The sequence below is a fragment of the Pedobacter sp. MR2016-24 genome (assembly GCF_026239655.1).
Lineage (GTDB): Bacteria > Bacteroidota > Bacteroidia > Sphingobacteriales > Sphingobacteriaceae > Pedobacter.
The window spans coordinates 346,028-403,698 of sequence record NZ_JAPIVO010000003.1 but is presented as its reverse complement, the minus strand read 5'-3'; the positions used below and the strand labels follow the sequence as shown (position 1 = coordinate 403,698).

At 41.2% G+C, this 57,671-nt stretch carries 53 protein-coding genes, 1 tRNA gene and 1 other RNA gene (2 of these 55 running past the window's edge); 42 read left to right on the top strand and 13 right to left on the bottom strand.

Translation table 11 applies throughout. The features are described 5' to 3' along the window. From OQX62_RS09480 to OQX62_RS09465, 4 genes are all read right to left on the bottom strand, one after another. On the bottom strand, positions 1-1,282 hold the 5' portion of the coding sequence (locus OQX62_RS09480) for a S41 family peptidase (RefSeq protein WP_265831244.1). The gene continues 284 nt to the left of window position 1, outside the view; the window shows 1,282 of its 1,566 coding nt (coding positions 1-1,282); it begins with the start codon at positions 1,280-1,282; its stop codon lies off the left edge, out of view. Between the two features lie 65 nt (positions 1,283-1,347). Beyond that, positions 1,348-2,157, bottom strand: coding sequence for a helix-turn-helix domain-containing protein (locus tag OQX62_RS09475; protein ID WP_265831243.1), 810 nt, complete (start codon positions 2,155-2,157; stop codon positions 1,348-1,350). Between the two features lie 181 nt (positions 2,158-2,338). Further along, positions 2,339-2,950: a porin family protein gene (locus tag OQX62_RS09470; RefSeq protein ID WP_265831242.1), complete on the bottom strand. Its 612-nt coding sequence runs from the start codon at positions 2,948-2,950 to the stop codon at positions 2,339-2,341. Between the two features lie 86 nt (positions 2,951-3,036). After that, entirely contained in the window at positions 3,037-3,471 is a 435-nt protein-coding gene (locus OQX62_RS09465) for a VOC family protein (protein ID WP_265831241.1), read from the bottom strand. A 162-nt stretch (positions 3,472-3,633) separates the two neighbouring features. On the opposite strand from OQX62_RS09465, the gene OQX62_RS09460 reads away from it, so the two are divergent. Then, positions 3,634-4,314 carry a hypothetical protein gene (locus OQX62_RS09460; RefSeq protein WP_265831240.1) on the top strand — a complete coding sequence of 227 codons (681 nt, stop codon included), beginning with the start codon at positions 3,634-3,636 and terminating at the stop codon, positions 4,312-4,314. Positions 4,315-4,323: 9 nt separating this feature from the next. After that, on the top strand, positions 4,324-5,367 hold the full coding sequence (locus tag OQX62_RS09455; protein ID WP_265831239.1) for a DUF2931 family protein: 1,044 nt from the start codon (positions 4,324-4,326) through the stop codon (positions 5,365-5,367). 105 nt (positions 5,368-5,472) lie between these two features. Here OQX62_RS09455 and OQX62_RS09450 read toward each other — a convergent pair whose 3' ends face one another. The 4 genes from OQX62_RS09450 to OQX62_RS09435 all read right to left on the bottom strand — a co-directional run bounded on the left by OQX62_RS09450 (position 5,473) and on the right by OQX62_RS09435 (position 9,632). Then, on the bottom strand, positions 5,473-6,309 hold the full coding sequence (locus tag OQX62_RS09450; protein ID WP_265831238.1) for an SDR family NAD(P)-dependent oxidoreductase: 837 nt from the start codon (positions 6,307-6,309) through the stop codon (positions 5,473-5,475). Between the two features lie 76 nt (positions 6,310-6,385). After that, positions 6,386-7,291 (bottom strand): helix-turn-helix domain-containing protein, encoded by a 906-nt coding sequence (locus OQX62_RS09445; protein WP_265831237.1) that lies wholly within the window; start codon positions 7,289-7,291, stop codon positions 6,386-6,388. Between the two features lie 137 nt (positions 7,292-7,428). Further along, positions 7,429-8,460 (bottom strand): MAC/perforin domain-containing protein, encoded by a 1,032-nt coding sequence (locus tag OQX62_RS09440; protein ID WP_265831236.1) that lies wholly within the window; start codon positions 8,458-8,460, stop codon positions 7,429-7,431. 170 nt (positions 8,461-8,630) lie between these two features. After that, on the bottom strand, positions 8,631-9,632 hold the full coding sequence (locus OQX62_RS09435) for a helix-turn-helix domain-containing protein (protein WP_265831235.1): 1,002 nt from the start codon (positions 9,630-9,632) through the stop codon (positions 8,631-8,633). 106 nt (positions 9,633-9,738) lie between these two features. On the opposite strand from OQX62_RS09435, the gene OQX62_RS09430 reads away from it, so the two are divergent. From OQX62_RS09430 to OQX62_RS09370, 13 genes are all read left to right on the top strand, one after another. Further along, positions 9,739-10,842 (top strand): FAD-dependent monooxygenase, encoded by a 1,104-nt coding sequence (locus tag OQX62_RS09430; protein WP_265831234.1) that lies wholly within the window; start codon positions 9,739-9,741, stop codon positions 10,840-10,842. Between the two features lie 182 nt (positions 10,843-11,024). Further along, positions 11,025-11,861, top strand: coding sequence for an alpha/beta hydrolase (locus OQX62_RS09425; RefSeq protein WP_265831233.1), 837 nt, complete (start codon positions 11,025-11,027; stop codon positions 11,859-11,861). A gap of 47 nt (positions 11,862-11,908) precedes the next feature. Continuing rightward, positions 11,909-12,463, top strand: a complete 555-nt coding sequence (locus tag OQX62_RS09420; RefSeq protein WP_265831232.1) for an RNA 2'-phosphotransferase — start codon at positions 11,909-11,911, stop codon at positions 12,461-12,463. A gap of 37 nt (positions 12,464-12,500) precedes the next feature. Next, complete coding sequence (locus OQX62_RS09415; RefSeq protein WP_265831231.1) at positions 12,501-13,001, top strand: macro domain-containing protein; 501 nt, start codon at positions 12,501-12,503, stop codon at positions 12,999-13,001. A 110-nt stretch (positions 13,002-13,111) separates the two neighbouring features. Then, positions 13,112-13,261 (top strand): hypothetical protein, encoded by a 150-nt coding sequence (locus tag OQX62_RS09410; protein WP_265831230.1) that lies wholly within the window; start codon positions 13,112-13,114, stop codon positions 13,259-13,261. Positions 13,262-13,313: 52 nt separating this feature from the next. Further along, positions 13,314-13,469 carry a hypothetical protein gene (locus OQX62_RS09405; RefSeq protein WP_265831229.1) on the top strand — a complete coding sequence of 52 codons (156 nt, stop codon included), beginning with the start codon at positions 13,314-13,316 and terminating at the stop codon, positions 13,467-13,469. A gap of 112 nt (positions 13,470-13,581) precedes the next feature. Then, positions 13,582-14,562, top strand: a complete 981-nt coding sequence (locus tag OQX62_RS09400) for an aldo/keto reductase (RefSeq protein ID WP_265831228.1) — start codon at positions 13,582-13,584, stop codon at positions 14,560-14,562. Positions 14,563-14,679: 117 nt separating this feature from the next. Further along, entirely contained in the window at positions 14,680-15,594 is a 915-nt protein-coding gene (locus tag OQX62_RS09395) for a helix-turn-helix domain-containing protein (protein ID WP_265831227.1), read from the top strand. A gap of 141 nt (positions 15,595-15,735) precedes the next feature. After that, positions 15,736-17,754 (top strand): M13 family metallopeptidase, encoded by a 2,019-nt coding sequence (locus OQX62_RS09390; protein ID WP_265831226.1) that lies wholly within the window; start codon positions 15,736-15,738, stop codon positions 17,752-17,754. A gap of 358 nt (positions 17,755-18,112) precedes the next feature. Next, on the top strand, positions 18,113-19,285 hold the full coding sequence (locus OQX62_RS09385) for an AAA family ATPase (protein WP_265831225.1): 1,173 nt from the start codon (positions 18,113-18,115) through the stop codon (positions 19,283-19,285). A gap of 11 nt (positions 19,286-19,296) precedes the next feature. Continuing rightward, positions 19,297-21,054 (top strand): SAP domain-containing protein, encoded by a 1,758-nt coding sequence (locus OQX62_RS09380; protein ID WP_265831224.1) that lies wholly within the window; start codon positions 19,297-19,299, stop codon positions 21,052-21,054. Beyond that, complete coding sequence (locus OQX62_RS09375) at positions 21,054-22,547, top strand: hypothetical protein (protein ID WP_265831223.1); 1,494 nt, start codon at positions 21,054-21,056, stop codon at positions 22,545-22,547. The genes OQX62_RS09380 and OQX62_RS09375 overlap by 1 nt, the downstream gene beginning before the upstream one ends. Positions 22,548-22,606: 59 nt before the next feature. Then, positions 22,607-23,236 carry an alpha-ketoglutarate-dependent dioxygenase AlkB gene (locus OQX62_RS09370; RefSeq protein WP_265831222.1) on the top strand — a complete coding sequence of 210 codons (630 nt, stop codon included), beginning with the start codon at positions 22,607-22,609 and terminating at the stop codon, positions 23,234-23,236. 64 nt (positions 23,237-23,300) lie between these two features. Here OQX62_RS09370 and OQX62_RS09365 read toward each other — a convergent pair whose 3' ends face one another. Beyond that, positions 23,301-23,942 carry an alpha-ketoglutarate-dependent dioxygenase AlkB gene (locus OQX62_RS09365; RefSeq protein WP_265831221.1) on the bottom strand — a complete coding sequence of 214 codons (642 nt, stop codon included), beginning with the start codon at positions 23,940-23,942 and terminating at the stop codon, positions 23,301-23,303. Between the two features lie 1,435 nt (positions 23,943-25,377). Here OQX62_RS09365 and OQX62_RS09360 point away from each other — a divergent pair. The 11 genes from OQX62_RS09360 (at position 25,378) to OQX62_RS09310 (ending at position 37,597) form a co-directional block, all read left to right on the top strand. Beyond that, positions 25,378-26,508: a DNA methyltransferase gene (locus tag OQX62_RS09360; protein WP_265831220.1), complete on the top strand. Its 1,131-nt coding sequence runs from the start codon at positions 25,378-25,380 to the stop codon at positions 26,506-26,508. 2 nt (positions 26,509-26,510) lie between these two features. After that, positions 26,511-27,686: a hypothetical protein gene (locus OQX62_RS09355; protein ID WP_265831219.1), complete on the top strand. Its 1,176-nt coding sequence runs from the start codon at positions 26,511-26,513 to the stop codon at positions 27,684-27,686. Beyond that, a complete protein-coding gene (locus tag OQX62_RS09350; RefSeq protein WP_265831218.1) occupies positions 27,683-29,812 on the top strand; it encodes an ATP-binding protein in 2,130 nt (709 codons plus the stop codon). Before OQX62_RS09355 ends, OQX62_RS09350 begins: the two co-directional genes overlap by 4 nt. A 2-nt stretch (positions 29,813-29,814) precedes the next feature. After that, entirely contained in the window at positions 29,815-31,539 is a 1,725-nt protein-coding gene (locus OQX62_RS09345; protein ID WP_265831217.1) for an AAA family ATPase, read from the top strand. Then, positions 31,536-32,459, top strand: coding sequence for a hypothetical protein (locus tag OQX62_RS09340; RefSeq protein WP_265831216.1), 924 nt, complete (start codon positions 31,536-31,538; stop codon positions 32,457-32,459). Before OQX62_RS09345 ends, OQX62_RS09340 begins: the two co-directional genes overlap by 4 nt. A 274-nt stretch (positions 32,460-32,733) precedes the next feature. Beyond that, positions 32,734-34,011, top strand: a complete 1,278-nt coding sequence (locus OQX62_RS09335) for a hypothetical protein (protein WP_265831215.1) — start codon at positions 32,734-32,736, stop codon at positions 34,009-34,011. Between the two features lie 370 nt (positions 34,012-34,381). Further along, positions 34,382-35,305 carry a reverse transcriptase family protein gene (locus OQX62_RS09330; protein ID WP_265831214.1) on the top strand — a complete coding sequence of 308 codons (924 nt, stop codon included), beginning with the start codon at positions 34,382-34,384 and terminating at the stop codon, positions 35,303-35,305. A gap of 343 nt (positions 35,306-35,648) precedes the next feature. Next, positions 35,649-36,053: a hypothetical protein gene (locus OQX62_RS09325; protein ID WP_265831213.1), complete on the top strand. Its 405-nt coding sequence runs from the start codon at positions 35,649-35,651 to the stop codon at positions 36,051-36,053. A gap of 456 nt (positions 36,054-36,509) precedes the next feature. Then, on the top strand, positions 36,510-36,779 hold the full coding sequence (locus tag OQX62_RS25095) for a helix-turn-helix domain-containing protein (RefSeq protein WP_265831212.1): 270 nt from the start codon (positions 36,510-36,512) through the stop codon (positions 36,777-36,779). Beyond that, a complete protein-coding gene (locus OQX62_RS09315) occupies positions 36,779-37,078 on the top strand; it encodes a hypothetical protein (RefSeq protein ID WP_265831211.1) in 300 nt (99 codons plus the stop codon). Before OQX62_RS25095 ends, OQX62_RS09315 begins: the two co-directional genes overlap by 1 nt. 183 nt (positions 37,079-37,261) lie before the next feature. Further along, positions 37,262-37,597 (top strand): BfmA/BtgA family mobilization protein, encoded by a 336-nt coding sequence (locus OQX62_RS09310; RefSeq protein WP_265831210.1) that lies wholly within the window; start codon positions 37,262-37,264, stop codon positions 37,595-37,597. Between the two features lie 12 nt (positions 37,598-37,609). On the opposite strand, the gene OQX62_RS09305 is transcribed toward OQX62_RS09310, so the two are convergent. Both OQX62_RS09305 and OQX62_RS09300 read right to left on the bottom strand, forming a co-directional pair. Continuing rightward, positions 37,610-37,682 (bottom strand) — tRNA-Lys (locus OQX62_RS09305). 203 nt (positions 37,683-37,885) lie between these two features. Further along, entirely contained in the window at positions 37,886-39,952 is a 2,067-nt protein-coding gene (locus OQX62_RS09300) for an OPT family oligopeptide transporter (RefSeq protein WP_265831209.1), read from the bottom strand. 126 nt (positions 39,953-40,078) lie between these two features. Between OQX62_RS09300 and OQX62_RS09295 the strand changes: the two genes are divergently transcribed. From OQX62_RS09295 to OQX62_RS09225, 15 genes are all read left to right on the top strand, one after another. Then, positions 40,079-40,576 (top strand): D-glycero-alpha-D-manno-heptose-1,7-bisphosphate 7-phosphatase, encoded by a 498-nt coding sequence (locus OQX62_RS09295; RefSeq protein ID WP_265831208.1) that lies wholly within the window; start codon positions 40,079-40,081, stop codon positions 40,574-40,576. A gap of 161 nt (positions 40,577-40,737) precedes the next feature. Next, positions 40,738-42,093, top strand: a complete 1,356-nt coding sequence (gene eat / locus OQX62_RS09290; protein WP_265831207.1) for an ethanolamine permease — start codon at positions 40,738-40,740, stop codon at positions 42,091-42,093. 1 nt (position 42,094) lies between these two features. Further along, positions 42,095-43,471: an ethanolamine ammonia-lyase subunit EutB gene (locus OQX62_RS09285; RefSeq protein ID WP_265831206.1), complete on the top strand. Its 1,377-nt coding sequence runs from the start codon at positions 42,095-42,097 to the stop codon at positions 43,469-43,471. 77 nt (positions 43,472-43,548) lie between these two features. Further along, entirely contained in the window at positions 43,549-44,301 is a 753-nt protein-coding gene (gene eutC, locus OQX62_RS09280) for an ethanolamine ammonia-lyase subunit EutC (RefSeq protein ID WP_265831205.1), read from the top strand. Between the two features lie 287 nt (positions 44,302-44,588). Beyond that, positions 44,589-45,200, top strand: coding sequence for a hypothetical protein (locus tag OQX62_RS09275; protein WP_265831204.1), 612 nt, complete (start codon positions 44,589-44,591; stop codon positions 45,198-45,200). A gap of 46 nt (positions 45,201-45,246) precedes the next feature. Further along, positions 45,247-47,085, top strand: coding sequence for a type VI secretion system Vgr family protein (locus OQX62_RS09270; RefSeq protein ID WP_265831203.1), 1,839 nt, complete (start codon positions 45,247-45,249; stop codon positions 47,083-47,085). 10 nt (positions 47,086-47,095) lie between these two features. After that, positions 47,096-48,676: a polymorphic toxin-type HINT domain-containing protein gene (locus OQX62_RS09265; protein ID WP_265831202.1), complete on the top strand. Its 1,581-nt coding sequence runs from the start codon at positions 47,096-47,098 to the stop codon at positions 48,674-48,676. 61 nt (positions 48,677-48,737) lie between these two features. Beyond that, positions 48,738-49,391: a hypothetical protein gene (locus OQX62_RS09260; protein ID WP_265831201.1), complete on the top strand. Its 654-nt coding sequence runs from the start codon at positions 48,738-48,740 to the stop codon at positions 49,389-49,391. A 26-nt stretch (positions 49,392-49,417) separates the two neighbouring features. Beyond that, complete coding sequence (locus tag OQX62_RS09255) at positions 49,418-50,074, top strand: hypothetical protein (RefSeq protein ID WP_265831200.1); 657 nt, start codon at positions 49,418-49,420, stop codon at positions 50,072-50,074. Positions 50,075-50,391: 317 nt separating this feature from the next. After that, the gene (locus tag OQX62_RS09250; RefSeq protein WP_265831199.1) at positions 50,392-50,760 is read left to right on the top strand and encodes a hypothetical protein; all 369 of its coding nucleotides are present in this window, start codon (positions 50,392-50,394) and stop codon (positions 50,758-50,760) included. Positions 50,761-50,850: 90 nt separating this feature from the next. Further along, entirely contained in the window at positions 50,851-51,756 is a 906-nt protein-coding gene (locus tag OQX62_RS09245) for a tetratricopeptide repeat protein (RefSeq protein ID WP_265831198.1), read from the top strand. Between the two features lie 47 nt (positions 51,757-51,803). After that, the gene (locus tag OQX62_RS09240; RefSeq protein WP_265831197.1) at positions 51,804-52,229 is read left to right on the top strand and encodes a hypothetical protein; all 426 of its coding nucleotides are present in this window, start codon (positions 51,804-51,806) and stop codon (positions 52,227-52,229) included. Between the two features lie 41 nt (positions 52,230-52,270). Beyond that, positions 52,271-52,777, top strand: coding sequence for a hypothetical protein (locus OQX62_RS09235; RefSeq protein ID WP_265831196.1), 507 nt, complete (start codon positions 52,271-52,273; stop codon positions 52,775-52,777). Between the two features lie 136 nt (positions 52,778-52,913). Next, positions 52,914-53,345, top strand: a complete 432-nt coding sequence (locus tag OQX62_RS09230) for a tetratricopeptide repeat protein (RefSeq protein ID WP_265831195.1) — start codon at positions 52,914-52,916, stop codon at positions 53,343-53,345. A 191-nt stretch (positions 53,346-53,536) separates the two neighbouring features. Beyond that, entirely contained in the window at positions 53,537-54,628 is a 1,092-nt protein-coding gene (locus tag OQX62_RS09225; protein ID WP_265831194.1) for a WG repeat-containing protein, read from the top strand. A gap of 264 nt (positions 54,629-54,892) precedes the next feature. Here OQX62_RS09225 and fsa read toward each other — a convergent pair whose 3' ends face one another. Both fsa and ffs read right to left on the bottom strand, forming a co-directional pair. Next, on the bottom strand, positions 54,893-55,561 hold the full coding sequence (fsa, locus tag OQX62_RS09220) for a fructose-6-phosphate aldolase (RefSeq protein WP_265831193.1): 669 nt from the start codon (positions 55,559-55,561) through the stop codon (positions 54,893-54,895). Between the two features lie 103 nt (positions 55,562-55,664). Continuing rightward, positions 55,665-55,764, bottom strand: an RNA gene (ffs, locus tag OQX62_RS09215) — signal recognition particle sRNA small type. 940 nt (positions 55,765-56,704) lie between these two features. On the opposite strand from ffs, the gene gltB reads away from it, so the two are divergent. Then, positions 56,705-57,671, top strand: the 5' portion of a protein-coding gene (gene gltB, locus OQX62_RS09210; RefSeq protein ID WP_265831192.1) for a glutamate synthase large subunit. Its footprint extends 3,545 nt past the window's final position; only the first 967 of its 4,512 coding nucleotides appear in the window; it begins with the start codon at positions 56,705-56,707; the stop codon falls past the right edge of the window.

Sequence of the window (57,671 nt, the reverse complement as noted above, 5' to 3'; positions counted from 1 at the left end):
GCTGCTCACTGTTCTTAGCCAGGCTGGACAGATTACTGGCGGATGAATAGATATACCGGTCCTGGAGGATGTATATTTTTCCATCCAACGCGTAGGAGGCGCTATCGGGTACAACGAAATTAAAGGATTGTTTAATGTAATACATTTCAGGAGCTTCCAGCTGAGCTACGCCGGGTTGGAATGTTTGGGTATTGCTTTTTAAGATGGAATCCCGGTTGATATGATAATGTTCCCGTATAGCAGGACTAAAATTCCGCGCCACGATCACATTCTTTTTCAGGGTATCCTTAACCAGCATGCTCAAAAACTTGTTGTAAGTGTTATCACTTCCGCCGCCGTTTCCTCTAATGTCGACCACCACGCTTTTTATCTTTTGATTGCGCATTAAAGCTTTTAAACGAAGTTTGATGCTGTCACCTAATTCTTCTCTCATGGCCGGTATTTTGGCATAGAATATTCCTTGTTCAGCAAAATAATGGGTGACTAGTGTGTCGGTCTGGCTGAAATAACCATAGGTATTCATCTTTTTTTCAAGGTAGCTTACTGTATCTGTTTTGGAGATATTCAGCTGATGCTGTTGGTTTTGCTGATCGAGGAAGGTGAGCTTTAAAATTCCGTTTTTGTAAATTTCGACGGGCCAGTAAAAGTTTTCATCATAAACCCTGTTATTGACCCTGTCCCAGCGCAGGGGTGAAGACAGTTCTGTAAGTGTGTTCACAAACTGATGGATATCTTTGCCATTGCAATTGATCAGTCGCATCGCGGCAGGATACTGTTTTCCTTTATAGCTGAATGGTAATAAGTTATAGTAGGATCCTTTGGTATAGATCAGATTGAGATCGACTTTTGAATAGAAAGTATTCTTGAGTGATTTTACATATTTATACATGTTTTGTGTTGAGGCACTGTCGAATGAAACATGACCTGAAGGGATCCAGTATTTCTTTGCAATATCTAGCAGGACAGTGTTTAATTGGCTGGTATGCCCGTCCTGTGCAGCGTTAAGTGTTTTTTTAAGGATATGGAGGTAAGCTTCCATAGTGGTATTCGCATTGATCTGCTTTCTGAGCTGTTGGGCATGCTGATTAAAATCTATTCCCCGCACTTGTTTGTTGAAATAGATGACGGGACTGACCTGTTTAATATAGGAGACTAGCGTATCATGCTCCATCAGCATTTGCTGGTATGAAATTGTAGGTAATGCAGTGTGATCAGCAGTCTGTGCGCTGGAAATGGACAATGCTGAAAAGTAAAAGAAAAAGAGGGCAAATATGGATCTCATGTGCTTGTTATTTTACACAAAGAAACCCATACTGATTTGCTGATAATTGTAAAAATGGAAACTATTCAGATAAAGAGCCAGATATTTTCATTGTCAGTGTTCACTGTTTTAAAGAATGCGCCCGGAGCGAGATGGGATAACTCCTTAAAATCTTTGATAAAATGCGACTGGTCATAAAACAAAGTTTCATGGGATAGGGCTGATAGATTTCTTGCATGGTTGCGCATTTGCATGGCATTCCTGAAACGATGAATTTTGCGGTATTCTGTCGGACTTTTCCCTAAATTTCTGGTGAACAGTTTATTGATGTACTGGCGGGTAAAGTGGTGTTTTTCTGCAATCTCATTGATTTTAATTTCCTGCTCTACAGCGGTAAGGATTTCCCTGAGCAGCACAAAATCTTTGTCGCGTAATTTGGAAAGCCAGTAGCTTTCCAGTTGGTCAATTTGCTCCTCCCTGGTTTCACAATTGAAAATGTCTTCCATTTTTTCCTTGAAATCCGGGTAGGGATTAAAGTGCTCCAGGTTTTTTCCGTTCAGGAGGAAATCCAGGTCGTCATCAAAGAAATGATTCAATCCTAAGGGTTTAAAATACAGGGTAATTTCACTGCTGGGGCCTTCATAATAGATTTCTATCGGGTTGGTGTAGCGGAACACGAGGTTGGGACTGATCTTCTTTTCTTCTGATGACACTACCGCTATTTTATTTTCGCTGAATACCACATTGGCATTCTGGCTGATGGAGAGTATGGTATAGTTGTTCGGATAGGTCCTGTAGTTCAGTGATTTGTCTGTTTGATCATCAGTAATAAAATAGTACCCTTTGATATATTGTTGTAAGACTGGGTTCCGTGGCTTGTAAAATGCTAAATTCATTCAATTCTTCGCTTAGGTAGATGCAGAGCCTGGCGGTGTTGACCCAGGCAGTGACTGGATACGATGAAACCCTGATTGTGGTTTCTCGCGATGAAAGGTTTATCACAGAGGTGCGTTGTGATAGAATCATCACGCTGTAAAGTAGTTGAACTCAGGAGAGTTCAACTACAATCTGTAAATTTTAAAGTCCGAATACTAAGCCTGCATTGAGACTGCTTCTGCTATTTCTGATCGAATTTCCGGTGTTGTTCTTAAAGGTATCTGTCAAACCGCTTTGTCCGTCAGATTCCAGCACAATCTTGATCTTATCACTCACCGGTATTTTAACGCCAATTCCCAGCGCCAAACCAGCATCGATACTTTGAGTAAGTTCTTTAATATCAATACCAAATCTTGATTCTTTAGCACTCATTAAAAAACCAACGTAAGGACCAAAATTCAGGTACCAATTCCTCTTTTTTCCGAAATGCCAGTTTGCCATAACCGGAACTGTCAGATAATCAAAATGGTAATCAGTCAAAAAGCTATCATCTTCATTAATGAAGTATCCGCTATTCCAGCCTTTCTGATCGTAGGTAAGTTTTGCTTTGATGCTCCATCTGTCGGAAAAGAAGTAATCTCCGAAAGCACCGGCATTGAATCCAACCCGGGAATCTGAATTGTTATTTGTTCCGCTGGTGACGGTGGACAGGTTCAGACCGACGTTAAAGCCATATTCAAAATTTCCTTTTTCCTGTGAAAAGGCGGTTGAGCAACTTGCTGCTACTAATAAAATGGTAAATAATTTTTTCATTTTTGATGAGGACGTTAATTGTATGTTACGAATATATACAATTTCACCATAACTGCCCTATGAAAATTTAAGAAATTCGGTTAAAGTTATCCGGTATAAGTTGGATCAAATTCCACAATCCACTCAATACCATATTTGTCCCTGAACATTCCGGCGTAGGTGCCCCAGGGACTGTCGCCAATGGGTCCTTCAATTTCTCCGCCTGCTGAAAGTCCGTTAAAAAGTTTTTCTGCTTCTTCCCGGCTGTCTGCACTGATGGATATTTTAGACCTGTTTTCGTTTTCGCTCACTGGTCCCATAAAATCCGGAACATCATTAGCAATTAACACATTGTGCTTTCCTATAGGCAAAACAATGGTCATTATTTTATTGGCATCTTTTTCTTCTACCGGAAATTCATCGTTGGATAAGTCTTTGAAACGAATGATTTTGGTGAAATCACCACCAAAAACTGATTTGTAAAAAGTGAATGCTTCCTCCGCATTTCCATTAAAGTTGATCCAGGGATTGATTGTTCTCATAAGCTTATTTTTATTTGCTGAATGAATTTACCAGTTTTAGCAGAATTGTACGAATGTTTTTACCTATTTGCTGAATAAATACTTTGGATTTTTCGTGGTCTCTATCTTAATGATGTTATATACTTCTATCTTTATCATCACATCCTATAATTATCAGTAAATATGAAGATTGCCGCCGTAAATTTCGTCCTGTTTTTAGCCACGATATCTTGTACTTCAAAAGCAAAAAAGCCTGCAGCTGATACTACTACAGTGAGTGCAGCAGCAGTTAAAACTGAAAAGTTCGATCTGGCTAATCTAAAGATGAATGAAAATATAGATGATTTGCTGAAAGCGAATGCATTATCATGGAAAGAAGGTAGTGATAAAGAATCGACTGCAATGGGCTTTGAAAGTTTTGCCACCTCCAAACCGGAGCTCCTGGTTTACGATAAACAATCGCTGGCGGGCGGAGCAGGGAAAGAAAAAAATCTTTTGGTCTTACATTACGGACAGGAGACACATCAAATTGAAATGTATGAAATCAGGATATATGACGCTGCTCAGGCTGGTTTATTGGCGGGTAGCCTGCAAAAAAAACTGGGGAAACCTATTTTTATCAAAGACTCCGGTTTAAACAAATCAAGTATCGAATTGGATGAAAATGGGGATGAGGTTAAAGGTGAACGGAATGATACCAAATTCCAGGTTTGGGATGATACCAGGACGGGCTTGTCCTATTTCCTTTTGGAGAAAAAAACGGGCAATACAGTTGTTTTTGAAGAATTGACGGTGATCAACAGGAAAAGTGAAAATGCTGCCATGTGGATTAAATTCCGCGGTTTTGACGGGTATAAAAAATAATTCTGTACAATGAACCCTATCGGCATCACCAAACTTCATCACTCCCCCTTTTTTATTTTGTTACTTGTCGTGACATGTTTGTCTGCCTGCCGGCAGCCTGAACCGGAGCAATTTGAATGGCTCCCGGGTGTCGATGCTGCTGAGGCCTATCCGATTAAAATTATTGATGGACAATTTAAATCTTTGAACGGCTATAGCCCGCAATTGCCAACTTCCGATTTCGTTAACAGTGGTTGGGGAGCAACAGGAGGAATCATGGCTGTGGGTCCGGATAAAAGAGCTGTACCCGACAGTCTTTCGATCACCTGGCTCTCTTTTGCGGAAAGAAAGTTCTATAAGGGAAACTTCGTTTTACCTAAAAAAAGACTTACTGAGTTGTTCAGGGAAGGATATGTATATCATGAGACCAATGCGAAGGAAGAATACAATTACCTGGTTTTAGGGCTTTCACCGGGAGGCCATATTGTACTGTGGATTGCGGGCGGAAGGAAACAGGTTTTAGTAGCTGCTTTTAAGGCGGCTGAAGTCAAACTCAGTGCTAAAGATGTACATCCTGATGACAGGTACCTGTTTCAGGGTAATTTCATTACAGAGAGTTATGAACGTAATGTGCCGCTAAAATTGCGTGATAGCATTAAAGTTCATGGAGTAGTACCGGAAATTTTCCGGCAATGGCAAAAAAAATATAGCTGGCATTTCAGGGTGAATGACAATAGGGTAAAATTTGATCAGCTGGCCGTGACTTATTTAAATGCAGAACTAGAACAGCTCTTTGGTACTGCCCTGTTAAAAAATGGTAATGCACAACGGGCAGTTCCCAAAAGTCTGTGGGTGGTTTGGTTCGACCGAAAGCAACAAAAAATGGCTACAGAGGTTGTGTTCGATGAAACAGAAATCAGGAATGCCTTTTCAAGCCTGGCAGAAAATACCAGCGCAGAATTGAGTTGCGTGGTAGATCCTGAAGAGTATGCCATATCTGTGTTTTTAAAAACCGGAACGAAAGAGATCAGGTTGAAAAAGCAAAGTATGGTCACGACCCTTTTGGAAAAATAAGCTTACATCTATTGATGATGAGGATTTTAGTGCTGCTGAACTGAACTGAAACGACCGGGTAATTAGCATACTCACCCAATCGTTTCAGGCATTTAATCGACTGGTTTAAGAATTAAAATCGGTGGACCGGGCAACTGCTTTCCAGGTTTCCATCTCTGTCGTTAATTGCGCTATTTTACTTTTTGCGCGATCGAATGCGTCACTGCCCAAAAACAAGTTCACTGCGGGCTGTTGACTACCGACTAAAGCTAAAAAAGCATCAGCAATTCGATCCGGGTCTCCCGGCTGTGTGCCGTCCATATGGTTCATTTTTTCATGATATTCCCGCAAATAAGCATAGTCCTCAATCTGGTTTTGATTGTAGGCGATAGCATCTGCCTTAGCAAAATTTGTTCTGAACCACCCCGGCAGCACATTGGTGACCCTGATGCCCAAAGGTTTCAGGTCATTCGCCAGTGCTTCTGTCAACCCGCTTACTGCAAATTTTGCAGCACAATACATCGACCAGCCTGTACCTGGTGCAAAACCTGCAATGGAGGAAATATTAATGATATGTCCTGACCGTTGTTTTCGTAAATAGGGAAGGGATTGTTGTACTACCCGCACAACGGCAAAGAAATTGACTTCAAAATTTTCCTCAATTTCTTCTGCAGTGAGTTCCTCCAAAGCACCGCCAAGGCCATAGCCGGCATTGTTTATCACAACATTGAGCTCACCGAAGTGCTCAACGGTTTTCTTTATGGAATCTGCAATTGACTGCTCACTTTTCAAATCTACTTCCAGCGGTAAAAACTGATCTCCCGCTGAAGATAGGTGGTCAAATGCAGCGGTTGACCTTGATGTAGCCGCAACTTTGTGCCCTTTGGCCAGGAGTTTTTTTACCAGGGACAGGCCCATTCCTTTGGATGCTCCCGTGATGTACCAAACTTTTGTATCGCTCATAATTTTTTATTGATGTACAAAGTTAGGCGGTATCGCAAAAAAGGATTTGCTGATATCATACCGATTTTTGTCACATTCAAACCTTACGGAAAGCAGAGGGACTGAGTCTGGTTTGTTTTTTAAAGAAGTTGTTAAAATGCGCCTGATCTTCGAAGCCCAGTACATAGCTGATCTCAGCAATATTCCAGTTGGTATGTTTAAGCAGGGCTTTGGCTTCGCTGGTAAGCCGTTCAAAGATATGGTCGGTAGTGGTGCGGCCGGTTGTCTTTTTGATGGATCTGTTGAGATAATTGACATGCACTGCAAGTCTTTCGGCGAATACTTTGGGAGAGCGCAGTTCAAAGCGCTGAGCAGTAGAAGCTATCGGAAACTGCCGTTCTAAAAGTTCTGTAAACACAGCGGTGATGCGTGACCCTGCGTCCGGATGCTGGAAAACATTCTCCGACGGTTTGAGCTTCATCGTTGTGTAAATCAATTCGCTCACATAAGTCCTGATCAGCTCATACTTATAGTTATCATCACCATTCAATTCTTTCTCAATCTTTCCGAAAATAGCTTGTGCCACCTGATTTTCGTCCTCGGTTAATTGAAATACAGGTTGCGATCCGGCGGCAAATACGGGCAGCTCTCCTAAATTGAGGCGAAGATTTTGCTGAAAAAACTCATCCCTGAATACGCAGAAGTAACCTTTGGTTCCTTTGATGACCGGCTCGTAGGTGTAGGGGACTTGCGGATTGAAAAACAGGAGTGTATTCCCCGAGACCGGAATGCTCTTATCACTGTAATGGAAAACATTATTTCCCTGGAACAGCATAATCTTATAAAAATCCCGGCGGATGTAGGTTGGTGATGAAGTTCCCGTGCGTACGAGATCTTCGATCCGGAAAACATTAAACTGACCTGCTGCTTTACTTAAATTATCAGAAAGCTCTTCAAACTTGTGTTTGTAAAATTCTTCCAGGGATTCTGTTACTTTGGCCATAATTGTAAAAATAGAAAATAGTAAAGAACCGGCGTTAATTATGAAATAAAAGAAGCTTTATAAAAATGCGCTGGCCCCAAATAGTATCTACAATTTGGGGCCAGCGCATTTTCAGGAAACTTTAATTATGCTGTTTGCTAATTTATAAGCTTTACTGCTCTCTCTGCAAAATACTGGTCGAGGTAATTTGTTACTTCGGCTTTTTTAACTGGATTATCAATAAAGCTATCCAGACGCACCAAACCGTCTCTATAAACGCCTATAAACCTTGCGTTATCTTTTGTGGCAGAATTCCACCAATCGATAATATTTAATCTTAGGCTGCTGTTTACAGTTTCCGGTTTTAACTTAGCTATCTCGCCGCCAACGGGATTGTAATAGACTCTTGCGGCAGAATTTGCATTTAAGTTCGATAAATTAACATCATCCAAATAGCCATGCAGCAAACTAAATGTTCGTTTCAAAGCGTAACGTAAGCCTTCGGTTGCGATCTTTTTCCTGTTCTGCTGTGGAGCCTCTGCCTGGTAAAAAACTTCAAACTTTGAACCTAATTTTATGCCGGTAAGCACATGTGTTCCGTATTTATGAACGAGGTCTTTAGCGCTGAGTAGATCAAGATCTTTTTTAAAGTCAGCAGTCAGATAATTATTTACTTTGTCATCGTAGAAAAGATAAAATCTTTTGGAGATCGCATAATTGTAATAGTATCCATAAATGTACTTCTTGTCAGTAGCGGCGGTTTCCGGAAAGGCATTTACAATCGTATTTCCAAAAAGTTTCAGACCAGCAGTTGGCTGATAAGAATTAGACAATTGCGCCGATAAATTAACAGCATCTTCTGCTTCAAAGGTTTCCCATGAGCCTGATGTCCCACTGTCCTGGAGAATGTAATATGGGGAACTGGCTGCATAAGTCGGAATATCAATCACGCTGGCCCTCACCGCAACTTCGCTGTCGTATTTATCCGCAGCATCATAGCCAAAACCTAAAAAATTGTAAGTTACATCAGCTTGGTGCAGGGGTTGAATCGCCGAGGTTGCTCCCTGAACTGCCAGTTCAATATCCGGAGATAGATTTTCTTTTACTTCAGGATTAGCTGGTTCATCAGCATTCTTCTTACATGACGAGAGCACGGCCAAGACTGCCATAAATAGTAGTGTTTTTTTCATTTGGTTTTCATTTATGTGTAGCGAGCCACTGTCAATTTTTGTGCCATAGCTTTAAAATACTTAACTCTGTTATAAAATTGTTAAGTAAAAATACAGATTGATCAGATGGCTTATGACTTCTGTTGCTGTAATATTATTTGCATTGATTTTCTCTTTTGCTGGCTATGCAATCAAATTGATGAATCTTTAGGAAGACAGCTTTTAACATTAGTGATGTTAAAACTTTGTATATACTTCATTGGCTTCTTGCCAATATGTTTTTCAAATACTTTTGTGAAGTGACCTAAGTTTTCAAAACCCATTTTATATCCCGCTGCTGATACGGATATATTTTCGTCCCGCATCAGCCTTGCTGCCTCTTTCATGCGCAAGTGCTGATAGTAATCGTAGATGCCCATGCCAAATACCTGCTCAAATAATTTACGCAGCTTGAGTTCATTCATGCCTGCTATTTGCTTTAATTCCTCGATACTGCTGAACCGGCTCAATGACGAAACAATTTTGTCGCGTACCAGGTAAACGGCTTCGATTTCTTTAGCGCTGAGCTTCTGACCAACAGCATTCTGGCGCTTCTTCAAACTTTCAAACAGGTGGAAAATCAGTTCCATTGCCTTGATCTTGTAAAAATAACTTTTCAGGTGAGCTGGCTCTTCCTTTTTCACGATCTCATTTACCGTACGCAATATATCATCGGTCATGATTTCTTCAATCCAAAAATTATGGGTACTGTTGAAGAGGTACTGAAAGTGCTCAGACTCTTCCTGTAAATACATTTTCAAATAAGCAGCGCTAATGCTGATGGACACATGCGTAACCCAGCTGTCCTTTTCAAAATGTATTTCCTGACTAATCGCATATGGAAAAATACGCACATAAGGAGGGGCAAGGATGCGCCTGGCTTTACTTTTATCGGGATCGATGGTCGTATCATCTTCAAAGATATTGTGAAATACAAAGCCAATAGCATCGCTTATATCAGATGTGGCAGTTACGCGGGTGAAACTATTTTTGGTGAAAAATGATCCGAAGTGCATCGCCATTTCGGGCAGGAAAGTAAATCCTTTGAAAAAGCTGATATGAAAGTGTTTCAATTCATTTTCTATGGTTACACCAACTTTATTGGTAAACCGGAGAACGCTGCTGTTGATACCTGATTCATCTTTCAAATCCATGTTTTACGATTAAAAGTACTAGTTTATCGAATATTTTATATGTAAAGCTACAATTACATTTGCATACCTAACGATAATGCAATCGTTAAATCTAAAATTTGAAGCGATGAAAAAACAAGTATTGATATCCGGAGCAAGCTTTGCAGGACTCACTTTGGCGTATTGGTTGAATAAATTTGGTTACGGGGTGACAGTGGTGGAGCTCGGCAAAGGACTGAGAACAAGTGGCTCACCCATTGATGTGCGTGGGGAAGCGCTGGATATAGCCAAAGAAATGGGGATATATGATCAGATTAAAGCTGGTGAATTTGTTCATAGGGATGAGATCGTGAATGCGCAAGATGAAACACTGGCTACATTTGCGATCAATACCCTGGAGGAATATTTAGGTGACATTGAAATTCACCGGGGGGATCTGGTTAAAATTATCTACGATACTCTTCCAACAGATGAAATCGAAATCATTTTTAACAATAGTATATCTGCATTGATCCAGCATGAAGATGATGTGGAAGTGTCCTTTGAGAAGGGGGAAAGCAAATCTTATGATTTTGTGTTTGGAGCAGATGGCACCCATTCGGCTGTGAGAAAATTGGCTTTTGGGCCGGAGGATCAGTTTAAAAAGTTTCTTGGGGTGTATTTTGCCTTTGCGAAAGCTGATCAGATTGAAACGGGCAGACCGAAATCAACAGGTATTGTTTATCGCGAACTGGGCAAACAAGCAGTGATTTATCAGTTCAAAGAGGGGGCAAATGCTATACTTTTATTCAGAGCACCGAAACTGGAGTGGAACTACCGGGATCTCAACCAGCAAAAGCAAATTTTAAACGACTATTTTGCCGGCAACACGAATTGGAAACTCCCGGAAATTTTAGATGCGATGCTGAGTGCGAATGACCTGTATTTTGATGAAGCCTGTCAGATTCATATGCCGAGCTGGACAAAGGGTCGGGTAGCACTGATAGGGGATGCCGCTTATGCGCCCAGCTTTTTCACAGGTATGGGTACGAGTCTCGCGATGCAAGGTGCAGCGTTACTGGCTAAAGCGCTGCATGCGAATGCCGATTACCACATTGCCTTTGAAAAGTATAATGAAGGATTCAGACCTTTTGTTGAGCAGACTCAAGCCAAGGTTACTTATGGATTAACCATTCAATTGCCAGAAACGGAAGAGCAATTACAAGCCTCTATTACAGCTTTGAGTAACTAAGCTGATTAGCTGCAGCTTTGCCCTTTGATTAATAAATTGAATGTATAGATGATGGATAAATCATTTTTTCAAGCTATTTTGCAAATGTAATTAGTGACCATGAAACTATTATGATCTTTCAAATCACACGGCGGAGCGACGAGATCATGATAGCTTCATCACAAAAAGCAAAATGTAAACAGATGAAAAAATTGATAATCCTGTTACTGTTCATCAGTACATCTGCCGCGCAGGCACAATTAAAATATAAAAGGGAACTAAATATTCCATATTATACGGAATCGGCCAACATGAAGGACGATTACATAGCCAAACAATGCCGGCTTGACATTTATTATCCCAAAAACAAGAAGAGTTTTGCAACGATAGTGTGGTTTCATGGAGGCGGGCTGACAGGTGGAGGGAAAGAGATTCCCCAGGCACTGATGGATAAAGGCTATGCAGTGATTGGCGTGGGTTACAGGTTATCGCCCATGGCAAAAGCCCCGGCTTACATAGAAGATGCGGCGGCTGCGGTAGCATGGGCTTTTAAGCGTATTGCTCAGTATGGTGGCGACCCCGGACAAATTTATCTGAGTGGTCATTCTGCGGGAGGTTATCTGGCAATGATGATTACCCTCGACAAAAAATACCTGGCCAAATATGAGATCGATGCTAACCTTGTTGCAGGATTAATTCCTTTCAGCGGGCAGTGTATCACCCATTTTACGGTAAGAAACGAACGGGGGATTAAAGATACGCAACCTGTCATCGATGAATATTCACCTCTTTTTTGGGTACGTGCCGATGCGCCTCCGATGCTGCTGATCACGGGCGATGCGGAGAAGGAGTTATTAGGCCGGTATGAGGAGAATGCCTACATGCTGCGGATGATGAAACTGGCGGGACATAGAAATACAAGTCTGTTTCAGTTACAGGGATTTGACCATGGTGGCATGGCGGTACCAGCATTTCCTTTGTTGCTAAAGGAAGTGGCGGCACGACAGCAGCAGGTTAAAACTTTAAATCACTCTGAATAAAAGCAAAATGATAAAATCATTTTGCAGCTACTACGACTTAATAAACAATGATTAGCGATAAACAACTGATACAAATAAGCAAGTTTTTGAGTTTGATATTACGACATCAACCTGAAACAATTGGCATTCAGCTTGACCAAAATGGTTGGGCAGATGTTCAAATATTACTTGAAAAAGCAAATGCTCACGGGATAGAATTTGACAGAGAAATACTGAACCACATTGTTGCTACTAACCCAAAGAAGCGATTTGCATTTAATGATACAAATGATAAAATCAGAGCAAGTCAGGGACATTCGGTAGAAATTGAATTGGGTTATACCAACCAAAAACCACCGGAAATACTTTATCACGGCACCGGAGAAAAGTCTGTTCAATCCATTTTAGCAACTGGACTCGAAAGGCGCAGCAGACAGCACACTCATTTAAGTAGTGATATTGAAACCGCCATCAAAGTAGGGCAGAGGCATGGAAAACCATTTGTGTTTAAAGTACTTACAGGACAAATGTATGAGGATAATTTCCAGTTTTTTATTTCTGACAATGGCGTTTGGCTGACTGATCATGTTCCTGCTGGATACCTGATCAAAAACGAAGGCTAATCAATATCAGCAATTAACAGGTGATATATCAGTACTAATGAAGAACATTATATTGTTAAATAAAATCAAAATGGATATTACATATATAAAAGGAGACGCCACAAATCCTGTTGCTGTTGGCAACAAGATAATTGTCCATGTTTGCAATGATATTGGCAGATGGGGAAAAGGCTTTGTAATGGCAATCTCAAAACGCTGGAAAGAACCAGAAAAGAGATATAGGGAGTGGTACAAGACACAGGTTGAATTCTCACTTGGAGAAGTTCAATTTGTAAAAGTTGAAGATGATCTTTGGATAGCGAATGTGATTGGCCAACATAAAATAAATAAGGACGAAAGGGGAAATGCACCAATTCGCTATGATGCAATCTTAATAGGGCTGGAGAAAGTTGCACATTTTGCGTCAGAAAATTATGCGACTGTACACATGCCGCGAATTGGATGTGGTTTAGCTGGCGGCACCTGGGATAAAATCGAGCCTTTGATTATATCGGCTTTGAGTGAAAAAAAAATTCAGGCGACAGTTTATGATTTTTAGCATGGGGGCGCCAAGACCCTATACAATCTGACTACAACAAATATCAACGCGGATACATTTCATCGGGCGACCATTAATAATTTTGCAATGAAATTTATTCTGCGCAAAAAATGGAAAATGTAATATTAAACCAGGTAGAAACACATCCGTTTTCCCAGAAAACAGCAATGCAGCAGGCTTTGAAATCTCAGGGCATACAGTTGCAGTCCTGGGCACCCTTTGCTCAGGGTAAAATGATCTTTTTAATAATCAACTTTTAAAAGCGATTTCGGGCAAACATCATAAGAGCATTGCCCAGGTAGTGCTACGGTGGTGAATTCAAACGAAGTGGTGGCTATCCCGAAATCAGCAGATGTAAAAAGGATGAATGAAAATTTCAATGTATTTGACTTTGAGTTGTCTGCCGGTGATATGGCAACGATCAAATCTTTAGATCAGGGTAGCGGACTAATTTATTTGTTTAAATAACGTTTGAAAACCTGACTACAACAATTACCAATTGAACTACTTTTTAACATACGACAATCAGGAGTTTTGTACCAGAGATTTATTCATTTTTAAAAACAACCAAAAAAGAGTTATGCAAAAAAGAAAATTAGGCAATAGCGGATTAGAAGTTTCCGCATTAGGTTTTGGCTGTATGGGTTTAAACTTTTTGGATGGCAAAGGTCTTGATAAAAAAGAAGCCATAAAGCTACTGCACAATGCAGTTGAAAGGGGGATCACATTTTTTGATACCGCAGAAGCCTATGGGCCTTATACGAATGAAGAATTAGTTGGTGAGGCATTACAGCCGCACAGAAAAGATGTAGTGATCGCCACCAAATTTGGTTGCAAAGATGCGAGTCCGGCTATAGGTTTAGACAGCAGACCCGAAACGATCAGAGCGGTAACCGAAGCCTCTTTGAAAAGATTAAAAACAGATTATATTGATCTGCTTTATCAGCACAGGGTTGACCCTAATGTGCCGATAGAAGATGTGGCAGGAACAGTAAAAGACCTGATACAAGAGGGCAAAGTGAAATATTTCGGGTTATCGGAAGCGAGTGTTACAACCATTCGGAAAGCACATTCAATTCAACCTGTATCAGCATTACAAAGCGAATACTCTTTGTTCTGGCGGGATCCGGAAAATGAAATCATACCATTATTAGAAGAGTTAGGGATTGGTTTCGTTCCCTTCAGTCCTTTGGGCAAAGGCTTCCTCACTGGTATCATCCACAAAAAATTAGCGGATGTGGACCGCAGAAATATTATTCCCCGTTTCAGCGAAGAAAATATAAAGGCCAATCTTGTTCTAGTAGACGCACTTGCCGAGATCGCTCAGCAAAAAAATGTGTCGACCGCACAATTGGCATTGGCCTGGCTCTTAGCGCAGAAGCCCTGGATCGCACCAATCCCCGGAACCACAAAACTGCATCGTTTAGAGGAAAACATCGGGAGTACAACTATTGTATTAACAGCAGATGAAATTGCAGAAATTGATACAACAGTAGCTGGAATTAAATTGGTGGGCGACCGCTATCCCGAATTTTTAGAAAAGCAAATAGACAGATCATAATTGTAACAATTGTATTGGGTGTGCAGGACAGGTAATGCGCTTGCACACACAATTTATACAGCAGATGATAGCTAGTCAATAGCTTACACAAAATTTGATTAAATTCGTAAACGAAAAATGCAGCAACAACCTAACATTGTTCATCTAAAAAGTATATCGCAGTTGGTGCGTGTTTTGGGATTTCCTGCACCATCGCATCCGTTGATTGCATTGGTTGATTACACTAGTGTTTCGAATGAAGTGTTTCCAAAAGGGCAAAAAGTAAGTCTTGATTTTTACAAAATATCTTTCAAGCCAACCTTCACAGGGCAAATCAAATACGGTCAGGGCCATTACGATTTTGAAGAAGGCGGACTGGCATTTTTGAAGCCAAAACAAATCGTTTTTCCACCAGAAGATATAGAAAGCTATGAGGGTATTGCTTTGTATTTCCACCCGGACTTCATCCGAAATTATCCACTGGGTAAGACAATCAATCAATATGGATTTTTCTCTTACGATGTTTCAGAGGCCTTGTTTTTATCTGCCAAAGAAAAGGAAGTTATTGCCAATGTATTTAAGATCATAGTCAATGAGTTAGAAAATAATATCGACAATTTCAGCCAGGATGTTCTGGTGTCGCAGATAGAATTGTTATTGAATTACAGCAATCGTTTTTACAACAGGCAATTTATTACGAGGAAAGCCGTCAACCATGACATCATCTCTTCTTTGGACAAGCTTTTGCACAACTATTTTGAAGAAGAAAACAGTCTGAGAAACGGTTTGCCATCCGTGAAATATATCAGCACAGCATTAAAGCTATCACCACGCTATTTGAGTGATCTATTGAATTCCCTGACAGGACTAAACACACAACAATACATTCAGCAGGCCATCATAGAAAAAGCCAAAGAAAAATTGTCAACGACAAATCTATCTGTTTCGGAAATTGCTTATGAACTGGGCTTTGAACATTCACAGTCCTTCAACAAACTTTTCAAGACAAAAACTAATGTTTCGCCTTTGGAATTCAGACAGTCTTTTAATTAAAAGGCGACAGAAAAGCAGGATCTTAAAAACCAATGCCGCTAATAAGGATTTGGTAACTTTTGCATGGGTAAATCAATAGCTGTTTTGTTTTAGGGGTGTAATACTGAGTTGAAAATATTATATTTAAACAAACTCAAACATATGACTAAATCAGTTTACCTATGGTTCACTTTGATATTAATAAGTGCATCGAATCATTCAGAAGCTCAGCAGCGAACTTACGTTGATGTGCCAGGCATCGACCAGTCAATCAAACCTGGTGATAATTTCTTTCGGTACGTTAACGGACGCTGGTCAGATACGGTAAAGATCGCAAATGATCAGTCGGGCGTAGGCTCTTATAGTTTCATGAACATTCCGCAAAAACAACTCTTGCAGAATATTCTGGACAGTGTTTCGAAGACCAAAAATGTAATAGGTAGCATAGATCAGAAAGTTGGGGACTTTTACGCATCCGGCATGGATATGGTAACCATTAATAAACTGGGCTATCAGCCACTTAAATCAACAATGACCCGTATTGATGCCATCAGTAATGTGCCATCCCTGCTGAAATTCGTTGGGGCAGAGGTGAAAGCAGGAAACTTGTCACTGATCCGCTTTGGGATTTCGCCCGACAAAAAGAATAGCGGGATTAACATTGCTCATGTATATCAGGCAGGGACTAACTTACCTGAAAGGGATTACTACTTTAAAACGGATTCTTCGACGGTACATATTCAACAGGCCTATAAAACATACCTGTGCAGTTTGTTTCAGTTGACCGGCAGTAACCGTGCGACCGGAATGAAGAACGCAGATATTGTGTTTGCTATCGAAAAGCAACTCGCCGCATCGCATAAAACAAACATACAGCTGAGAGATGTCAAAGCAAATTATAACAAAGTTTCCGTTGCTGCCATCAATACATCACAAGCTGATATGGGCTGGGCGACTTTACTGGCCAATCTGGGAGCAAAAACGGATTCCATTGATGTTCCTCAACCGGCGTATTTTGAGAAACTCAACGTCATGCTGAAGACTATCCCGATCAGCGACTGGAAAATATACTTAAAGGCCAATACGCTGGGTAACTATGCCGAGATGCTTAGTCAGCCTTTTATAGATGCTTCATTCGAATTTAGTAAGGTACTTTCCGGACAAGCTGTGCAAAAATCCCGCAGGCAGGTGATGACCGAGAATGTAGACAACTATTTGGGTCAGGCTTTAGGCCAGCTCTATGTAAAGCGCTATTTTAATGAGGACTCCAAAAAGCGTGTGCTCATACTGGTAAATAATCTGCAAAAATCCTTTGAAAACAGGATCAATCACCTGGAATGGATGAGTGACAGTACCAAGCAAAAGGCAAAGGATAAACTATATGCAATCACTAAAAAGATAGGCTATCCGGATAAGTGGAAAAATTACGATAACGTAAACATTACCAGTGGCAGGTACTTCGAAAATGTACTGTCTGTCAACCAAAACGATTATCAGGTTGAGCTGGCAAAATTGAACAAACCGGTTGACAGAACCGAATGGCATACCACCCCATCAACGGTTACGGCCTATTATAATCCACCATTGAACGAGATCGTTTTTCCGGCCGGTATCCTGCAGTATCCATACTTTGATTTTGCCGCAGATGATGCGATTAATTATGGTGGCATCGGAATGGTGATCGGTCATGAAATGACACATGCCTTTGATGACCAGGGGGCACAGTACGATAAAGATGGAAATGTAAAAAACTGGTGGACGAAAGAAGACTACCAGAAATTCCGCGAGAAAACGCAGCAGTTGTCCGCTTTATACAGCACATTTACAGTTCTGGATACTGTTCACATCAAGGGTGCGTTGGCATTGGGCGAAAATACTGCCGATAACGGGGGAGTAGCTATCGCATATGATGCCTTTAAATTAACACAACAGGGAAAAGATTCGGTCAAGATTGATGGATTTACACCAGATCAGCGCTTCTTTTTATCAATTGCCAGGATATGGAGAGTGAAGACCAGGGATGCATTTCTGAGGACCTATGTGAATACCAATCCGCATTCGCCCGCAATGTGGCGGGTAAACGGACCTTTGATGAATTTCGCTCCATTCTATAAAGCTTTTAACATTCAGCCCGGGGATAAAAATTACAAGTCCGAAGCTGAACGGGTGAGGATATGGTAGGTGATTTTTCAGCCGAACTAGAAGATACATGTAACGTAAAAAGCCTCAAAATTTCGTGAGGCTTTTTGTGATTCTAGGGGGATTTGCAGTGAGTGTGAAAATTGGGTTTTATATAGTACTTTATGGGGGTCTTTGATTTCGACTCACCATTTTAACTGCAATTGTTATACATTATATCTAATTTTTTTGAATAAAAAAGGAAATTATTTTAAGCCTTTATTTTCGTTTCGACTCCGATATATGGGAGATAGAGTATTATTTTAAATATTAATATGTTGTTCAGAAGGAAATTTATAAAAAAGTTGCTTTTTTTATAAATTTCCGGTCTATATTTAGTATCTAAAAAAATCTCAATTATATGCCTCAATTTAAATTTAACACTATCTCCCGGACAGATATAGAAAATAGCCTTGGTGGATCCCAGATGCTCTATGCGATCGATTACGATGGCCCTAAAAATCTTATCATTACGGGATGCGCAGGAAGTGGAAAAACTACGGTAAGTCTGATGAGAGCAGAACGGCTTACTACTTTGGGCCATAACATCCATGTAATTACCTTTCATGATCTTTTAGTCAATAACCTAAAAAACAGCGCTAGTGTTGAGTTGAAACCCAATATTTTAAAATATCATGGTTGGTTCTACAGAGAAAGTGACTATGTTGAAGTAAAGGGTGTTGAGCGTAAAAAAGTACATGAGATGACCTATGAAGAAATGGCTAATGAATTGGCAGACTTTAAACCAGTCGATGAGTTTATAATCGATGAAGGTCAAAATCTTCCAGAATCCTTTCACAAAATTCTTCTCGCAAACTGTAAGAAAGTTGCTATTGGCGCTGACAATGCACAAAAAGTACATAATGGTCTTACAACAGAACAAATTAAGCTAAAAATAAGGGAGAAAGGTGAAATACATCCTATCCAGCTTCAATATAATTACCGAAACACGTTTGAAATCTATAATTTTGCTAGGTATTTTTTGCCCTTGAATGAAAGGGCAAATAACGAGCGGGCAATCGACAAGATTCCAAAAGGTCGTAGTGAAAAACCAACTTTTTTTTTGGTGCCGGATAAAGACAGTGAACTTGCGCAACTCTATACCCTTCTAAGAGACGCAGGAGATCGAAATGTTGCTGTAATTGTTTATCATGTTCAGGAAGTGGAATACTATTATAAAGCTATTGCAGAGTTCCAAATGGGATGTTCGCGACATCATCACAATGATCATGTACTTGAAATGGAAAACGTTTTAATAACTACTTACAAATCTGCTCAAGGGCTTGAATTCCAAACTGTAATTATGCCTAATATGGAAACTGTCGCACGTGAATATTACCAGACAGGTGAACATTATTATATTGGTAGTACGCGAGCAAAGGAAAATTTGTTTTTATTGGCTACGGCAGATACAATTCCAAAATATTTTGAGAGCTTTGACAAGGAGAGTTATCAGATAAAAAAAACAGACAAAATGAATGCTCCAAAAATAGAGATGCCGAAGCCTGGAGATGATGATGACCTACCATTTTAACACATATAATAATGGAATATAAAAAACTGGAAGCTGGAAGGCTGAAGCAACTATGTGAAGAAAGGAAACTTGATTCGAAAGGAAATAAGGATACTTTGATGAAGCGATTAAAAGACTGGGACTTCCGTAATGAACCTCAACTTGAATTAGGTGATGCCATGCAAAAAGAAGCGATATCGAATGCTCGGCCAAAAGAAAGCTTCAAAAGGCTATTTATCCAGGTCAAAGTATCGAATATCTCACATTATTTTAATACCGGATTAATATATCCAATAGTTTTGGAGGAAAGTGAGATCTATGTTAGAGAAAACAGAAAACATGATATTTTTACACAATTCCCGCAACACATTGTTCTCGGGGCGGGGCCAGTTAATCAGTTTGGAGATGATGATGCGCTTTTAGATATCACTACAGATCATTTGGACTTAACAGAGATTTCAGGGACTCCATTGTTTTGTTGCAATAAGCCAATTCCTTTGTCTAGAGTGAAAGCGATTGTCTTTAAGACTGATCAATCCAAAACTGGTTTTATTTCATCTGCAAAAACATTTCCAGATTTTTTTGTTGAAGAAAAAATGTGTTATGTATCCACTAGTCAGAGGCTATTAAATGTCAATTTAGAAGCGATAACGCTCGAACCTAATCACGGAATCGATAAATGGCACGATATCATGGATAGATTCGATAAGGTCATGGGGATGTTTGCGTTTATGAAAAATGCAGGCGTTTTTTTTGCAGATAGGGAAGGACTTTTTGAAGAATATACTACAAACTATTTTTCGGCTTTATCCGTAGTGAACCCGGTCGTGAATGCGAAAGTTACCAGAGATATTGCTCTCTATAAATACATTATATTTCCAGGCGAAATAGAAACGACAACGGTTCAAAGGCTATTATTCCAAATGATATTAAAAGCGATTTATGATAATATTGAAATGGACCTATCCTTTGCGCAGAAAATTTTGCATGTCGCCATTGAAAGTGGTTTGGCAAATAATGCTGAGAAGCATGAACTATTGGAGATCTCCTCACTTTTTGAACGGCTGCAGGGAAAAAAAGTGTCCTATAAGGATGTTGTCATGCAAACGATTGTTCAACGTAATTATCCAGTATTAGCATTATTGTTTTTGTCCAGATTTTCAAATAAAAGCAGGCAGCATACAGATAAGCAGGCCGTTAGAAATAACTTTCTTGAAAATAATTCACCATTGTCAAAAAGTGCATCTGAATTTTTAATGGCCGTCCTTGGATTATATTATGGATATAAAACGATGATTAAGGAAGATACGAATATAAATTTAATAGATCCATTTTTTTCTTCGCTCAGTAGACGCCACCAATCCATAAAGTTCAGGATAAGCTCATACTTGGATCGTTTTGTAATAGAAACTTCCTATTGGTTCGCTATTAATGGAACAAACAAAGCGAATAGTTATAACTATTTGATATACAATTCAAACGAACATAGAGACACCTTGACAGTAAGTTCCGAAGCCTATGAGTATATGGATCAATCTTATCCATATCTTACTTCAACTATTAATGTATACAGAAGGGTTAACAAATTGGACAAAATCTTTGAGTCCCTAGATCGAATCTATCCGAATCAAATTTCTGCAAACTCAGCCCTAGTTCAAAATTTGGTAACAAATTACGGACTCAAAAAAACACACTTATTTGAACTCATGAGAGATAATATTTCAAAAATTGACTTAAACGGTCTAGAACATTTAATAGAATTTGATAAAAAACAGAAATTTAAAAAGTAATGAATATTGATGCGCTCATTCAAGCTATACAAACCCTTCCGCCAAAAGAATTTGATCAATGGTTAGAGAGACATGAAAAAGAATTGTCAAATTTTTTCTATAAACAATCTGGGTCGGAGCTTCATGCATTGGAATTTGATAAAGTGTTCTTCGGCCCAATCGCCCGTTCGCAATCATACATCAATTATGTTAAAGATCGGACATCAAGTAACTCATTTGGAATTCTCATGGAACTGATATCTATTTCAGCTGAAAAACTTGCTATTATTGGTATCGATTCGTTATTAGAAACCCTCATCAGTGATCTTGAGGAAACAGCAGGTCGTCTCCGTCTGCAAGCGCTACTGGAGTTTTCCCTTGTAGAAGATATTGCAAAAGATTATTTCAGGAAGCTACCCATCGTTTTAGGCCTACTTGAAGAATCTCAGCTTTTGGATGAAGACAGCAATGCACGTCTTTCTGTGGATATCATTCTACTATATATCAATAAAGCCTATAAAGCTTTTGGAGAAAAGGGCATGACTCATCACCTCCAAAAGTTTTTCGAACTTTGCAGCAATTCTGAATTAGTTACCAAATATCCCTTATTGGCACATCCCGTTGTCTGTTCCCTACTATCAGGAGAGGATGCTTTTTCTGTACAACCTATTGAAGTAATTAGGGATAGGTTGGAAAGCTCAACATATTTCAGGGATATCGTTAACAGCATTAATGAAGAATATTATGGACATCCTCAAATCCATCATTTTGCGCGAAGGTGGTGGAAATATGATAATAAGACAATACTAAGAGATGTGCTCAACAGTGGGAGGACAGATTTTAGATCTGCTTATAATGAGATAAGTCCTTGTGAAAAGGTTTTGCTTTATTGTTTTTTCAATATGAAAAAACATTTCTTTACATCTTATGCAGTATTTGAAAGAATTCTACCCTCCTTAAAAACAGTTTTTGATAATGAAGACTATAGACCGATCATGATTGATCTGGGATGCGGACCTTTGACGTCAGGAATTGCAATTGCCGATCTAATGATGTCTTCCACAGGAAAAGCACTATCATTCACTTACGTCGGAGTGGATATTGCGCCTGCTATGATTGCCAGGGCAAAAAAAATTGAGGATTCTCCATTGTTTTCAAACAGCAGTTTCTACTATTGGGAAGATTGGAATAAAATTGATTTTGGTGTACTTTTTACAGTTGCCGGCAGAAATAACCCCGTAGTTTTTAATGCCTCATATTTGTTCGCAAGCGATTCTCTTGATTCAGCAGAACTAGCAGAATTAGTCTCGAATGTTGTAAAACTTTGGGATAATGTTTATCTTATCTTTCAAAATCCAGACAACGATATCCGCAATGTAAAATATATAGACTTTAAGTCTCGTTTGCGTCATGATAAACTATTGAATGGCACAGAAACAATTCGGTACAAAGCAACTTCGTCTGAATCAAGTGAAAAGGTTTATTACGAAATCTTAAAATTTATTGGTCCTTAATATCTTATAATAGTTAATTTCGGGACGATTATTGAAGTAGATTAATAAGATTCAGTTTTATGCAGGATATATTTGATTTGTTTAACCCCTTTCCAAATGATTATGGTAAGGAAAAAGAAAAGGAAAATCCAATGATAATTCCTGGATTAACGTACATCCCTGATTTTATTACAGTTGAAGAAGAAGATGGTCTCTTAAAAAATATCAATAAAAATGATTGGTTGGCGGATTTGAAAAGGAGAGTACAACACTACGGTTGGAAGTATGATTATAAAAAAAGAGGCATAGATTACAGTATGTATCTCGGTGATTTACCTCAATGGACATCCTACGTAGCGGAACGGTTATATCAACAGGGTTATACCACTGAGCTGGCTGACCAAGTCATTATTAATGAATACAAGCCTGGTCAGGGAATTGCTAACCATGTTGATTGTGAAGCTTGTTTTGGTGATTCAATTGTATCCTTGAGCCTAGGGTCATTATGTATCTTGAACCTAATTAATTTAGATACTAAGGAAAAATTGGAGCTAGTTCTTGAACCAAGGAGTGCTATGATAATCAAAGATGAGTCCAGATACAAGTGGTCTCACGGCATTCCTTGTAGACTTGCAGATACCATAAATAACCAATACATCAAGCGACAATTAAGGATCTCTATGACATTCCGGAAGGTTATTCTTAAATAAATATGGCATTAGAGAGCAACACGAGGAAGTTATTAGTATAGCCTATTTCAAAGATTACACAAATTCAGATAATTACTTTTCTAAATGTGATTGAGATCCTTAGCCCTCTGTTGATCCTAACTCCATGAATATTATCCGCTAATCGTGCTGAAATACCATGAGACCAATTGTATCTGCACTCGCCCTTTATACATATAGCACTTCTGCGCTCTAATACTGCATCTACTCTCATATTCGACTGAAGGTTAATAAAACTCATTACACTAATTGACCCTAAACTTATTGAAATGATGGTATCACCAAAACAAGGTTCGCAATCAACATGGTTAGCAATTCCCTGACCTGGCTTGTATTCATTAATAATCACCTGATCTGGGAGATCTTGAATTATTCCCTGGTATTGTAACCTTAATGCTAAGTTTTGTGCCCAGGTAGGTAAGGGCCCCAAGAACAATTCCGAATTTAGCGATCGCGCTCTGTAATCGTATTTCCATCCATAATGTTGTACTCTGCGCTTTAAATCACCTAGCCAGGGTTCCTGATTGATTATTTTAATGAGATTATTTTCTTCTTCCCTAGAGATAAAATCATTATAATATTCTAAGCCGTCAATAATATTGGAAACAAGTGGCTTTAAAGCTTGTCCTAGCTGTTTACTTTGCTGTGCTTCAAGACTGAAAAGGTCGGAAGAAGATGTTCTATACATTTGCGCTAGATTTAAACTTTTGGCTGGGATTAATGACCTAAGGCAAAGATATATAAATAACTTTTAAACTAAATAAATTAGTAAAAATAATTTAGGTCTTATTTGAATAAATTTAAAGCTAATAATATTAGTATATATGAGCGGTGGTGATTTAGGATCAAATGCTGAATCTTGAGGTAGCAAAATGCAAAAGATTCCGAGTTTTTAGAATTTAAATGTAGGTAGTCCCTTTATTAGCCGAGCTTTTGTAGTATAACTTATCACAAGTAGGGATAAACGTGAAAAAATTTATATTAATAACTTTTTTTTACGGCTTTGAAAAAACAGAAAATTCGAGATATTCTCGGCCGTGACCTCATCATTTGTGATTTATTAGAAATTTTGAATTTTCCCGGTAAACAAAAAACTTGCAATCATTTGACTTGCAAGCTTTTTCATATTTATGGAACTATCTTCTTTGATACCGCTGGGATGTGAACTTCGTTCAATTCTCAGCGTTCAAGTGCTATCTTGAAGGTTTTTTAAGAGCGACTCACCGAATCACTCACCTTTTTGTCTGTATTTTTTGTTGCAATTGCTATTATCTAAATATACGAATTTTTAGAAAAATAAACAAACATTCCATAGAAATTGTAAGGTAAACTGTTGACTTACTAATCCCTTGCTTGAAGACAAGAACTTTCCTGTTTTTTTTGTTATTTTATTATTCACCTAAAGATTTGAAGTAAATAAGAGATTCAGTGTTTCGAAATGGGTATGTGCTTTATTCGTTAGTTTACAAAACTATTAGGAATAAAAGATAATAGAATCTTTGCCTCCTTCTTTTACACAATCTGAAATTGATTTCGAATTATCTTCACTTTTTAATAAGTACCAGCTTATTACTGTTAACCATAGTTTGAGATATAGCAGTAAAAAATATTGGGACTCAAAGATAATGTGCAGTTATACTTTGTTAATAGTGCATTCAACGTTATGAAATATCCTTTTATTTTCAGATACTCTTTATCACCACCAGTGATATGCTGGGACTGAATGGTGGTTATATATTGTACGTGTAAAATATCAGTTTAGTTTGCTGCAGCTGCTTCTTGAATCAATGTGCGACACGGCCGGCACTAATTTTACGTAAAGAACCAGCAAAAACCGATCCTTAGGTTTTATTATTGATAGGCGAAGATATCTTTAATTAAAAAAATTGTAAATTAAAAAAACATTTATAGCTTTATACGACTTAAGCAAGATCTAACTTCATGATCAATATACTCAACAATAGCAAATTATACAATTTTATTTTTCGATCAGCGAACTGCTTTCTTAATCGGATTATTTACTATGGTCTGCGGTCACAGTTATGTACAAGCTTGCTGGTGATCATCGATCAGTTCAGTGTGGCATTTTTGAACTATAACTATGGGGGCGTTGCGGCGGCTGTATGAAAAAGGAACCTATTCAGATACATAACAGATCACATCCTAGGCTTAGGCTTAATACGATATGCCCATATTTTACGATGTTTCCATTGGCTTTTCCATTTCAAACTTTGCAGCGGGCCAGGAAAACCGATCTGGTCTACGATCCATTTTGCGGGCGGGGCACTACAAATTTTGCGGCACGTTTGCTGGGGCTAAATTCTTATGGCGTTGACAGTAATCCTATCGCGCAGGCCGTAGCACAAAGTAAATTGCTCTATGTTTCAGAGAAAGAGATTGATGCCCGCTGCCGGGCGGTATTGGCCGAGATGCCCGATACTGATCTGCCGCAGGGTGAATACTGGGAACTAGCTTATCATCCTGAAACACTGGCGGAAGTATGCAAGTTACGCAAGTATTTTATGACTAAAACGCTGTTGGACGACATCGACATCTCCCTGCGTGCGATTATCCTGGGTATTCTGCACGGTCCCAAGATGAAAACACAGGCTTCTTACCTGTCTAATCAGATGCCGAGGACCTTTGCGACGAAACCAAATTATTCTGTTCAATATTGGATAAAAAACGGTTTGATCGCCGATAAGGTTGACCTGGCCAGCTTGGTGAAGCGAAAGGCAGCCTACGTGTTCAACGAAGAGCTCCCCCGAAAAGTGGGTGGTCAAATCATTCTAGGAGACAGCCGCTCGATAGCAGATTCTTTCGATCAGGATATCGGCTGGGTTATTACGTCACCGCCTTATTTTGGGATGTCCACCTACGAACAGGACCAATGGCTACGAAATTGGTTTCTGGGCGGAAGTGACCAGGTAAATTACTCTTCAGCCAGTCAGTTAAAACATGGTTCAGAAACAACTTTTATCAATGACCTAGCAAAGGTTTGGTCCAATACTGCACTCAAATGCAAACCAAACGCCAAGATGGTGATTCGCTTTGGCGCCTTGCCCAGTTTGTCGGTTAAAACACCAAGAGAGATCATCAAAGAGTCTCTGGTCATAGCAGATTGCGGCTGGGAACTTAAAGCTCTGCGATCGGCCGGTAAGCCTTTTCCGGCGAAACGACAGGCTAATCAGTTCAAAGGGCAAACTGGGACTTATGTTGAAGAAATAGATGTTTATGCTACCTTAACTATTTAATTATGTTTGACCCGGAAGAACTACCTTATATCAAGCAGGCGATCCGAGATTGCGCACTTGTAGAGCGGCAGCTATTAACTGACCTGCGCAGCGAGGTTTTGGAGATTAAGGCATCCGTCCGCGTAATCAAGCCTCGTACGATCAATACTTTTTCCTTAGTTGCGACCGATGGAACGAGCAATAAACTGGTCTATAACCCTTTTTATTTTCAGTTGATCCGTGTTGTAGATTCTAATGGAAATAATGAGTGTTCGGATGTCCTGACACCTTCGACCAACACGGACGAATTGAGCGCCCGCCAGTTTGACGAGCGAGGCGAACCTAAAACAGTTTTGGGCACACTCATGCGCGATCTTAAATGTAAAACGCTTAGTGAACTCAGTCCAATGATACCTTCTGGTAAAAAGATGCGGGAACATCCCGAGGATATCTCAAGATCTTGGGTGCTTACCTATCGTGATCTTTGTGAATGGGCGGTCTTATATGATAAGATCTGTTATAAAGGATTTGCTAACCATACGGTAATAGTTCGGGACGGCTTGCTCAGAAGCAAGATCTTTAAATACGATCAAGGGCAGAAGCGACCTTTGTTTATTGAAATGATGGATCGGATTAAGCAAAAGATAGATAAAGACTACAAAGAAAAAAGGATCAGGATCTATATTGCGGGCATCGCTAAACATAGTCAGGTGCTGAGCCGTTATTCCCTGGCCATACAACTTGAAGGGGTCTTTCCTGCCGGAGATCCCCGTTTCGCCCGTGTACCAGAACTAATGGAAGAGCGGTCTTATGTATGGAAAGAATACATGGCTCGTTCGGACGAAGACAACGCGTATAGCGAAGTAAATAAATTCTCGGTAGGCAGTCTATATTTAGCGCGTTTTGGTAAACAAGCGGGTGATCCTATCTGGGCAATTGACCTGCTCAATTCGCAGACCGATTCTGATGCCGATATCTTTGGTTATCTATATATGGATACCTTCGACGGCTTTCCGATACCACATTATCCGGCTTGCCTGCAAAAAGCACTAGAGCATGCTCAAGTGGTCGATTTTGATCTGGACATCTTACAGGACGAGGTCGTTGCTTCCGTAAAAAATTTACTCCCTGCCGGTCAAAGGCATATTGTTGATCACCAAAACTTTACTAACCCCTCTATCGCAAATCGTCAATCATGAAATTTTTCCCAGAAAGCAAGATTGTAGGCATATTCAAAGGCTTTAGCGAAGGCGGGCTTGAATTCCATGCTGATATCGTACTAGGTTATGACAATTCGTTCCAGAACATCCCGATGCACGGACAGTTTTTGATCGTAGCTTTAGAAGGCGATGACGAGGCAGTTCTTGGCCGTATCACTGCGGTAGCCGCTATGGGAAAGTTGGCAGGTTCAGCTGGCGAGGATTATGCGCTGCGGTCTATCTCTGAGCGCAGAGAAATTTCAGAGGATTTAAGAGAAGGTTATTTAAAATATAAGATCGATATCCGGGTATTGGGTGTGCTGCGCAAAAAAGGAGACGAGATACAATTTGCACCGTCTCACCGCCGTCTTCCACATGTAGGCAGTAAAGTGGCTTTTTTAAGTGATGAATTATTGCAGGAGGTAGCGGGGCACAATCTAATGATCGATGAAGGCAGACCTGCCGCAGCCTTTGGCTACTTGGCTTACGGAGAATTTGTCTTCAATGGATCTAAATCCAATAGCCAGGCTATTTTGGAATCCTGGATGCTACCAAAATCGCCTGAGGTAAAGGCCAGATTCAAGGTCGAGCAATTGGTCTCCAGGCGTTCTTTCGTTTTTGCGAGGGCCGGTTTCGGAAAATCCAACCTGGTTAAACTCTTGTTCAGTACCCTATATGCCACACCACCAACTATCACCCGAAAAGGGAAACAAGTCCCAGTAGGTACAGTGATCTTTGACCCGGATGGCGAGTATTTCTGGCCCGACGACAGCGGTCGGCCAGGACTTTGCGATGTTCCGGAATTGGAAGATAAGGTTGTAGTTTTTACCAACCGCGCTTCGACAAGCCCGTTATACCAATCCTTCGTAGCAGGAAGTATCAAGCTAGATATCCGGCGTTTAAAACCCGCAGAGGTTATTGCGATTGCCTTGCCTGCTGAACGACAGGCGCAGCAAAACGTGCAAAAATTGAAAGCCCTAAATGCGGCCAATTGGACCAGGCTGATCGACCTTGTTTATCGGCTTGGAAATACTACGCCGCTCGAAGATCTTCGAGAGATAATTCTGGGAGACAGAGACACGGACCGTCAGGATGCGGAGATTATCGCTATCCGATCAAATATTACCACTATTGTCAGACTCATTCACGATCCGAGCAGCCAAATGCTGGACATGCTTTTTGAGTCTCTGCGTAACGGTAAATTATGTGTCGTCGATATCTCTCAGATGCGCGGTCAGAACGGACTGATCTTATCGGGTATTATTCTGCAGCAGATTTTCGAACATAATCAAAATGAATTCACTAAAGCAGAGCCTAATAGCATACCGACCATCGCGGTCATTGAAGAAGCTCAGTCTGTATTAGGTAGTTCCGGAGGCGCGGAAGGGCCATATGTAGCTTGGGTAAAAGAAGGGCGAAAATTTGGTTTAGGTGCGGTTTTGATCACCCAGCAACCGGGTAGTATTTCCGATGAGATCCTAAGTCAAGGCGATAATTGGTTCATCTTTCATCTACTTTCGGCGGTCGATCTGACCGCACTTCGTAAAGCGAATGCGCACTTCAGCAATGACCTGCTCAGCTCCTTATTAAATGAACCAATACCCGGTAACGGAATATTCTGGAGCAGTTCGGGCGGTAAGCCTTATCCTTTGTCGGTTAGAGTGTTAAGCTTCGAAGCGATTTATAAAGTTCGTGACCTAGCCTACGAGGCCCCGGACGCTATAACCTATGGTTCACTTCTAAAAGATAAGTTCGCCAAGCAGCTGCAGAGTGTACGGGAGACTGTCGGTACAGTAGAAGTAGAAATTGATGATGAGGAAGGATACCAGGCAGAACTGAGTCAGGAAGATGTGTTGGAAATGTATGTCAAGAATGCATTTGCAAAGGTCCGCGCTGATAGTAAGCTTTTAAGCGAAATAAAAGCAGGGAGTGGGAGATGGATGTCTTTAAAAATGAAGATCGCCGGATCATTACCTGACGATCTTCAAAACAAAGAAGACCTTGCACAGGATTGGGTGCCTCGATTTATGAATGAGCAGTTCGGCATCGGAAAATGGGGAACGAAAAAGTTGCCCAAGAAAAGCGATCCTAATCAAATGACGAGTTATTTTGAGTTGAAACCCTGACGATGCAAGTCCAGAGTGTACATAATGAAGTTTATCAACTGCTAGTCAGACGTTGGAATAGTGATCCATCGTTCCATTTTACATTTCGGCGGAGTAACCGCGAAGGCAAATTGGAACATGGCTATTGGTTTTATGGTAACGAAAGCTACCTGGCTGTTTCCTTTTGGACGGGCATGGATTGGAAGAATAAATCTCCCAATATTATTTTCGTCATAGAATTTCTCACCGGCGAGACCTATTTGGAGATAAATACTTCGGATTCTGATGAGAAACGGCGGTTCATCAATACCTACCTTTTAAATGAACTTCAGTTGGAGGTCCTCGGCAAACGCTTTCGCAAAAAATACACCGGCCCTTATTTGGCTTCATTAGACACTTTTATCAAGACTGACAAAGTTTCGATCGATGAAATCATTTCACACTATGCTCCCGATTTTTTTTTAGATGACAAAACTGGTATCGGCTTCATTTCTGCTACTGAGTTTGAAGAACAAAAATCTAAGATCGACAGCTACAGGGTTCAGCAGACAGACACAGATTTCAATAGTGACGCGCCAGCGACTATCAAACTTCAGGGTCTTAATATAGAGGATTTTGGCCCGATCAAACATTTGGAGATCACCGATATCCCCTTTACCTCACAATGGATATTTTTCACTGGGGAGAATGGTACCGGTAAATCATCGATATTACGTGCCATTGCAGCAGCGATCTGCGGTATCGATGTAAAGTCAAAGGGCATTGATAATGGCGCACCAAAAGTAGAGTTGAGATTGTTTTCTGAGGGCGGCGAGGTCACTTGGATCGTGCACCCTCACATGGGCTTTCCGCAAAATTATCCGCTTACCTATGGATTTGCAGCATACGGCCAATCCCGGTTACGAACCAATCATCTTAAGAACCAACCGCAATTGGTCTTACCGGATATGAATGTCGACGATTTGACCGCCTCTTTATTTGATGACGAGACCTATTTGATCGATCTGCAGCACCAATTCGAGCGTTGGCGCAGCGACTCTTCTAGCAAAGCACTTTTCGATAAGCGCAAATATTTTATTACCGAGATCCTGATCGATATTTTACCGAATCTGCATCGAATTGACTTCAGCGACCAGGTCAATGATCAAGATGGCACCACCTACATCGAACAAGATAACGATGGCCAGGAATTACCAGGTGTGACTTTTGATAAACTGGCTTCGGGACTTAAAAGCATGGTGGCAATGATCGGTGATATTCTGGTCCGACTCTATTTGCAGCAACCCGAGGTTAGCGATCCTGCGGAATTCACAGGCATTGTACTGATCGATGAAATCGATATTCATCTTCATCCCAAGTTGCAGAAGAACATTGTTATCCAGTTGACTAGGACCTTCCCTAAGATCCAGTTCATCGTGTCCACGCATAGCCCTATTCCGCTATTGGGAGCTCCTAGGAACAGCCAGCTGTTCAAAGTAGAGCGTATTCGCGATGAGGGGGTTAGGATAACGCGTCTTGACGAACGTTTACATTTGGGTGACCTGCTGCCCAACACCATTTTGACCTCACCGATCTTTGGTCTGGATGATATCGTTCCAGAAAGTCATGAGAACAAGAAATTAGTAAGGACCGAGACTACGTACACAGAATTGGAATTCAATGATCTAGTCAAGGCTCGGATTGCTGCCTATCTCTCGGATGAAAAAGAACAGGAACTGATCCGTTTATTTAGACAGCGCGGCCAATGAGATATGTGATCAAGCGTGATGAAGACAAAACGGCACGGCTGGCCTCCGAAGCTACATTAGAGGATTTAAATCGTATCGTGGGTACGCGTAACTTAGCGCTGATTTCAGACGCTGTCTACCGAGATACATATAATACGCCGGATGGCAGACGTTCCCACGTAGAGGATCAGCTTGCGATCGCCTATCAATACAAATGCGCTTATTGCGAAAGGCTTACTAAAGCGGATATTGAACATTATCGGCCTAAAAAGGGCATAGCTGAAGATGTGGGGCATTTGGGATACTATTGGTTATGCTACGAGTGGAGTAATCTGATACCTTCATGTATTACCTGTAATCGCGAAGGTGCCAAACACAATCAATTTCCCATTCTTGGACCCAGGGTGCCCGCACCGAGTTTTTCACCTGATGGTCGGCTAGACCTGGCGCTTTGCAAGGCGCATACCTCGCCTCTGTTGGATGAGATGCCCTATCTGCTTCACCCGGAGATCGACGACCCTGAATTTTTTTTTGCGTTTGTCCTTGATCCCAACGGCGAAGGGATCAGGATAGTCGGCATTGACGAGCATGATAGAGGTCAGCGCACAATAGAAATCTGTTTGCTGAACCGCCTGGAACTGCGGCTAGACCGGGTGGAACGTGTGATTAGCGATTTTAAAGATGGCGTTCATGGCTTATTGTTAGAACTTCAAGCTAATCAGATCAACCAGACACAATTCAGAGCACAATTACTGCAATGCATTCACTTATTGCATATGCTCACCTTAAGAGAGGAGAAAACGCATACCTATTTGCGCAAGTACATCGTCCGGACTGCTGAAAATTTCCGGAATATTGTGATTCCTTACATAGACACTCAGGCAACGGATATCGTACTGGAGGCGTTTTTGCTGTATCAGGAAAGAGGCGTTTTGGGTTAACACCTATATGATCCCTGGATTAATAGCTTGTAAAAGATCAAAACGTTGCTGGCGACCTGACTAGGATCGTAGTTGATATCGCTACCGAAAAAACGGATGATGCGGTAACCACGGCGAGGGCACAGATTGAACAAACTTTTTTGTCCGCATCGTCCTTAGGTTAAGCCCTGCTTGTTCCATGTATTCTTTGACATTCAATTTCATGGTGTAATTTATGAAACGCTGACAATTTATAGTAAGTATTTAAATGTTATATTTGATAAAATCCATTCCGATGTCGTTTAAGGTCAGTATTGATAGTGTTACGCTTGATGTCGTTTCAGCAAGGCTAAAGGGCGTGGTATCGCCTTACCATATCCTTAAGTGGCTAGCGAATTTTAAGGAAAATGAAGTCGGGCTTGCTATTGGGCTGCTCAAGAATCTGACTGTGTTCACGTCAGGCGAAATTGAGGAGGTCTATCACCAGGGGTTATATGATATTGTGCGGGCTGTCCCGCTGGACGAAAAAGTTGCTGTGGTTCCGATCGGTGTGTACGGGAAGAGTGGTACGATGATGACCTACCTCCTCAAGAAAACAGATGCGTTCAAATCGAACGCCAGAAGGATCACGCTCTGTCCTACGAGCGACGCGCTTAAAGAATTAAGCGGAGATCATAGCTGCCTGGTGCTACTTGACGATTTTGTGGGTACGGGTAAATCCGTAGCCGATTATTTTGAATCTGATATCGAGCCGCATACTAATCAATTCAAGCAAATTCGGTTCTTGGGTGTGGCTGCGATGCAGGCTGGGAAGCGCCATATTACTCCTTTTTTCACCCGGCTACATATTCCCGAAGAGCATATTTATACCAGAGCCTTTTCCGCTGACGCAAGCTATTTCGGCTACCGTAACCACATCGTTTACCGGGAACTTGCTTTTGATTACGGCTGCAAGCTCACTAAACCAGTGGCGCTTAAATCAGGCGGCCATAAGTACGCGAATGCGCTGGGCTTTGGCAATTCACAAGCGCTCGTGTCTTTTTTTTACGGCAGTCCTAACAATACGCTGCCCATTTTCTGGCAGGGAGACTTTGGGAAAACGAAATGGTTCGCGTTGATTCCCCGATTCAGCACTCATAAGATAGCGCTTGCGCGGGCATTCAGAAAGAAGCTGTCATTTGAGTTGAGTCTGTTTAAAGAGTTTGGCTCGGAGAATCTTATCGAAAGTTTTGCAACACTGTCGATCAAACGCGGCTCAAAGCGGTTCACATCGGTTAGCAGTATTGATTTTTCGTTGTATGGTATACTGAAGCTGCAAAGGGAAGGCGTTCATGAATTGAACATCTGCCAGCGGCTGGGTATATCGTTTGATGATTATATGGAATACCTGGATGAAGGAAAGAAGCGTGGGCTTTTTAATTCCAGATATAACCTAACGACCCATGGCCTGGAGCTTTATGAGGAAGCGCATGCATGTATCAAAAACAGCCAAAAGGTTGCATATGAGGACCGAGATACCTATGATTTGCGAAATATTAACTATCTTCCCCGAAAATTCAATGGAAGGTCGTAAGGCAAGCTTCATCTTGTTTCATTGCGTCTGAACGACGTTGTTTGCCACACGGCATATTTAAAGAAAGCAAGGTATCTTGGACAGTTGTCCAAGTCGGGCTGAAGCAGCTTTTCAACTTTTACTGCACAACATACCTGCAAGTGTTCGGCACTTGTGCAGTAAATGCTTCGCATTATTTCACAATAGAGTTGCCATTATGACCTTTCCATTGGATGATTTCGTTGCAAAAGCTAGGGCTGAAAAACATAGCCAAGCCTTTATCGATGAAACTACTGCATATATACAGCAACTCGAAAAGAATAAGCTCCCGGTTCTTTTTACATTAGAACATCTTTGTCTTGAGGTGAGGGTAAATATCCGACGATTTCGTTTGTTACTCAGTTCTTCGAGGGTTGATGGTTATGCACGTTTCAAGATCAAGAAGCGGAGAGGTGGTTACCGAACTATCCATGTGCCGGATAATGATCTAAAGTATTTGCAGCGCTGGCTGATGCACAATGTACTGTTTCAAATACCTTCACACAGCAATTGTAAAGGTTTCGACCCTGGCACGTCGATCAAAGCGAATGCTGCTGAACACCTTAACAAGGCAGCGGTGTTAAAGATCGACTTGTTGCGGTTTTATGATTCTATCAATGAGCACCGGGTGTGTGCCATATTCAAGCAAATGGGCTATCATCCCAACTTTGCTGTATACCTTGCGAAGGTATGTACCATTGTGCCGGATAACAATTTCTTTATCGCTTTTAAACAAAACGAGCTGAAGCTGAGAGATCAGATACATGGCAGCGGCCAAGGTATCCTCCCACAAGGTGCCCCGACCAGTCCTAAGCTGGCGAATCTTGTGGCCCGCCGCCTCGATAAGAGGCTTACCGGTTTGGCTGAGAAATATCAGGTCGCATATACACGATACGCAGATGACCTAACGTTTTCGGGAGAGCGGGCTACGCTTCAGGTGATGAAGAAGGTCGTTTACAGGATCATCAGGAGTGAGGGGTTCTTTGTGAATCTGGGTAAGACGAAGACGCTAGTCCGTGGGAACAAATATCTGGTTACTGGATTGTCGGTGGATAATGCTGAAGTACGCGTCCCGGGACACATTAAAAAGGAGATCGAACACCATATTTTTCATTGCGTTAAAAATGGCGCACACATCCACATGATCAAAAGCGGGATAAAAAATCGAAATTTTAAAGATTGGCTATTAGGAAAGATTTGCTTTGTATACGATATTGAAGAGGAAACAGGCCGACGGTATTTAGAAGACTTCAAGCGAATTCAATGGCAGATATAGTTTAACGTTTAGATTGATTCATTAATCGCGAATGCGAATAATTATTTAAGCCCGCAACGCACGGATATTAATCTTAATTTATGGATAACTATTTATTATACATCGATCAAAATTACAAATTTCGAAATTATCAATGACTCATGAAATCCATTTTTCTTGAAAAACCATAACAAATACGTAACGGAGCAAAATTTTGCGGTTCCAAAAATAGTCTAGAACGCAGCGATTAGGCTAGAAGTCTCATAATCATTTAGTTGCTAGGAAGCAAGTGATACCTACAGCAATTTGTTAAATGTGCATTCTTTGAAAAACCTTAAATTAGTTTATTCAAGAATCATAGCTTATGAACCTCAGTTACTTCAAACCGCGCAAACCATTTTCATTTTCACCCCACCCATTTGACTTAGGAACTTTTATGGGATTATGGCAGAATCACGATGACAACCATTTTTTGTTGAAAATATACAGAATGAACGAAAAGGAGTTTTCTAGTTATTATGCCTACCATTTAAACTATGCCCTAAAAAATAACTTGACAAGTAGCGAGGATTTTTTCAGTCATGTATGGCAGATCGTTCAATCAAGGATTAAACATTTCGAAATGCAAGATCCTTTTTCAAATAACCACGGCATGCACAGGCAGAACCTTGCAAAGCTCCAACAGTTCCAAAAATACCCGAACCGCATAGATGAATGGAATGGGAGACCTGCCAATATCGTTATCACCGAAAAAGACGAACTCACCTAAAACCAGAAACAAGAGATTGAAAAACTGAATACAAAACTTGTAGAACTGAACGAATACGAAGTATCGCTGAAGATCCTGATTGATGATGGCCAACTTCCAACATTCATCGATATCATCCAACAACTACGAGAACTGCAACTTCCTTCGGGCAGGAAACTTATAAAGAGCGACCACAAAATTCCGTATGCTAAGATGATCGCCAAATATTTCTCACACGGTGGTAAGGTTATTCCCATCGAAACCGCTCGAAACTACTTTGTCGACAAAAAGGAGATGTAACTATTAAAGGGACTTCGATACAACCGGAGCATCGCCGTTTCACAGTTATACCGATAGAACCTGCCAAAAAATAGCAGGCAGTTCATCCAGTGTATATGACGAGACCAACTCACTGGTCATTGTTTCGACCATTTCCCGCTACAATTTTGCTTCCATAAACTTAAATACGGAGGCATTATGCAGATCGAGATCCTAACCAAAGAAGAACTACAAAGGTTCAAGTCCGAACTTATTGAGGAAATCAAAAAGACCATCAGAACCAATGAAACCTTAACCAATAAACGATTCCTTCGAAGCTCGGAGGTAAGAACGATGTTAAAGATTTCATCTGGTACCCTTCAGAACCTTCGAATCGAGGGTAGACTTCCCTATGAAAAGATAGGAGGCATATTCTATTATGCGCATGCGGACATCGAACAGTTCTTGGGCGGAATCAGAAATTCGTAATGGGAACGGCAGAACAACTGGCGAGCTTTCTGAAGCTTACCAGCGGGAACACGCGTTTCCGTCAATCACACCTCAGCCTTTATTCGGCTATACTCATGTACCACGACAAGGCGTCGCGCCAAAATCCGTTTCGGGTTTCAGGGCGGGAGCTGATGAAACATTCGGCCATCCGTTCTCATCCGACCTACCACAAATGCATGGGCGAGCTGATCGCAAGCAGCCTTATCGAATACGAACCGTTGTACCATCCAAACCTTGCAAGCAGCGTTACCTTGTTGGGCAATAACGGCGAACCATGAGAGGTTGGCACATTGCAGAAAAGTCTTTTTCCTTCTTCGGGAAAAGGAGCAAGCGGGAGTTGGGCAGAGCCCTACTTTGCTTTCCCCACGCTACACTGTGGGGTTCTCGTCCACTGTTAAAGTGCCATAGAAGTCAAAATTGGAACCCCCTTAAGGGTGCGATATAACTGGTTATAAAGATACATGGATATGCAGGAAACATTGAGAACGGTAAAATATTCGGTGCAGGATGATGTGAAATTTAAAGAGATAGCCCTAAAGCTCTGCAGGTCAAAGCGTTTGATGTTATCCCAGATGGTGGAGTATTTTTATCGGAGCAATAAAGATCCGACCGACCTAAACGATGAACTGTTGAAGAATACCATCCTTAAAGGACAAAAGGAGTACATCGGCTTTATCAAAACACAAGATACTCACCGAATCACTCATCAAAGTTTTGTGAATTCGTGCGATTTTTGGCAATTCCCTCAACGCAAAAACCCTGCTAATCGTGCGATCGCAGGGTTTTATACATTTTGATAGTCTTTGGTGTGATCCCGCTGGGATTCGAACCCAGGACCACTACATTAAAAGTGTAATGCTCTACCAGCTGAGCTACGGAATCAAAAGTTCTGATGAACTTTTACTCTAAGCGTTTCCGTTAAAGTGATGCAAATGTAAGATTAGGATTAATATACTGCAACTAAATATTGGCCAAAACAGGTACTAGGCTGATTTTAAGCCGGATTAATTTCATCTGAGATCAATTCTATGTTAATTTTGCAACAATTCAGGGCTTTTTACGTTGAAAAAGCCCTGAATAATTCCTTATTTTAAGATGTTTTCTGCTTCAGATTTCTTTCTGCCGATGTTAAATAACACAAATCCCATAAAGAGGAAGATCAAAACACCGAGAATCTGATAGCCTCCGGAACCAAACCAGGTAGTGAAGATCGGCTCAACGCTTACTTTCTCGAGATTGTTCTTCACGGAAGGAATCACCATCAGGATAGCAACAACCACTCCGGCCAATGCTCCTCCGGCGACCAAGCCAGTTGCAAAAAGGTTGCCGGGACCTAATTCTTCTTCTTCGGCAGTTTTAGCTTTCTTTTTTTCTCTCCACTCTACGATACCTTTGATGGCTCCTCCTGCAAAAATAGGCAGGGTAGTAGAAAGGGGCAAATAAGCACCTACAGCGAATGATAATGAATTGATGCCACATAGTTCTATGGTGATAGCGATAAACACACCTACAAGCACATATTGCCAGTCCAGATTAAAAGAAAGCATTCCTTTAATGAGGGTAGCCATTAATGTAGCCTGTGGTGCAGAATATTCTGCGGTGCCGATGGCGTGTTTAATGCCTTGGGCTAACATTTCAGGAGTAGGCGTATCAAGAATGCGAACAGTTAATCCGATTACAATAGAAGAAACGATTACACCAATAAATAAAGCGAGTTGTTGATATCTTGGGGTTGCGCCGATAATGTAACCTGTTTTTAAATCTTGTGAGGTTGCACCTGCGTTTGCTGCTGCGATACAGATCATACCACCCACGACTAAAGCCATAGGTTCGTAGACTTTGCCTGTCCAGCCAACGGCGATAAAGATGAGGCAGGTTCCCATAATGGTAGCGATAGTCATCCCGGAGATCGGGTTATTACTGGAACCGATCAATCCGACAATTCTGCTGGAAACGGTAACGAAGAATGCACCGAATACCACAACAAGAATTCCGATCAGCAAATTGCTCATAATGCCAGTACTTGGAATCTGTGGTAAAACGGCAACAAGGATGATCAGGGCTAAACTACCAAGGCCGACTACCTTTAGGGATAGATCGCGGTCTGTTCTTTTAGTTTCTGAAACGGTTTTTCCTTCCTTAATGGAACCCATACTTTCTTTGAAGGAAGAAACGATAGTAGGTATAGTTTTTAAGAGCGTAATGAATCCACCGGCAGCTACTGCACCTGCACCAATTTGTTTAACAAAGGCCTGGTAAATGGCTAAGGGATAGTTAGAAAAGGTTTGTGTTAAAGGATCCCATCCAACACCGGGAGCGGCTTTGGTGATATCGGCCATCAGGCCTAGCTTCACCAGCTGGTGTGCAGCAATTGCGGGATCGATTAAGGTCGCTAATAAGGGGATCAGTCCTAACCAGGCCAGTACACCACCGGCAACGAGTACACCGGCAATTTTTGGTCCGATGATATAACCCACACCTAAATATTCCGGCGTAATCTCTCCGCTTACTTCTGCGGAAGGGAGGAATTTATTGGCCTGGGTAGTGACAAATGCAGGCGCTTCGGCAATCACATGGAATACCTTTTGCATAATGGCATAGACCATCGCAAATCCTAGTCCCCAGAAAGCGGTTTTAGCGAAATCGCCGCCTCTTTCTCCGGCCTTTAATACGGAGGCACAGGCAGTACCTTCGGGATAAGGAAGGGTGTCATGTTCTTTAACAATCAATGAACGGCGTAAAGGGATCATCATCATGGTACCGAGCACACCACCGAGGATGGCAAGGATAAGGATGGTCATATAGTTGAAAAAGGCTTCGCCGGAACTCTGGCCGCCAATATCTGTGCTGAGGAATAAAAATCCGGGAAGGGTAAATACCACACCAGCAGCAATGGATTCGCTGGCAGAACCGGTAGTCTGGATAATGTTATTTTCAAGTATAGTGGTTTTGAAGAATTTCTTACCCAGGGTGATGGCAAGTACAGCGATAGGGATAGAGGCGGAAACGGTTAAACCAGCCTTGAGGGCGAGGTATACAGTTGCTGCACCGAAGATAATCCCTGCAATACAGCCGAGCAGGATGGATTTGAGGGTAAACTCTGCGATATTACTTTCTGCAGGAACAAATGGTTTGAATTCTTCTTTGATCATGTGTTATAAAAAAATATCTTTAAAGGTATCTATTTTTGATGAGCATGCAAGATTAGCCGTCTAAAAGACCACACAAGGCTGTGATAATTGAATTATATTTTGATCTTTGGCAGCAAATACGAAATAATGAATAAAGCTATATTTTTAGACCGTGATGGGGTACTGAACCATGAAAGATTTGATTACATCTGCAAAGTAGAAGATTTTGAAGTGCTGGAATACCAGATTCCACCGTTAAAACGCCTGTTTGATGAAGGCTATTTATTGGTAGTGATCACCAATCAGGGTGGGATTGCTTTGAACAGGTATACGGAAGATACACTGGCAGAAATGCATGAGATCTTGTTTAACAAGTTTGAAGAGCATGGTGCAGAGATTATTCATGCGTATTATTGCCCGCATCACCCGACTGTTGGGGGAGATTGTTTATGCCGCAAGCCAAAATCGGGCATGTTACTGGATGCGATTGCGGATTATAATATTGATCCTGCTTTATCTGTAATGATTGGGGATAAACCAAGGGATGTGGAAGCAGCAAATGGCGCAGGAGTAAAGGGTATTCTGATTGCACCTGATGAGCAGATTGTGTATGAAAACGTAAAGGCTGTATTGGCCGGAGAATAAAGCATCAACTGCTGATGTTAAATTAAGATTAGCGGTATATATTTTTATGATGAGGAAGAGCATTAAATCTGTTGTAAAGGCAGGTCTAATGCTCTTTTTCTATGTTTTAGAAAGATAAATTACTATATTTCTTGCAGTTATCCTCTTAAAGCCGCTGAAATATGATGATGAAGCCGACACCTGAAACTTTGAAACGTACATTGAAGTCGCTCCATCTTTGGGCAATAGCGGTTGGACTGGTGATCTCGGGTGAATATTTTGGCTGGAACTACGGCTGGGGAGTAGCGGGAACGGTAGGTTTTTTAATCGCCACGCTGATCATTACGGTGATGTATGTGACTTTCATTTTCAGTTATACGGAGCTGACGACTTCGATACCGCATGCAGGAGGGGCTTTTGCTTACAGTTACCGGGCAATGGGACCTTTTGGCGGGTTGGTTGCGGGTTATGCCACTTTGGTAGATTTCCTGCTGGCGACACCGGCAATTGCGCTGGCACTGGGCAGCTACCTTCATTTTTTATATCCTTCGATACCAGCTTTACAGTCGGCCCTCTTTTTTAACGTGGTGTTTATCCTGCTGAATATTTCCGGCGTAAAGGAGTCGGCCACTTTCTCTGTTTTCATCACAATCCTGGCAGTGGGCGAACTGCTGCTGTTTATGGGGATTATCGGTCCGCATTTCGAAATGACCAACTTTATGCATGATCCAATGCCTTTTGGCTGGACGGGCGTATTTGCGGCTTTGCCATTTGCGGTGTGGTTTTACCTCGCGATAGAAGGCGTAGCGATGGTCGCAGAAGAAGTGAAGGATCCGGAGAAAAACATTCCAAAGGGATATATTTCGGGCCTGGCTACGCTGACTTTCCTGGCGCTGGGGGTGATGATTTTGACGGGCGGGATTACGGATTGGCACAAGCTGAGTAACATAGATTATCCTTTGCCGGAAGCGATTGCTGTGGTACTGGGCAAGGGCAGCAGTTTAACGAAGTTGTTTGCGAGTATAGGTTTATTCGGACTGATTGCTTCTTTCCACGGGACTATACTGGCGGGATCCAGACAATTGTTTGCGATGGCAAGGAGTGGTTATTTGCCGCGGGGTTTGGCGAAGGTGAACCATCGGTTCAAGACACCGCATTGGTCGGTCGTAGCCGGCGGACTAGTCAGTTTCATCGCCTTATTAACGGGCACAACGAGTCAGGTGATTATCCTCTCTGTGCTGGGCGCCGTGGTGATGTACCTGATGAGCATGGTCAGTTTGTTCCTGTTACGGCGACAGGAGCCTGCGCTGAAACGACCATTTCTCGCGCCTTTTTACCCGGTCTTCCCGGCGATAGCACTATTTTTATCGGCCTTATGCCTCATAGCGATTGTCTATTATAACCTGATGCTGAGTGGCGTGTTTTTCGCGGGACTGTTACTGGCGGTGCTGGTTTTTATGCTGAAGGGCAAACACAAAGAGAAAATTATGAACGATGTTTTGCTGGAGCAGTCGGCTTTAATTAGAGGAGGAGAATAAGATGGGATATCAGCATACGATTCGGCACCAGGTATACAGTTTTAAGGATCTGAAAGAACTGCTGGCGAAAGCTTCGCCTTTTAGGACGGGGGATGCCTTAGCGGGGATTTCGGCGGCAAATTATGAAGAGCGTGTGGCGGCGCAGCTCACACTGGCGGATGTGCCTTTGAAGGATTTTCTGCAGGAGGCGCTGATTGCTTATGAAAAGGATGAAGTGACGCGGCTGATTCTGGATAGTCATGATCCGCTAGCCTTTGCACCTGTAGCGCATATAACGGTGGGGGAACTGAGGGACTGGCTGCTGAGCGATCTGACAGATCCGGAAACGATTAAAGGGCTGAAATGGGGATTGACGCCGGAAATGGTAGCTGCTGTATCCAAACTGATGCGAAACCAGGATCTGATTGTGGTGGCAAGGAAATGTACTGTAGTGACACGTTTCAGGAATACGATAGGTTTAAAGGGCAGGTTCTCGACACGCTTGCAGCCAAACCATCCTACGGATGATCCGAAAGGAGTAGCGGCAAGTATGATTGATGGTTTGTTATACGGCAGTGGCGATGCAGTGATCGGGATTAACCCGGCTATGGATAGTCCGGCAGCGGTGCTGAAATTGCTGCAGCTGATAGACAATGTGCGACAGCAGTTTGAGATCCCTACGCAGTCTTGTGTGCTGAGTCATATCACGACTACGATTGAACTGATCAATAGCGGGGCACCGGTGGATCTCTGTTTTCAGTCGATCGCCGGAACGGAACTTACGAATACGAGCTTTGGTGTAAGTCTTTCTGTGCTGGATGAAGCTTATGAGGCGACGCTGTCTTTGAAGCGCGGAACGGTCGGCCAGAATGTAATGTATTTCGAAACCGGGCAGGGGAGTTCTTTGTCGGCCAATGCACATCACGGCCTGGATCAGCAGACTTGCGAGGCAAGAGCTTATGCGGTGGCAAGGAAATATAACCCCTTGCTGGTGAATACGGTAGTCGGCTTTATCGGACCTGAATATTTATATGATGGCAAACAAATTATCCGTGCAGCGCTGGAAGATCATTTCTGCGGGAAGTTGCTCGGTTTGCCGATGGGCGTCGATGTCTGTTATACGAATCATGCGGAAGCGGATCAGGACGATATGGATAATTTGCAGACCCTGCTTGGCGTGGCGGGCTGTAATTTTATTATGGGGATTCCCGGTTCTGACGATATTATGCTCAATTACCAGTCAACCTCCTTCCATGACGCTTTATATGTAAGAGAAGTGCTGGGTTTAAGGCCCGCTCCGGAGTTTGAAGCCTGGCTGATCAATCAGGGGATTACGAATGAAAATGGGAAGATCGCCCATAACCAAATGACGAAACAGCTGATTGCCCATTTGTTTTAAGGGTGGGTAAATGAGGATAGATATAATCAATTAGTTATTGATTAAATCATATATAAAGTACTGAAAAATAATTAGATATGGAATTGATTACTGCCAAAATGTCTGACTCGTGGGAGTCGCTCAAAGCCTTTACTGCTGCGAGAATTGCCTTAGGCAGGGTGGGCAACAGTATCCCGACTGCTGAGTCGCTGGAGTTCAAACTGGCCCATGCCCATGCCAGAGATGCAGTCTATTCAGTATTGGATGTGGAAGGTCTGACGGTGGAGCTGAAAGCACTCGACTTGCCGGTGCTGCATTTACAAAGCAAAGCAGAGAACAGGCAGGTCTATTTACAGCGGCCAGATCTGGGGAGGTTGCCGGATGAAGCTTCGCTGGCTTTGGTTCAGGAAAACCTGCTGACTTACGATATCTGTATCCTGCTGGCGGATGGTTTATCCGCTACGGCAATCAATACGAATGCTATCCCTTTGCTCAGTGCCTTAATCCCGCTGTTTAAGGGAATGAAATACCGATTGTCGCCGCTTTGCCTGGTTCAGCAAGCCAGGGTGGCTATAGCAGATCCTATCGCCCATAGCTTACAAGCTCAACTCTCTTTGATCCTGATTGGGGAGAGACCAGGCTTAAGTGCCGCGGACAGTATCGGGGCATACCTGACTTATCATCCTGAACCCGGGCTAACCGATGAATCGCGCAATTGTGTATCCAATATCCGAGAAGGCGGATTGTCCTTCGCCCTTGCGGCAGAAAAGATCTTTTACCTGGTGCAGGAAGCTTTCAGAAGGGAGCTATCCGGTGTAGCCTTAAAAGACAATGCCGGTCTGATCGGGTAAAAGAAAACAGGGCACATCAAGAAAAGCCTGATAAATTGTGTGGGGATAGGATACACTCTGTCCTAAAACGTTACAGTTAAAGCTGGCTAATCATTCTCACGTGAAAAAAAATAACGTTATTTTTTAAAATATTTTCAGGCGAATAATGCCTTTACGATTCTTAAACGCAATTTTTTCAGGATCATCAGTCTAACTGACTGATAGTTGTGGCCGGACTGGTCTCATATTTGTTGCCATCCACATGGTGTAAAATCAATTTTATACCACTCACACAAAAATCTATAATTATGGCTTTCAAAGCACAATTAGGAATCAAGTGGTTTATACCTGTGCTATATTTACTTCCGGTTGCCGGATGTACAGCATCTCATACGCAGGGAGTATCGACAGATACTGTCCAGTCGCCCGCAAAATCAGCCGCACTTACTAAATCTGTTAATCAGCAGCTCCTTACCTATGTAGACAGCATCGCCTTTGGCCTGCACAGGTCGGGTTTTACTGAAGACAGGTTCAAAAAATTAACAGACAGCTTTTCCCGGTTTTTCCCCCTCATTATCCCTAAATCAGAAAAGGATGCGCCTGAAAATACGGTGTTCGCTTATTTTCAGCCATTCAACAAAGCGCAACAGCGTGATGTGGTATCACTTTCCTTACCCTATTCCATAGGCTTTAATTTGAGCTACAAAACGATCATCGCACATTTTGGTCCGCTGGAGCCGGAAGGGCCGCTTTTCCGCGAACATAAAAGTCCCCCGCCAATTAAAATCGATCTCAAATCTCATTTAGGCGGGAAGCAGCCTATCGTTTCCCTTTACGTCAGGAGTGCTTATTTCCCCGACGAAACAGAACAGAATCAGATTGTGGACATCAGCATCGTAAGAGATCAGACAGCGCGCTGATCAACATATAGCAAATACATCCTGCCATTTTGCCAAATCGAATACAATGGAAAACAAAGTAAAAGTAGAGATCAACATAGACGGAACAGTCATATCTACCTTCTCCAGGTTCAGTTTAAACCAGCGCTTTAATGAGCACCATAGCTTTGAACTGCGCTTTAACCAGGATCAGGTAGAGCTTCCCGGTGCATTATCCTTGAATAAGTCGAAAGATTTCATCGGTAAAAATATTGCCATAGAATTTGGCAATGTGCCCGGTTCTGAAAACAGGTTTATGGGGATTATTACCAAGGTGGCCATTTCACAGTCGCACGGACTGATGGGCGATATCATCCTGTCCGGTTTTAGTCCCACGATATTGATAGACCGGGGACCGGATCTGGGTTCTTATCTCGCTAAAGGTCTAAAAGACATCATAGACCAGGCCACGAAGGAAGTTCCCGCGAATGACCTCTACCTGCAGGTGAACCCTGCCAGGAAAGCCCCGATCGACTATGTGATCCAGTACAGGGAAAGTGATTTCGACTTCATCAACCGTTTGTCTGCCCAATACCATGAATGGTTTTACTATGACGGTACCCAATTGGTGTTCGGTAAGCCCGATGAGATCAAAGAGATCAAGCTCACCTACGGTCGTGATCTCAGCAATATCCAATATGGTATCCAGATAGCTCCTCTGAAGTACAAGAAGTTTTCTTATAACCCTAAGGATGACGAGTTGTTATCTGCGAATGGCGAAGGGAAAGGTTCAGGTACGCCAGATATGGCCCATGCCATTGAAGCTTCCAATTCTGTCTACAGCAAATCTTATAACCAGCCGCTGGTGACCCGTGCAGACAGCAGTTCTGATATCAGCAGCTTCGTGGAAAATGAGCAGAAAGCCATTATGTCCGACCTGCTCCATATCAGCTGTACTGGCGATAATCCTCAGGTAGGCATTGGAAGGGTGGCCGATATCAGCATGAGCACCCGTAAACTGAATGATTTTATGATTGAGGATTTTGGGAAGTTCCTGATCACCTCCGTATACCATCATATTGACGGAGTAGGGCATTATCAGAATACCTTTGAGGCTATTGCTGCAGAGACCGAGCGCGTGCCTGTGATTGCTGTGCAGGCTCCACAACCCGATATGCAGCTCGCCAATGTGGTCGACAACAATGATCCCAGCGGTCATGGTCGCATTAAAGTGAAATTCAAGTGGGAATGCGGCTGTAATGACTATACTGAATGGCTTCGTGTGATTACCCCCGATGCCGGGAGCTCTGATAAAGTCAGCAAAAACCGCGGTTTCGTCTTTATACCGGAAGTCGGCGACCAGGTGGTAATTGCCTTTGAAGAGGGAAATATTGCGCGGCCAATTGTAATGGGCAGTGTGTTCCATGGGAAGAGTGGCAGCGGTGGCAGCAGCACCAATAAAACCAAAGCCATGACTACCCGGAGCGGTAATACCATCATTATGGATGACAGTAACGGCAGTATCAATGTGAAGGATCCGAGTGGTAATGTGATTACCATGCATGGTGATGGAACAGTTACGCTGACAGCCCCTAACTCATTTACCATCAATACCAAAGACTTTGTAGTGAATGCCAGTAACAGCATCGCCATAAATGCACAGCCTGGAGAACAAGGTGGCGGTGAGGGGACGATTGCTATCTCTGCCAAGAAAACAATTGCAGCGACGGCAGATACGGAAGGGATTACCCTGGACGCGACTACCCTGGGCGTTGCCATCACTGGTAAAACCGATGTGAGTCTCAACAGTACGACAGCCTCTGCTGTAGTCGGCGGTAAAACAATGACCACCATAGACGGTGCGGATGTAGTGGTAACCGGCGGCAGTACCATCAGGATCAATTCAAGCGACACCGATATCACTTAATCCATAGCTTATGCCACATGAATTAGAATATATCGTAGATCAGGCTGTTTGTCATTGTGATAAAGGTGCTGCGCCCGCATTTTTTACCGGGACAGCGAACCAGAACGTGAAGATCAATGGCTGCATGGCCTGTACCAAAGCGGATAAAATTCCGATTACTAACATACCCACTTTCGGCATTTGCGCGTTAAGCGGATCTGCCTGTGTGCCCGCTCCGGTGGAATGGACGGATACCTATAAAGTGAAAATCAAGGGCAAGGAGACCTTGCTGTTTAAATCTACATTGCCCTGCAGCGTTGGCGGAAAAGTAGAATTCATGACCAGTGGTCAGGTGCCGGTGAGTCCGGAAGAACTGCAGGGTATGGTTGACGAGAACAGCGAGGAGGAAGAAGATGAAGGCTGGGGCTGGTGGGATACTGCCGAGCTGATTCCTGTAGTAGGAAGTATCATAGGGATTGTCCGTGAAACTGCAAAAGGAAACGGATGGATGGCCCTGGCAAATGTGGGTTTCTTAGCCATGGATGTTGCCGGACTGGTGAGTTTTGGTGCAACTACAGCTGCTTCTACGGCACTAAAAAGCGGTGCAAAGGTTGGAATTAAAGCTGCAGCTAAAGCCAGTTTAAAGGCTGCAGGTAAGGTGCTTACGAAACAGGGTGCTAAGGCTGTTGCGAAGGGGATTGCGAAACACGTAGACGATATTGCGAAGGCAACGATGAAAGTTTGCGTCTTTGCCTGTTTCCCGGCCGGGACAGTGATCCATACGGCGGGCGGCACGAAGCTGATCGAAGATATTGTCACCGGAGAAGAGGTATGGTCTTACGATGAAGAAACCGGAACCGTGGCGCTGAAATCAGTAACAGCCATTATGCAACGGGAAGTGGATGCTACGGTAGAGATCAGTCTGGAGGGAGAAACGATAGAAACCACCGCCGAACATCCGTTTTATACACAAGAGGGCTGGAAAGCTGCCGGAGATTTAGAGAAAGATGAACAGCTAAAGAATAAAGATGGAATATGGACCGTTATTAAAGATCATAAATTCCTATATGAAAAGCGTAAAGTTTTTAACTTTGAAGTAGAGGGCTGGCATACGTACTTTGTGGGGGCGCTGGCGTGGCTGGTGCATAATGCACAGGTTTGTTTAACTGCTGCTGCTAAAGCTGGAGAGAAATGGGCGATTGACATATTGAGGGGAATTGCGTTCAACAAGACAGCAAATAAGGCCTTTTTAGAGCTAGCTGAAAAAAATGGATTGAAGTATTTTTCAGAGACTTGGTTGAAAAAAGGCGGAAAGCTAGTTTCAAGAGTTGATGGTTATATCCCAGATTATGCTATTATTGAAAGGAAAGCAACTGATCTTTCAAAAATCAGTGCCGAAACAGCCAAGAGTTATATTAATCAGCTTGCTACTAAATATAAAAAAGGCATGGAAATAGCTAATAAAACTAAAGGCGATTTACTTAGCGGTGATAAGTTTCTGCAGGTTGATAAAATTGGTGATGTTTCTAAAGATGTATTGGAATATGCCAATAAAAAAGGCGTGACAATTGTTGAAAATGTTGAAGATGTCTTTACTCATATAGGATTTTAATAAATATTAAAGGATGAATAATTTTAACCATCACATTTATAATTCATTGATGTTAACAATCATGGATGAAGAAAACAGTTTGGATAATATCAAAGATTTAGTTGCTGATGATATAAAAAAAGAAGTTTGGAAAAAACATGGTATAAGTACAACTGAATGGGCTAAATATGCTGCTGCTAATAATCTATGGTATCCTGTTACAGTCTATAAAGACAATAATCCACACTGCTACATAATTATCAGCGAGGACCTTGTAGAAGTTCGTTTTCTGGATGAAAGACTTTTTGAATACGTCTATATGGCTTACAAAAAAATGGATGCCGAAAAAATGTTTCTGGTCAAAGTTTATGTAAGAGAATATTATCATAAAAAGGATAAACCTTTACAAGATGTAAAAAAAGATATAAATATGATTTTCTCTGTGGAAGGTGGACTTAACGTTAGAACCAGAGACTTTATCAGGGAGGAGTCTGTGAAAGTTATCGAGGATAATATGGAAGCTGCCCATCCGGTTAATGTTAGTCAAAACTGGAAGTCCATACCTAAATATGGTGAATATGATGAAATAAGCAATTATGAAGATGTAATCAAACCGGGTGATCTTTTGCGCGATATTGATACTTCATTGAAAAGCCCAGTTTCACAGGATGATGAAGTGAATCCGGATTCTAAGAAAGAAAACAAATGGTTACCGCCTGACTGGAACAAAAATTAAGTTCAATTATCATGTAAGTAGATGTTATGGATATTAGGTATCAAAACTTTTGGGCAGCTGTTAAGAAACTTCAAACAGAAGTTCAATTAATTGGAAGGCTCGATACATCGAATAAAACAAAGTATAAGAAAAAATACGAAGCTGGGGAGATCACTGCCAGAGAAATTGCTGGATTAAACCATGAAAAGGGATTGCATTATGAGTTAACGATTATTGATGAAGATGAACTGTTTTGTTATTTAGTAATAAAAGGAGGGTATATTAAAGTCAATTTTTTAGATGGTAATTTGAGAATATATCTGGCCTATTATTTCTCTCCTTCTACAAAATATACCGATAAAGTATTTCTTGATGAGATTTGGTATAACAACTACACATCTGAATCGAGCGATAAGGAAAGTTATCGGCTGCATTTCGTCTTTGATGAGGATGGAAATGTAAATTATCGCAAATATGATGAGGTGAATCAGAAAACACAGGATTTTGAGAGTAAGGAGCCTTCTGATGTGAGTGGGCTATATGAGGCTTATCCTGAGTTTGAAAAATATGAAAGCCTGATCCGCTTAGAAAGAAATTTCCCATTGGATATTATGCCTAAAGAATCGGATGAGACGTCTAATGATGATCCGGACAGAACGGATGATTCTGACAACAAATGGCTTCCGCCAAATTGGAACAAGTAATAGCTTAATTAATCTATCGTCAATCATAAAATATGGCCACCGGATTTATATTCATTGGTGTTAACTCATCTATTATTAATAAGGCTACATGAAAATAAAGTATCGAATGGGCCTCTGTTAAAAAACTTCAGACAGAAGTCCAATTAATTGGCCGTTTAGATTTACTGAACAAAACAAGATATAAAAAGAAATACGAAGCAGGGAATATCACTGCGAGAGAAATTGCTGAACTGAATCATGGCAGAGGGCTACAGTATGAACTTTCTGTATTCAAAGATGATGAGCTTTATTGCCACATCATATTACTTCGTGAATTTATGGAAGTCAATTTTATTAATCATGACGGACACAGGTTTGTTTCATATTTATTCTCGCCATCCAGGAAACTGAACAATATGTTTTTTATACGAGAAGTCTGGTACTACAATTATTTGTCTGGATCAGACGTAGATGAAAGTTATAGAATCCATTTTGTTTTCGATGAGGATGGTAACGTGAATTATCGCAAATATGATGAGGTGAAAAAGAAATTCTTCGATTACGAAAGCAAAGAATCAGCTGATATTACAGGTCTATATGAACCATTTCCCGAGTTTGAAAAGTACGAGAGCTTAATTCGTCTTGAAAGGGATTTTCCGATAGGTACTGTTCCTTATGCCAGCGAGCTGCCTAACGTTAATGATTAAAGTAATGTCCTTTTGCAAGGCACATCCCTTATTAAATAACCGAAGTTGCTATATGCCAGAAATCAAAATCATTTATTTTAAAACGAGGATATGCAACACATAGAAAAATATAAACAGTTACCAGACAATATCTACGATACTTTTGATGAATTGACGGATAAAGCCTATGAACTATTTGTATCAAAAAAGTATGAGGAGTCTTTTCGCACATATGAGCAATGTTTACAGATGATACCAGAACCTAAAAGAGATTATGGAGAATCTTCTAATGTGATAGAATGGATGGTAGAAAACTATCTACTAATTGGAAGACATGCTGAGGCTATCAAATGGGTTGAGCAATTAAGTGATTACCTTAAGAATAAGCAGATTACTGGTGATGGCGAGTTTTTAAAGGCTAAGGTATATTTTGAAGCGAAAGACCTGGATAAATCTCTGGAGTATTTCAGGATTGCAGATGAGAAAAGTAAGGGCAGGTGTTTTGAAGATGAGGACAACAAGTACCTATACTTTTATCAAAACCCTGGACAATTTGCGGGTGAATTGATCCCGGCAATAATAAATGCCGAACTTGATGATAAAATTTATGATGAGATAGTTGTTCTGGCTGAGACTGGAGATGAATATGCTGAAAAAGAAGAACATGAATTTGCTATAAGTAAATATCAGGAAGCATTGAATCTGCTACCGGAACCAAAAACGGACTGGGAAGCAGCCACCTGGCTGTATGTAGCTTTGGGCGATGCATTGTTTAACCTGGAGATATTTGATGCAGCATTGGGTGCCTATGAACAGGCATTAATGTCGCCGGATGGTACTGTCAACCCCTACATTTGGTTTTCGTTAGGTAGCGCATTTTATGAACTTAACAATATGGGAAAAGCAAAAACAAATTTCATGAGCGCGTACTTGCTTGATGGCGATGAGATTTTTAAAGATGCTGATCCAGCATATTTAGCTTTGATCAGAGATGATATAGCAAAAGGAAATCATTAGGTGGCAGGTCGATCTGCGATAAACGAAGTGCATTAATTTTAATGACCATGGCATTACTGGATGTAGAACTAAACAGCAAAATAGAATTATTGGAAAGTCAGGCGGCATCTGCCTGGAAGGAAAATAGTATAATTGGATTTCTCTCCTTGGGTGAATCTGCATGGGAGTTGTTCCCTGATCCTAAGAATACCTGGAATGAAGGTTATAATTTCGCTAAATTCATGTTTAAAGGCTTGATGCTTAAGAATGAACTGACAGGAGCAGAGCTCTGGCTTTCCCGCATGGTGGAAAATAATGATACGCTACATCATTTCGATGGTGATTGTGAATTTAATGAAGGCAAATTCTTTTTTGCGAAAGGGGAACTAAATAATGCTTTAGAGAAGTTCAGAGCAGTGGTTAAAGATGCGGGTTTCAGGTATTTTGAGAATGAAGACCCAAAGTATTTAGCATTTTACAGGGATCCGGAGTAATTTATTACAAGTGCTGATTGCTGATTTAAAAATGATACGTCATGACTTACAAAAAACTAATACCTGAAATTATGCTTGATCTTGGTGAGCGAACCGTTTTTGAGGATCCAACACACCCTTATCAGATTTTAAAATTACATATTCACCTGCAATCCTGGGCAGGAGATGACCTCCTGGAAATTGCTCCGTGTTTTATCGTGACCGAAAGATTAAAGTTTAGTCTTTTGGATAGTGAATTTACCGGCTTTCATTTTGACGATTTGGAGGTGACTACTGACCTATATTTTAAAGACAATTTTCACTTAGACAAGGATCTCCCGAACTTCTATTGGATGAAAGTTAATGGGGTGGAAAACCAGGATGATGTATTTATCGCTAGCGATCATCTTTATGCATCTGACAAATTGCTAAACTCTTTACAATTCCACTTCGACATTAAAAATGCTATTGTGGATCCTGAAAGGAATGAATTTGATGAGCTACTGGATAACATGTTTGCTAAGAGAGATATAGATAAAAATGCAGACGAAAGAAGATCAGACGAATAATACTCTTTGCATCTCTGCATTCAGCTAATCTCTTTCCGCAGGTAAATTATCATGAATATCAACATTACATGCTGGAAATTATTCCTGAATATTTTTATCTTTATCATGATCTTGAAAAACACGAAAAAGAGTATTTATGGAATTGGATGACAATATTTACAATGCAATAGTGACGCTGGCGGAAGAAGGTGATAATTTCGCGGGAGAGGAAAATCTGTCAGCAGCAATCAGCAAATATGAGGAGGCGCTGAATATGCTGTCTGAACCTAAAACTGATTGGGAGGCGGCAACCTGGTTATATGTAGCCCTGGGAGATGCACTCATGAGCCAAAAGAATTTCAACGCCGCATTGGATGCCTATGAAAACGCATTAATGTCGCCCGAAGGTACAGATAACCCATACATCTGGTTCTGTCTTGGCGAAGTTTTCTATGAACTGGATAATATCGGTAAAGCGAAAGAACATTTTCTGAGTGCTTATATGCTGGATGGAGAAGATGTATTTGAAGGTACGGATCCTGCCTACCTTGAATTGATTAGCGAAGAAATTGAAAAAGGGCAGCCTTAATCAAAGCCGGAGCGAGTAATCGACATAATTTTGTATCAAAAGCGCGGCTGATTATTTAAAAATGATCAGCCGCGCTTTTATTATCATGATGATTTATTAATTTGTGTATATATATTTACTTTAGGTAAACAGACGTTATCTGTATAAACCATTTTAAATTTAATTTATTAGAGCCCCTACAAGAACCATACATGAGAACTTACGTATTAACCTGTTTACTGACCATTACAAGCTGCACACTATTCGCACAAAGCAAAGACACCTGGACAGCAATTGAAAACAAAGAAAGAACACTGATTGGCTATAAAGACAAAAACGGCGTAGTAAAAATAAAGCCCAAATATATGGGGATGACCTTCGCGAAGAAATTTGATCATATTATGGTGGTGACAGAGGAACACGATGTGAAATGGAAAAGTCATTATCTGACCAAAAGTGGAAGGGTAGTGGGGAGGGACAGTCTTTATATATTTGACAATACGCCTGACTGCGAAAGTGAGGGTTTCATCCGTTTCACGGATAAAAAGACGGACAAAACGGGAATGTTCAACAGCAAAGGAAATATCGTTATCCCTGCTGAATACAATGCCTTGAGCAAAGTAGACAATGGCCTGATCATGGCCCTGAAAGATGCAAAGAAAGAAGATTTAGGTGACGGACATTTCTCCTGGACAGGCGGTTACCAGTCGCTGATTGATACCACCAACAAAGAAGTGATCGACAATTTCATGTACACCACCAATCTGCATTTCCCATCAGTCATTATAGCAGATCGAGAAACCACCGATAGCAACCGGGTAAGTTTTAAAGGAGCCAATAATAAATATTACTCTTTCATTAACTTAGACCGCGAATTTGACAACTGGGTTAAAGGCGCACTGTTACCAAACCTCAGCAAAGAAAGCTTATTGAATGCAACTGCTAAGGACGTATATCTCTGGAAAGATAATGGTGAAAAAGAAGACGGCTGGGGAAGTGTTGCAAAAGCAAAATTTATTGAAGCTAACTTCGAACTGCTGAAGTCAAAACTGTTACAACTTACTAACCCGGAATTTGCGTATCAAACATTTGACAACGGACTGAATCCTTTAATTTATACCTCTCCGGAATATCAAAAATATTTCAATAATTGCGGAGAAGCAAAAGAGCTGGACTATCCGGTAAAAACAATCGTAATCAATCTGCCGGATGAAAAGCAATCCCAGGATCATTTTGATTTCCTGAGAACAGAGAATGGATATCAGCTGGTAAGCGTAACACTGGGAACGGATAAACTGAAGTAGCCCGGATGATTCATTCGTTTAAGCTTTAAAAAGACATCAGGATTTGGATTGGACTATGAGGGAATTACATAAATATGGCTCTATCTTAATACGCCAGAACAAAACACCCGGTTAGATCCTCCATTGCTAAATCTTAAAATAAAAATGAAAACCCCTTTTCCGACCTTCTCAATTTGCGCCGCAAATTTAGGCAGTCGGTAAAAGGGGTTTCATTTTTATCCAATAAAGGATAACTTATAGACTAAATTCTATGATCTACAAATATTATACTTTAGCTGATTCAGCAGCTTTTTTATGATCCGCAAGGAAAGTAGCTAAACCACTATCTGTTAAGGGGTGTTTCAATAAACCTAAAATAGCTGACAAAGGACCAGTCATTACATCTGCACCTAATTTCGCACAGCTGATAATATGCAATGGACCACGGATTGAAGCCGCAAGAATCTCAGTAGGGTAGCCATAGTTATCAAAAATCAAACGGATATCTTCGATCAATGTTAAACCTTCAGAACCTATGTCATCTAAACGGCCTAAGAAAGGAGATACATAAGTAGCACCTGCTTTAGCAGCTAATAAAGCTTGTCCTGCAGAGAATATTAAAGTACAGTTTGTTCTGATACCTTTTGAAGAGAAATATTTGATCGCTTTAATACCGTCTTTGATCATTGGAACTTTAACAACAATCTTAGCATCTAATGCTGCTAATGCTTCACCTTCTTTAATGATTTCGTCATAAGTAGTAGAGATCACTTCAGCGCTAACTTTATCATCAACAATTGCACAAATTGCTTTGTAGTGGTTGATTACGTTTTCTTCGCCGGTGATACCTTCTTTAGCCATTAAGCTAGGGTTAGTAGTTACACCATCTAAAATACCAAGGTCCTGAGCTTCTTTGATTTGCTCAAGATTAGCTGTGTCAATGAAAAATTTCATGATTATATAATTTAAGGAAAAATAGTTTGAGAGTACTTTCAGCGTATGCTTTAAACAGAAGATTGTGTAGCGTTGGAAGCATAGTCAATCTGAAAAATAAAAAAGTGGGCAAGCAACCTTTATCGCACCGCTACAACCTTCTACCCTTGCTTCGTTCCCGCCCTGGGGGAGTTCAAAGGGAGCTGATCGTAAAGGACTTGCCCACTGCAAATGTAGCAAAAGAGTTTAGTCTACAAAACAGTGTGCAAGATATTTTTTAATAAATAATCGGCTTGAAAGGATAATAGATTGAGATTTAGGGTATTGTAAGACAATATTTTTTTCATTTATTTTTAAAAAAGTGCGAATCTGCCGTTTTGAGGGCGAAAACGGGATTGAATTGGGCTTGGCTGTGGTGTTTTTCGGCTGGGAAAATGCGCAGGTCAGGGGATATTGGGTGAAAAAAATGATAAATCTGTTTTCCTGAGGAGTGAAAATCGGGTGCTGGTTAGGTATGGGTGACAATTACAGCTGCTTATTTAACAAGTGCTCAAAACAGCAGGAAGCATCTCATCGGTTTGCCGAACCAAACATCCGGGTAGATGGATCACCTTATATATAGTATAATATACAGTACTTGAATTTTTGATTTGAAGGACTAATTGTACAAACTCAAGCTTTGTTAATTTAAGGAGTAATCTGCGTTTTTAGCGAAATTTGGCCTGAAAAAAATATTTCTGCTCATCTGACTCCTTTCATAGCGGTTAATTTATAATCTGGAAGCTCCTGATAAAACCATCGGATTATTAATTTTATATTTTTGGAAGCTGAGTCTGAAGCTGCTGTCCACTTAGTGTATCTGTCTGCCTGAAACAGGTAAAACAGATTTTAAAAATCTGATCAAGCTTTCCAGAACATAATTAACGGCTAAAATGTTTTAAAAAAAATGCTTTTTAGTATTAATTTTAAAAAAGCGAAGGAGTCTTAATAAAAACGATTCTAAATAGCGTGATTATGATATTAATAATGAAATCTATTTATCGTTATCAAATTGTTAAATAAAGGAGTCAGTCGTTGTGCCATTCTTTGTGGTTCATAAAAAAAATGTAAAAATGGCAATTTGAATAGGATTTTATTATCTTAGTGTTTCGAATACATTAAGATATGGAACAAAAAGAGGAAAATCAGGGATTATATAATTCAAGTTTTGAACACGATGCCTGCGGTATTGGTTTTGTTGCTCACGTAAAGGGGAGAAAGTCTCAGCAAATAATTTCCGATGCTATAACTATTTTAGAAAATCTGGACCACAGGGGGGCTTGCGGTGCTGAAATTAATACGGGCGATGGTGCCGGTATCATGATTCAGGTGCCACATGAATTTTTATATGATGAATGTCTGAAGATTGGTTTCAGTTTAAACCAGTCGGGCGACTATGGTGTGGGGATGCTATTTTTCCCTAAGGAAGTAAGGGTAAGGGAAGAGTGCAGGGAAGTGATTTACCGTGCGGCAGAAAAGCTGGGTCTGGAAATTCTTGGCTTTAGAAAAGTACTGACCAATACAACTGATATAGGTGATATGGCGCTTTCGGTAGAACCGGAAATGGAACAGGTGTTTGTGGCCCGTCCTGATCACATCGCTGCAGGAGCAGATTTTGAACGTAAATTATACGTTTTTAAGAATTACCTGACTAAAACCATTTTGAATACGGTAAAAGGAATCAAGACGGACTTCTACATCGCTTCCTTCTCTTCACGTACTATAGTATATAAAGGACAGCTGACCTCTATGCAGGTACGTACGTATTTCACGGAGTTAAGTGATAAACGTGTTGTATCGGCATTCGGACTGATTCACTCCAGGTTTGCGACGAATACTTTTCCTTCATGGAGATTAGCGCAGCCTTTCAGATATATTGCGCATAATGGGGAGATCAATACTTTGCAGGGTAACCTGAACTGGTTCCGCTCGAGTGTGAAATCTTTTGCTTCAAGCTATTTTACGCCTGAAGAACTGAATATGCTGTTACCGGTAATTGATGAGACACAGTCGGATTCCGGCTGTCTGGATAATATCATTGAGTTGTTGCTACATGCTGGTCGTTCGTTACCGCATGTACTGATGATGCTCG

Excerpts from the sequence above, each read along its gene's own strand:
- OQX62_RS09475 (WP_265831243.1), bottom strand. The coding sequence starts at position 2,157 with ATGAATTTAGCATTTTACAAGCCACGGAACCCAGTCTTACAACAATAT.
- OQX62_RS09470 (WP_265831242.1), bottom strand. The coding sequence starts at position 2,950 with ATGAAAAAATTATTTACCATTTTATTAGTAGCAGCAAGTTGCTCAACC.
- OQX62_RS09465 (WP_265831241.1), bottom strand. The coding sequence starts at position 3,471 with ATGAGAACAATCAATCCCTGGATCAACTTTAATGGAAATGCGGAGGAA.
- OQX62_RS09460 (WP_265831240.1), top strand. The coding sequence starts at position 3,634 with ATGAAGATTGCCGCCGTAAATTTCGTCCTGTTTTTAGCCACGATATCT.
- OQX62_RS09455 (WP_265831239.1), top strand. The coding sequence starts at position 4,324 with ATGAACCCTATCGGCATCACCAAACTTCATCACTCCCCCTTTTTTATT.
- OQX62_RS09450 (WP_265831238.1), bottom strand. The coding sequence starts at position 6,309 with ATGAGCGATACAAAAGTTTGGTACATCACGGGAGCATCCAAAGGAATG.
- OQX62_RS09445 (WP_265831237.1), bottom strand. The coding sequence starts at position 7,291 with ATGGCCAAAGTAACAGAATCCCTGGAAGAATTTTACAAACACAAGTTT.
- OQX62_RS09440 (WP_265831236.1), bottom strand. The coding sequence starts at position 8,460 with ATGAAAAAAACACTACTATTTATGGCAGTCTTGGCCGTGCTCTCGTCA.
- OQX62_RS09435 (WP_265831235.1), bottom strand. The coding sequence starts at position 9,632 with ATGGATTTGAAAGATGAATCAGGTATCAACAGCAGCGTTCTCCGGTTT.
- OQX62_RS09430 (WP_265831234.1), top strand. The coding sequence starts at position 9,739 with ATGAAAAAACAAGTATTGATATCCGGAGCAAGCTTTGCAGGACTCACT.
- OQX62_RS09425 (WP_265831233.1), top strand. The coding sequence starts at position 11,025 with ATGAAAAAATTGATAATCCTGTTACTGTTCATCAGTACATCTGCCGCG.
- OQX62_RS09420 (WP_265831232.1), top strand. The coding sequence starts at position 11,909 with ATGATTAGCGATAAACAACTGATACAAATAAGCAAGTTTTTGAGTTTG.
- OQX62_RS09415 (WP_265831231.1), top strand. The coding sequence starts at position 12,501 with ATGAAGAACATTATATTGTTAAATAAAATCAAAATGGATATTACATAT.
- OQX62_RS09410 (WP_265831230.1), top strand. The coding sequence starts at position 13,112 with ATGGAAAATGTAATATTAAACCAGGTAGAAACACATCCGTTTTCCCAG.
- OQX62_RS09400 (WP_265831228.1), top strand. The coding sequence starts at position 13,582 with ATGCAAAAAAGAAAATTAGGCAATAGCGGATTAGAAGTTTCCGCATTA.
- OQX62_RS09395 (WP_265831227.1), top strand. The coding sequence starts at position 14,680 with ATGCAGCAACAACCTAACATTGTTCATCTAAAAAGTATATCGCAGTTG.
- OQX62_RS09390 (WP_265831226.1), top strand. The coding sequence starts at position 15,736 with ATGACTAAATCAGTTTACCTATGGTTCACTTTGATATTAATAAGTGCA.
- OQX62_RS09385 (WP_265831225.1), top strand. The coding sequence starts at position 18,113 with ATGCCTCAATTTAAATTTAACACTATCTCCCGGACAGATATAGAAAAT.
- OQX62_RS09380 (WP_265831224.1), top strand. The coding sequence starts at position 19,297 with ATGGAATATAAAAAACTGGAAGCTGGAAGGCTGAAGCAACTATGTGAA.
- OQX62_RS09375 (WP_265831223.1), top strand. The coding sequence starts at position 21,054 with ATGAATATTGATGCGCTCATTCAAGCTATACAAACCCTTCCGCCAAAA.
- OQX62_RS09370 (WP_265831222.1), top strand. The coding sequence starts at position 22,607 with ATGCAGGATATATTTGATTTGTTTAACCCCTTTCCAAATGATTATGGT.
- OQX62_RS09365 (WP_265831221.1), bottom strand. The coding sequence starts at position 23,942 with ATGTATAGAACATCTTCTTCCGACCTTTTCAGTCTTGAAGCACAGCAA.
- OQX62_RS09360 (WP_265831220.1), top strand. The coding sequence starts at position 25,378 with ATGAAAAAGGAACCTATTCAGATACATAACAGATCACATCCTAGGCTT.
- OQX62_RS09355 (WP_265831219.1), top strand. The coding sequence starts at position 26,511 with ATGTTTGACCCGGAAGAACTACCTTATATCAAGCAGGCGATCCGAGAT.
- OQX62_RS09350 (WP_265831218.1), top strand. The coding sequence starts at position 27,683 with ATGAAATTTTTCCCAGAAAGCAAGATTGTAGGCATATTCAAAGGCTTT.
- OQX62_RS09345 (WP_265831217.1), top strand. The coding sequence starts at position 29,815 with ATGCAAGTCCAGAGTGTACATAATGAAGTTTATCAACTGCTAGTCAGA.
- OQX62_RS09340 (WP_265831216.1), top strand. The coding sequence starts at position 31,536 with ATGAGATATGTGATCAAGCGTGATGAAGACAAAACGGCACGGCTGGCC.
- OQX62_RS09335 (WP_265831215.1), top strand. The coding sequence starts at position 32,734 with ATGTCGTTTAAGGTCAGTATTGATAGTGTTACGCTTGATGTCGTTTCA.
- OQX62_RS09325 (WP_265831213.1), top strand. The coding sequence starts at position 35,649 with ATGAACCTCAGTTACTTCAAACCGCGCAAACCATTTTCATTTTCACCC.
- OQX62_RS25095 (WP_265831212.1), top strand. The coding sequence starts at position 36,510 with ATGCAGATCGAGATCCTAACCAAAGAAGAACTACAAAGGTTCAAGTCC.
- OQX62_RS09315 (WP_265831211.1), top strand. The coding sequence starts at position 36,779 with ATGGGAACGGCAGAACAACTGGCGAGCTTTCTGAAGCTTACCAGCGGG.
- OQX62_RS09310 (WP_265831210.1), top strand. The coding sequence starts at position 37,262 with ATGGATATGCAGGAAACATTGAGAACGGTAAAATATTCGGTGCAGGAT.
- OQX62_RS09300 (WP_265831209.1), bottom strand. The coding sequence starts at position 39,952 with ATGATCAAAGAAGAATTCAAACCATTTGTTCCTGCAGAAAGTAATATC.
- OQX62_RS09295 (WP_265831208.1), top strand. The coding sequence starts at position 40,079 with ATGAATAAAGCTATATTTTTAGACCGTGATGGGGTACTGAACCATGAA.
- eat (WP_265831207.1), top strand. The coding sequence starts at position 40,738 with ATGATGATGAAGCCGACACCTGAAACTTTGAAACGTACATTGAAGTCG.
- OQX62_RS09285 (WP_265831206.1), top strand. The coding sequence starts at position 42,095 with ATGGGATATCAGCATACGATTCGGCACCAGGTATACAGTTTTAAGGAT.
- eutC (WP_265831205.1), top strand. The coding sequence starts at position 43,549 with ATGGAATTGATTACTGCCAAAATGTCTGACTCGTGGGAGTCGCTCAAA.
- OQX62_RS09275 (WP_265831204.1), top strand. The coding sequence starts at position 44,589 with ATGGCTTTCAAAGCACAATTAGGAATCAAGTGGTTTATACCTGTGCTA.
- OQX62_RS09270 (WP_265831203.1), top strand. The coding sequence starts at position 45,247 with ATGGAAAACAAAGTAAAAGTAGAGATCAACATAGACGGAACAGTCATA.
- OQX62_RS09265 (WP_265831202.1), top strand. The coding sequence starts at position 47,096 with ATGCCACATGAATTAGAATATATCGTAGATCAGGCTGTTTGTCATTGT.
- OQX62_RS09260 (WP_265831201.1), top strand. The coding sequence starts at position 48,738 with ATGGATGAAGAAAACAGTTTGGATAATATCAAAGATTTAGTTGCTGAT.
- OQX62_RS09255 (WP_265831200.1), top strand. The coding sequence starts at position 49,418 with ATGGATATTAGGTATCAAAACTTTTGGGCAGCTGTTAAGAAACTTCAA.
- OQX62_RS09250 (WP_265831199.1), top strand. The coding sequence starts at position 50,392 with ATGGAAGTCAATTTTATTAATCATGACGGACACAGGTTTGTTTCATAT.
- OQX62_RS09245 (WP_265831198.1), top strand. The coding sequence starts at position 50,851 with ATGCAACACATAGAAAAATATAAACAGTTACCAGACAATATCTACGAT.
- OQX62_RS09240 (WP_265831197.1), top strand. The coding sequence starts at position 51,804 with ATGGCATTACTGGATGTAGAACTAAACAGCAAAATAGAATTATTGGAA.
- OQX62_RS09235 (WP_265831196.1), top strand. The coding sequence starts at position 52,271 with ATGACTTACAAAAAACTAATACCTGAAATTATGCTTGATCTTGGTGAG.
- OQX62_RS09230 (WP_265831195.1), top strand. The coding sequence starts at position 52,914 with ATGGAATTGGATGACAATATTTACAATGCAATAGTGACGCTGGCGGAA.
- OQX62_RS09225 (WP_265831194.1), top strand. The coding sequence starts at position 53,537 with ATGAGAACTTACGTATTAACCTGTTTACTGACCATTACAAGCTGCACA.
- fsa (WP_265831193.1), bottom strand. The coding sequence starts at position 55,561 with ATGAAATTTTTCATTGACACAGCTAATCTTGAGCAAATCAAAGAAGCT.